68 protein-coding genes, 2 tRNA genes and 4 rRNA genes (2 of these 74 cut by a window edge) are annotated in these 54,145 nt (G+C 51.9%); 21 read left to right on the forward strand and 53 right to left on the reverse strand.

Annotated elements, in window-relative coordinates; genetic code table 11:
- The 7 genes from panF to AC4IC4_RS20690 form a co-directional block, all read left to right on the forward strand.
- On the forward strand, positions 1-765 hold the 3' portion of the coding sequence (panF, locus tag AC4IC4_RS20660; protein WP_032650448.1) for a sodium/pantothenate symporter. The gene continues 687 nt to the left of window position 1, outside the view; only the last 765 of its 1,452 coding nucleotides appear in the window; the start codon falls outside the window, past its left edge; its stop codon occupies positions 763-765.
- Between the two features lie 11 nt (positions 766-776).
- Positions 777-1,658 carry a 50S ribosomal protein L11 methyltransferase gene (gene prmA / locus AC4IC4_RS20665; protein WP_032639765.1) on the forward strand — a complete coding sequence of 294 codons (882 nt, stop codon included), beginning with the start codon at positions 777-779 and terminating at the stop codon, positions 1,656-1,658.
- A 128-nt stretch (positions 1,659-1,786) separates the two neighbouring features.
- A complete protein-coding gene (locus tag AC4IC4_RS20670; protein WP_048991384.1) occupies positions 1,787-2,527 on the forward strand; it encodes a carbonic anhydrase in 741 nt (246 codons plus the stop codon).
- Positions 2,528-2,857: 330 nt separating this feature from the next.
- Positions 2,858-3,823 carry a tRNA dihydrouridine synthase DusB gene (gene dusB, locus AC4IC4_RS20675; RefSeq protein ID WP_023309409.1) on the forward strand — a complete coding sequence of 322 codons (966 nt, stop codon included), beginning with the start codon at positions 2,858-2,860 and terminating at the stop codon, positions 3,821-3,823.
- Positions 3,824-3,846: 23 nt separating this feature from the next.
- A complete protein-coding gene (fis, locus tag AC4IC4_RS20680) occupies positions 3,847-4,143 on the forward strand; it encodes a DNA-binding transcriptional regulator Fis (RefSeq protein ID WP_000462905.1) in 297 nt (98 codons plus the stop codon).
- Between the two features lie 178 nt (positions 4,144-4,321).
- On the forward strand, positions 4,322-4,486 hold the full coding sequence (locus tag AC4IC4_RS20685; RefSeq protein ID WP_024906314.1) for a DUF2556 family protein: 165 nt from the start codon (positions 4,322-4,324) through the stop codon (positions 4,484-4,486).
- 139 nt (positions 4,487-4,625) lie between these two features.
- Entirely contained in the window at positions 4,626-6,707 is a 2,082-nt protein-coding gene (locus tag AC4IC4_RS20690) for a putative bifunctional diguanylate cyclase/phosphodiesterase (protein WP_024906313.1), read from the forward strand.
- Here the strand turns inward: AC4IC4_RS20690 and envR are convergent.
- Positions 6,623-7,342: an acrEF/envCD operon transcriptional regulator gene (gene envR / locus AC4IC4_RS20695; protein ID WP_024906312.1), complete on the reverse strand. Its 720-nt coding sequence runs from the start codon at positions 7,340-7,342 to the stop codon at positions 6,623-6,625. The two genes, AC4IC4_RS20690 and envR, sit on opposite strands and share 85 nt — an antisense overlap.
- Before the next feature lie 387 nt (positions 7,343-7,729).
- Here envR and AC4IC4_RS20700 point away from each other — a divergent pair, with 387 nt between their 5' ends.
- The 7 genes from AC4IC4_RS20700 (at position 7,730) to AC4IC4_RS20730 (ending at position 17,147) form a co-directional block, all read left to right on the forward strand.
- Positions 7,730-8,869, forward strand: coding sequence for an efflux RND transporter periplasmic adaptor subunit (locus AC4IC4_RS20700; protein WP_491471813.1), 1,140 nt, complete (start codon positions 7,730-7,732; stop codon positions 8,867-8,869).
- Positions 8,870-8,880: 11 nt separating this feature from the next.
- Positions 8,881-11,994: an efflux RND transporter permease subunit gene (locus AC4IC4_RS20705; protein WP_024906310.1), complete on the forward strand. Its 3,114-nt coding sequence runs from the start codon at positions 8,881-8,883 to the stop codon at positions 11,992-11,994.
- 304 nt (positions 11,995-12,298) lie between these two features.
- Entirely contained in the window at positions 12,299-12,520 is a 222-nt protein-coding gene (locus AC4IC4_RS20710; protein ID WP_008502867.1) for a lipoprotein, read from the forward strand.
- A 473-nt stretch (positions 12,521-12,993) separates the two neighbouring features.
- Entirely contained in the window at positions 12,994-14,019 is a 1,026-nt protein-coding gene (locus AC4IC4_RS20715) for an amino acid ABC transporter substrate-binding protein (protein WP_024906309.1), read from the forward strand.
- A gap of 67 nt (positions 14,020-14,086) precedes the next feature.
- On the forward strand, positions 14,087-15,268 hold the full coding sequence (locus tag AC4IC4_RS20720) for an amino acid ABC transporter permease (RefSeq protein WP_090418923.1): 1,182 nt from the start codon (positions 14,087-14,089) through the stop codon (positions 15,266-15,268).
- A 9-nt stretch (positions 15,269-15,277) separates the two neighbouring features.
- Complete coding sequence (locus tag AC4IC4_RS20725; protein ID WP_032650459.1) at positions 15,278-16,381, forward strand: amino acid ABC transporter permease; 1,104 nt, start codon at positions 15,278-15,280, stop codon at positions 16,379-16,381.
- A 7-nt stretch (positions 16,382-16,388) separates the two neighbouring features.
- The gene (locus AC4IC4_RS20730) at positions 16,389-17,147 is read left to right on the forward strand and encodes an amino acid ABC transporter ATP-binding protein (RefSeq protein WP_491471814.1); all 759 of its coding nucleotides are present in this window, start codon (positions 16,389-16,391) and stop codon (positions 17,145-17,147) included.
- Between the two features lie 106 nt (positions 17,148-17,253).
- Here the strand turns inward: AC4IC4_RS20730 and rrf (AC4IC4_RS20735) are convergent.
- The 6 genes from rrf (AC4IC4_RS20735) to AC4IC4_RS20760 form a co-directional block, all read right to left on the reverse strand.
- Positions 17,254-17,369 (reverse strand): 5S ribosomal RNA (gene rrf / locus AC4IC4_RS20735).
- A 43-nt stretch (positions 17,370-17,412) separates the two neighbouring features.
- A tRNA-Thr gene (locus tag AC4IC4_RS20740) sits at positions 17,413-17,488 on the reverse strand.
- Positions 17,489-17,502: 14 nt separating this feature from the next.
- Positions 17,503-17,618 (reverse strand): 5S ribosomal RNA (rrf, locus tag AC4IC4_RS20745).
- A gap of 69 nt (positions 17,619-17,687) precedes the next feature.
- Positions 17,688-20,593, reverse strand: a 23S ribosomal RNA gene (locus AC4IC4_RS20750).
- 183 nt (positions 20,594-20,776) lie between these two features.
- Positions 20,777-20,852 (reverse strand) — tRNA-Glu (locus tag AC4IC4_RS20755).
- An 85-nt stretch (positions 20,853-20,937) separates the two neighbouring features.
- A 16S ribosomal RNA gene (locus AC4IC4_RS20760) occupies positions 20,938-22,477 on the reverse strand.
- Together the 16S, 23S and 5S rRNA genes with 2 tRNA genes alongside form the textbook arrangement of a ribosomal RNA operon.
- A 471-nt stretch (positions 22,478-22,948) precedes the next feature.
- Here AC4IC4_RS20760 and AC4IC4_RS20765 point away from each other — a divergent pair.
- Positions 22,949-23,503 carry a gamma carbonic anhydrase family protein gene (locus tag AC4IC4_RS20765; protein WP_024909655.1) on the forward strand — a complete coding sequence of 185 codons (555 nt, stop codon included), beginning with the start codon at positions 22,949-22,951 and terminating at the stop codon, positions 23,501-23,503.
- Here the strand turns inward: AC4IC4_RS20765 and AC4IC4_RS20770 are convergent.
- The 6 genes from AC4IC4_RS20770 to dprA are packed head-to-tail and all read right to left on the reverse strand — an operon-like array spanning position 23,479 to position 27,262.
- The gene (locus tag AC4IC4_RS20770) at positions 23,479-23,727 is read right to left on the reverse strand and encodes a DUF1488 family protein (RefSeq protein WP_198886781.1); all 249 of its coding nucleotides are present in this window, start codon (positions 23,725-23,727) and stop codon (positions 23,479-23,481) included. The genes AC4IC4_RS20765 and AC4IC4_RS20770 overlap by 25 nt on opposite strands.
- Positions 23,724-24,542, reverse strand: a complete 819-nt coding sequence (gene aroE, locus AC4IC4_RS20775; RefSeq protein WP_491471815.1) for a shikimate dehydrogenase — start codon at positions 24,540-24,542, stop codon at positions 23,724-23,726. Before aroE ends, AC4IC4_RS20770 begins: the two co-directional genes overlap by 4 nt.
- A gap of 4 nt (positions 24,543-24,546) precedes the next feature.
- Entirely contained in the window at positions 24,547-25,119 is a 573-nt protein-coding gene (tsaC, locus tag AC4IC4_RS20780) for an L-threonylcarbamoyladenylate synthase type 1 TsaC (RefSeq protein ID WP_023309444.1), read from the reverse strand.
- Positions 25,112-25,666, reverse strand: a complete 555-nt coding sequence (locus tag AC4IC4_RS20785; RefSeq protein WP_491471816.1) for a DNA topoisomerase family protein — start codon at positions 25,664-25,666, stop codon at positions 25,112-25,114. The genes tsaC and AC4IC4_RS20785 overlap by 8 nt, the downstream gene beginning before the upstream one ends.
- A 26-nt stretch (positions 25,667-25,692) precedes the next feature.
- On the reverse strand, positions 25,693-26,166 hold the full coding sequence (gene smg, locus AC4IC4_RS20790; RefSeq protein WP_008503477.1) for a DUF494 family protein Smg: 474 nt from the start codon (positions 26,164-26,166) through the stop codon (positions 25,693-25,695).
- The gene (gene dprA, locus AC4IC4_RS20795; protein ID WP_148769143.1) at positions 26,138-27,262 is read right to left on the reverse strand and encodes a DNA-protecting protein DprA; all 1,125 of its coding nucleotides are present in this window, start codon (positions 27,260-27,262) and stop codon (positions 26,138-26,140) included. Before dprA ends, smg begins: the two co-directional genes overlap by 29 nt.
- 127 nt (positions 27,263-27,389) lie before the next feature.
- Between dprA and def the strand changes: the two genes are divergently transcribed.
- The 5 genes from def (at position 27,390) to mscL (ending at position 32,167) form a co-directional block, all read left to right on the forward strand.
- Positions 27,390-27,899 carry a peptide deformylase gene (gene def, locus AC4IC4_RS20800; protein ID WP_008503479.1) on the forward strand — a complete coding sequence of 170 codons (510 nt, stop codon included), beginning with the start codon at positions 27,390-27,392 and terminating at the stop codon, positions 27,897-27,899.
- Positions 27,900-27,924: 25 nt separating this feature from the next.
- Positions 27,925-28,872, forward strand: a complete 948-nt coding sequence (gene fmt / locus AC4IC4_RS20805) for a methionyl-tRNA formyltransferase (RefSeq protein WP_032647902.1) — start codon at positions 27,925-27,927, stop codon at positions 28,870-28,872.
- 52 nt (positions 28,873-28,924) lie between these two features.
- On the forward strand, positions 28,925-30,211 hold the full coding sequence (gene rsmB / locus AC4IC4_RS20810) for a 16S rRNA (cytosine(967)-C(5))-methyltransferase RsmB (RefSeq protein WP_491471817.1): 1,287 nt from the start codon (positions 28,925-28,927) through the stop codon (positions 30,209-30,211).
- A gap of 22 nt (positions 30,212-30,233) precedes the next feature.
- Positions 30,234-31,610, forward strand: coding sequence for a Trk system potassium transporter TrkA (gene trkA / locus AC4IC4_RS20815; RefSeq protein WP_008503482.1), 1,377 nt, complete (start codon positions 30,234-30,236; stop codon positions 31,608-31,610).
- Positions 31,611-31,756: 146 nt separating this feature from the next.
- Positions 31,757-32,167 (forward strand): large-conductance mechanosensitive channel protein MscL, encoded by a 411-nt coding sequence (mscL, locus tag AC4IC4_RS20820; protein ID WP_023309449.1) that lies wholly within the window; start codon positions 31,757-31,759, stop codon positions 32,165-32,167.
- Here mscL and AC4IC4_RS20825 read toward each other — a convergent pair.
- The 31 genes from AC4IC4_RS20825 to rpsJ all read right to left on the reverse strand — a co-directional run bounded on the left by AC4IC4_RS20825 (position 32,141) and on the right by rpsJ (position 46,998).
- Positions 32,141-32,383, reverse strand: a complete 243-nt coding sequence (locus AC4IC4_RS20825) for an alternative ribosome-rescue factor A (RefSeq protein ID WP_032647903.1) — start codon at positions 32,381-32,383, stop codon at positions 32,141-32,143. The two genes, mscL and AC4IC4_RS20825, sit on opposite strands and share 27 nt — an antisense overlap.
- Before the next feature lie 57 nt (positions 32,384-32,440).
- Positions 32,441-32,866: a Zn(2+)-responsive transcriptional regulator gene (gene zntR, locus AC4IC4_RS20830; protein ID WP_024909663.1), complete on the reverse strand. Its 426-nt coding sequence runs from the start codon at positions 32,864-32,866 to the stop codon at positions 32,441-32,443.
- A 2-nt stretch (positions 32,867-32,868) separates the two neighbouring features.
- The gene (locus tag AC4IC4_RS20835) at positions 32,869-33,237 is read right to left on the reverse strand and encodes a DnaJ family domain-containing protein (RefSeq protein WP_491471818.1); all 369 of its coding nucleotides are present in this window, start codon (positions 33,235-33,237) and stop codon (positions 32,869-32,871) included.
- A gap of 107 nt (positions 33,238-33,344) precedes the next feature.
- The gene (gene rplQ / locus AC4IC4_RS20840) at positions 33,345-33,728 is read right to left on the reverse strand and encodes a 50S ribosomal protein L17 (protein ID WP_001216368.1); all 384 of its coding nucleotides are present in this window, start codon (positions 33,726-33,728) and stop codon (positions 33,345-33,347) included.
- A 40-nt stretch (positions 33,729-33,768) separates the two neighbouring features.
- Positions 33,769-34,758, reverse strand: coding sequence for a DNA-directed RNA polymerase subunit alpha (locus tag AC4IC4_RS20845; protein WP_002919219.1), 990 nt, complete (start codon positions 34,756-34,758; stop codon positions 33,769-33,771).
- A 25-nt stretch (positions 34,759-34,783) separates the two neighbouring features.
- Positions 34,784-35,404: a 30S ribosomal protein S4 gene (gene rpsD / locus AC4IC4_RS20850; RefSeq protein WP_004868345.1), complete on the reverse strand. Its 621-nt coding sequence runs from the start codon at positions 35,402-35,404 to the stop codon at positions 34,784-34,786.
- Positions 35,405-35,437: 33 nt separating this feature from the next.
- The gene (gene rpsK, locus AC4IC4_RS20855) at positions 35,438-35,827 is read right to left on the reverse strand and encodes a 30S ribosomal protein S11 (RefSeq protein ID WP_003863312.1); all 390 of its coding nucleotides are present in this window, start codon (positions 35,825-35,827) and stop codon (positions 35,438-35,440) included.
- A gap of 16 nt (positions 35,828-35,843) precedes the next feature.
- Positions 35,844-36,200, reverse strand: coding sequence for a 30S ribosomal protein S13 (gene rpsM, locus AC4IC4_RS20860; RefSeq protein WP_003863308.1), 357 nt, complete (start codon positions 36,198-36,200; stop codon positions 35,844-35,846).
- A 146-nt stretch (positions 36,201-36,346) separates the two neighbouring features.
- Positions 36,347-36,463, reverse strand: a complete 117-nt coding sequence (gene rpmJ / locus AC4IC4_RS20865) for a 50S ribosomal protein L36 (RefSeq protein WP_000868187.1) — start codon at positions 36,461-36,463, stop codon at positions 36,347-36,349.
- A 31-nt stretch (positions 36,464-36,494) separates the two neighbouring features.
- Entirely contained in the window at positions 36,495-37,826 is a 1,332-nt protein-coding gene (gene secY, locus AC4IC4_RS20870) for a preprotein translocase subunit SecY (RefSeq protein ID WP_003863305.1), read from the reverse strand.
- A 7-nt stretch (positions 37,827-37,833) separates the two neighbouring features.
- Positions 37,834-38,268 carry a 50S ribosomal protein L15 gene (gene rplO / locus AC4IC4_RS20875; protein ID WP_003863304.1) on the reverse strand — a complete coding sequence of 145 codons (435 nt, stop codon included), beginning with the start codon at positions 38,266-38,268 and terminating at the stop codon, positions 37,834-37,836.
- A 3-nt stretch (positions 38,269-38,271) separates the two neighbouring features.
- On the reverse strand, positions 38,272-38,451 hold the full coding sequence (rpmD, locus tag AC4IC4_RS20880; RefSeq protein ID WP_003863301.1) for a 50S ribosomal protein L30: 180 nt from the start codon (positions 38,449-38,451) through the stop codon (positions 38,272-38,274).
- Positions 38,452-38,457: 6 nt separating this feature from the next.
- Positions 38,458-38,958: a 30S ribosomal protein S5 gene (gene rpsE / locus AC4IC4_RS20885; RefSeq protein WP_003863299.1), complete on the reverse strand. Its 501-nt coding sequence runs from the start codon at positions 38,956-38,958 to the stop codon at positions 38,458-38,460.
- Positions 38,959-38,972: 14 nt separating this feature from the next.
- The gene (gene rplR / locus AC4IC4_RS20890) at positions 38,973-39,326 is read right to left on the reverse strand and encodes a 50S ribosomal protein L18 (protein WP_003863297.1); all 354 of its coding nucleotides are present in this window, start codon (positions 39,324-39,326) and stop codon (positions 38,973-38,975) included.
- A 9-nt stretch (positions 39,327-39,335) separates the two neighbouring features.
- Positions 39,336-39,869: a 50S ribosomal protein L6 gene (rplF, locus tag AC4IC4_RS20895; RefSeq protein WP_003863296.1), complete on the reverse strand. Its 534-nt coding sequence runs from the start codon at positions 39,867-39,869 to the stop codon at positions 39,336-39,338.
- Positions 39,870-39,881: 12 nt separating this feature from the next.
- Positions 39,882-40,274: a 30S ribosomal protein S8 gene (rpsH, locus tag AC4IC4_RS20900; protein ID WP_006178918.1), complete on the reverse strand. Its 393-nt coding sequence runs from the start codon at positions 40,272-40,274 to the stop codon at positions 39,882-39,884.
- Positions 40,275-40,304: 30 nt separating this feature from the next.
- Positions 40,305-40,610 carry a 30S ribosomal protein S14 gene (rpsN, locus tag AC4IC4_RS20905; RefSeq protein ID WP_003863291.1) on the reverse strand — a complete coding sequence of 102 codons (306 nt, stop codon included), beginning with the start codon at positions 40,608-40,610 and terminating at the stop codon, positions 40,305-40,307.
- 14 nt (positions 40,611-40,624) lie between these two features.
- Positions 40,625-41,164 (reverse strand): 50S ribosomal protein L5, encoded by a 540-nt coding sequence (gene rplE, locus AC4IC4_RS20910; RefSeq protein ID WP_001096206.1) that lies wholly within the window; start codon positions 41,162-41,164, stop codon positions 40,625-40,627.
- 14 nt (positions 41,165-41,178) lie between these two features.
- On the reverse strand, positions 41,179-41,493 hold the full coding sequence (rplX, locus tag AC4IC4_RS20915) for a 50S ribosomal protein L24 (RefSeq protein WP_003863287.1): 315 nt from the start codon (positions 41,491-41,493) through the stop codon (positions 41,179-41,181).
- Between the two features lie 10 nt (positions 41,494-41,503).
- On the reverse strand, positions 41,504-41,875 hold the full coding sequence (gene rplN / locus AC4IC4_RS20920) for a 50S ribosomal protein L14 (RefSeq protein WP_002919748.1): 372 nt from the start codon (positions 41,873-41,875) through the stop codon (positions 41,504-41,506).
- 166 nt (positions 41,876-42,041) lie between these two features.
- A complete protein-coding gene (gene rpsQ, locus AC4IC4_RS20925; RefSeq protein WP_008503489.1) occupies positions 42,042-42,296 on the reverse strand; it encodes a 30S ribosomal protein S17 in 255 nt (84 codons plus the stop codon).
- The gene (gene rpmC, locus AC4IC4_RS20930) at positions 42,296-42,487 is read right to left on the reverse strand and encodes a 50S ribosomal protein L29 (RefSeq protein WP_003863282.1); all 192 of its coding nucleotides are present in this window, start codon (positions 42,485-42,487) and stop codon (positions 42,296-42,298) included. The genes rpsQ and rpmC overlap by 1 nt, the downstream gene beginning before the upstream one ends.
- Entirely contained in the window at positions 42,487-42,897 is a 411-nt protein-coding gene (gene rplP / locus AC4IC4_RS20935) for a 50S ribosomal protein L16 (protein ID WP_002919759.1), read from the reverse strand. Before rplP ends, rpmC begins: the two co-directional genes overlap by 1 nt.
- Positions 42,898-42,909: 12 nt before the next feature.
- On the reverse strand, positions 42,910-43,611 hold the full coding sequence (rpsC, locus tag AC4IC4_RS20940; protein WP_000529945.1) for a 30S ribosomal protein S3: 702 nt from the start codon (positions 43,609-43,611) through the stop codon (positions 42,910-42,912).
- Between the two features lie 17 nt (positions 43,612-43,628).
- Positions 43,629-43,961, reverse strand: coding sequence for a 50S ribosomal protein L22 (gene rplV, locus AC4IC4_RS20945; protein WP_002919773.1), 333 nt, complete (start codon positions 43,959-43,961; stop codon positions 43,629-43,631).
- A gap of 14 nt (positions 43,962-43,975) precedes the next feature.
- The gene (rpsS, locus tag AC4IC4_RS20950; protein ID WP_001138117.1) at positions 43,976-44,254 is read right to left on the reverse strand and encodes a 30S ribosomal protein S19; all 279 of its coding nucleotides are present in this window, start codon (positions 44,252-44,254) and stop codon (positions 43,976-43,978) included.
- 16 nt (positions 44,255-44,270) lie between these two features.
- Entirely contained in the window at positions 44,271-45,092 is an 822-nt protein-coding gene (gene rplB, locus AC4IC4_RS20955) for a 50S ribosomal protein L2 (RefSeq protein ID WP_000301859.1), read from the reverse strand.
- A 17-nt stretch (positions 45,093-45,109) separates the two neighbouring features.
- Positions 45,110-45,412, reverse strand: coding sequence for a 50S ribosomal protein L23 (gene rplW, locus AC4IC4_RS20960; protein WP_000617546.1), 303 nt, complete (start codon positions 45,410-45,412; stop codon positions 45,110-45,112).
- Positions 45,409-46,014 (reverse strand): 50S ribosomal protein L4, encoded by a 606-nt coding sequence (gene rplD / locus AC4IC4_RS20965; protein ID WP_000424395.1) that lies wholly within the window; start codon positions 46,012-46,014, stop codon positions 45,409-45,411. The genes rplW and rplD overlap by 4 nt, the downstream gene beginning before the upstream one ends.
- A gap of 10 nt (positions 46,015-46,024) precedes the next feature.
- Complete coding sequence (gene rplC / locus AC4IC4_RS20970; protein ID WP_003863274.1) at positions 46,025-46,654, reverse strand: 50S ribosomal protein L3; 630 nt, start codon at positions 46,652-46,654, stop codon at positions 46,025-46,027.
- A 32-nt stretch (positions 46,655-46,686) separates the two neighbouring features.
- On the reverse strand, positions 46,687-46,998 hold the full coding sequence (gene rpsJ / locus AC4IC4_RS20975) for a 30S ribosomal protein S10 (protein ID WP_001181005.1): 312 nt from the start codon (positions 46,996-46,998) through the stop codon (positions 46,687-46,689).
- Between the two features lie 380 nt (positions 46,999-47,378).
- Between rpsJ and AC4IC4_RS20980 the strand changes: the two genes are divergently transcribed.
- The gene (locus tag AC4IC4_RS20980) at positions 47,379-47,852 is read left to right on the forward strand and encodes a prepilin peptidase (RefSeq protein WP_491471819.1); all 474 of its coding nucleotides are present in this window, start codon (positions 47,379-47,381) and stop codon (positions 47,850-47,852) included.
- On the opposite strand, the gene bfr is transcribed toward AC4IC4_RS20980, so the two are convergent.
- The 9 genes from bfr to tusD form a co-directional block, all read right to left on the reverse strand.
- Positions 47,836-48,312, reverse strand: coding sequence for a bacterioferritin (gene bfr / locus AC4IC4_RS20985; RefSeq protein ID WP_008503492.1), 477 nt, complete (start codon positions 48,310-48,312; stop codon positions 47,836-47,838). The two genes, AC4IC4_RS20980 and bfr, sit on opposite strands and share 17 nt — an antisense overlap.
- Positions 48,313-48,384: 72 nt before the next feature.
- Positions 48,385-48,579, reverse strand: a complete 195-nt coding sequence (bfd, locus tag AC4IC4_RS20990) for a bacterioferritin-associated ferredoxin (RefSeq protein ID WP_008503493.1) — start codon at positions 48,577-48,579, stop codon at positions 48,385-48,387.
- A 179-nt stretch (positions 48,580-48,758) separates the two neighbouring features.
- On the reverse strand, positions 48,759-49,943 hold the full coding sequence (gene tuf / locus AC4IC4_RS20995) for an elongation factor Tu (RefSeq protein WP_014068448.1): 1,185 nt from the start codon (positions 49,941-49,943) through the stop codon (positions 48,759-48,761).
- Positions 49,944-50,012: 69 nt separating this feature from the next.
- Positions 50,013-52,127 (reverse strand): elongation factor G, encoded by a 2,115-nt coding sequence (fusA, locus tag AC4IC4_RS21000; protein WP_008503004.1) that lies wholly within the window; start codon positions 52,125-52,127, stop codon positions 50,013-50,015.
- Between the two features lie 96 nt (positions 52,128-52,223).
- Complete coding sequence (gene rpsG, locus AC4IC4_RS21005) at positions 52,224-52,694, reverse strand: 30S ribosomal protein S7 (protein ID WP_004106370.1); 471 nt, start codon at positions 52,692-52,694, stop codon at positions 52,224-52,226.
- A gap of 96 nt (positions 52,695-52,790) precedes the next feature.
- Entirely contained in the window at positions 52,791-53,165 is a 375-nt protein-coding gene (rpsL, locus tag AC4IC4_RS21010; RefSeq protein ID WP_000246815.1) for a 30S ribosomal protein S12, read from the reverse strand.
- Between the two features lie 124 nt (positions 53,166-53,289).
- Positions 53,290-53,577, reverse strand: a complete 288-nt coding sequence (gene tusB, locus AC4IC4_RS21015) for a sulfurtransferase complex subunit TusB (protein WP_024907951.1) — start codon at positions 53,575-53,577, stop codon at positions 53,290-53,292.
- Positions 53,578-53,584: 7 nt separating this feature from the next.
- Complete coding sequence (tusC, locus tag AC4IC4_RS21020) at positions 53,585-53,944, reverse strand: sulfurtransferase complex subunit TusC (protein WP_148768916.1); 360 nt, start codon at positions 53,942-53,944, stop codon at positions 53,585-53,587.
- Positions 53,944-54,145 carry the 3' portion of a sulfurtransferase complex subunit TusD gene (gene tusD / locus AC4IC4_RS21025; protein WP_048992404.1) on the reverse strand. It continues 185 nt past the right edge of the window, so only the last 202 of its 387 coding nucleotides appear in the window; its start codon lies beyond the right edge, outside the window; the stop codon is at positions 53,944-53,946. The genes tusC and tusD overlap by 1 nt, the downstream gene beginning before the upstream one ends.

Raw genomic sequence — 54,145 nt, forward strand, 5'->3', positions numbered from 1 at the left:
GCTGACGATATCCTGACGCCCGCGTTTATGACCTCCTTCTGGGTGCTGGTTTGCTTTGGGGTTATCGGTCTGCCGCACACCGCCGTGCGCTGTATCTCCTATAAAGACAGCAAAGCCGTTCACCGCGGGATTGTGATTGGTACCGTCGTTGTCGCCCTTCTGATGTTGGGCATGCATCTGGCGGGCGCGCTGGGTCGAGCTGTATTACCTCACCTGACCGTGCCGGATCAGGTGATCCCAACGCTGATGGTGCAGGTTCTGCCGCCGTGGGCCGCTGGTTTATTCCTTGCTGCACCGATGGCGGCCATCATGTCCAACGTTAACGCGCACCTGCTTCAGGCTTCCGCCACCATTATCAAAGATCTGTGGCTTAGCGCGCGTCCGGCTAAAATGCATAATGAGCAGAAGCTGAAACGCATCTCAACCTGGACCACGCTGGTGCTCGGTATTCTGATGATGCTCGCCGCATGGCGTCCGCCGGAGATGATCATCTGGCTGAACCTGCTGGCATTTGGTGGGCTGGAAGCGGTATTCCTGTGGCCGCTGGTGTTAGGGCTCTACTGGGAGCGGGCAAACGCGGCGGGCGCGCTGAGCGGCATGATCGTCGGCGGTGTGCTGTATGCCGTCCTCGCAACGTTTAAGATTCAGTACCTGGGCTTCCATCCGATTGTGCCTTCGTTACTGCTAAGTTTACTGGCGTTTGTGGTGGGGAACCGTTTCGGTCAGCCTGTCCCACAACCCGCTATGATTTCTACTGATAAATAAAGAGTTTTGCCATGCCGTGGATCCAACTAAAACTGAACACAACCGGCGCTAACGCCGAGGAACTGAGCGATGCGCTGATGGAGGCCGGCTCGGTCTCTATCACCTTCCAGGACACGCATGACACGCCGGTCTTTGAGCCGCTGCCGGGCGAAACCCGCCTGTGGGGCGATACCGACGTTATTGGCCTGTTTGATGCCGAAACCGATATGAAAGAGGTTGTCGCGATTCTGGAAAACCATCCTCTGCTGGGCGCGGGTTTTGTGCACAAAATCGAACAGCTGGAAGATAAAGACTGGGAACGCGAGTGGATGGATAACTTCCACCCGATGCAGTTCGGCAAGCGTCTGTGGATCTGCCCAAGCTGGCGCGACGTCCCTGACGAGAATGCGGTCAACGTGATGCTCGACCCGGGCCTTGCATTTGGTACCGGCACTCACCCAACCACGTCCCTGTGCCTGCAGTGGCTGGATGGTCTCGATCTGGACGGGAAGACGGTGATCGACTTCGGCTGTGGATCCGGGATCCTCGCGATTGCCGCCCTGAAACTGGGCGCAGCTAAAGCCATCGGGATCGATATCGATCCGCAGGCCATTCAGGCCAGCCGCGACAACGCCGAGCGTAACGGCGTGTCCGATCGACTGGAGCTGTATCTGCCGGATGCACAGCCAGACGCCATGAAAGCCGATGTGGTGGTCGCAAACATTCTGGCAGGCCCACTGCGTGAGCTGGCCCCGTTAATCAGCGTGCTGCCCGTTGAGGGCGGTCTGCTGGGGCTTTCGGGTATCCTGGCAAGCCAGGCGGACAGCGTGTGCGAAGCCTACGCCGATCTTTTCGCTCTCGACCCAGTGGTGGAGAAAGAAGAGTGGTGTCGTATTACCGGTCGTAAAAAATAAGCAATTGGCGTGGTCATCTGACCACGCCTTTCACCCTCTGATTGTTCTCTCTCCCTCTGCCATTCTTCGGTAAAATAACCACACAAATCATGTTGATTTGTATTATAAAAATTCACCGGAAGAATATGATGAAACACATTACAGGCAAGGCAGCGCTGCTGGCGCTGAGCATGGTTTCGGCTTCAGCATTTGCATCACACTGGAGCTACGAAGGGGAAGGTTCGCCGGAACACTGGGGCGAGCTGGACGAGGCATACAAGACCTGTCAAAGCGGGATGAACCAGTCTCCAATTAATATTGATTCGACCGCTAACGCCCATCTCCCTCCGCTTAAAACGCACTACATTGATGGCCCTGTCGGGCTGACAAACAATGGCCATACCATTCAGGCCAGCGAAAAAGCAGATACCCGCAACACGATAACCCTGGACAAGCAAACCTGGACGCTACAGCAGTTCCACTTCCATGCGCCGAGCGAAAACACCGTGCATGGCAAGAAGTACGCGATGGAGATGCATCTGGTACATAAAAACAGCGCGGGTGAGCTGGCCGTGGTGGCCGTCATGTTTGATAACGGTGCTGCGAATCCCGAGCTGGAAAAGCTGTGGAGTGTGATGCCTCAGCAGGCTGAACAGAATGTATCGATTGAGAAGGAGCTCAACCTGAACAAACTGCTGCCAAAGGTGAAAACTTACTGGCGCTTTAGCGGCTCCTTGACCACGCCACCGTGTTCTGAAGGGGTCACCTGGATCGTGCTCAAACAGCCGTTAACCCTCTCAGCAGAACAGCTTGAGAAATTTACTCATACCATGCATCACGATAATAACCGTCCGGTACAGTCGCTGCACGGGCGCGTTGTGGTCGAATAAGACGCATTTTTCGCATGACGATCATGTTCTAAAATGCGACGCAGATCGCAAAGAAGTGGGGAAATCTGCTGCTAAAAACAGCAGATTATCCCGCTTCATCGAAGCATTTATTCAGAAATGATGAGAAGTTACGGGAAATTGTAAGCGCCTATAAAATAACCATTCTCGTATAACATAATGATTTAAATAATGAATAATTTTGAACGGAAAGATTGAGCGGCGATTCCTTGATCTACAACAGTGGATTGTTCAAAGTTTGGCCTTTCATCTCGTGCAAAAAATGCGTAATATACGCCGCCTTGCAGTCACAGTATGGTCATTTCTTAACTCATGCGCATCGGACACCACCAGCTTAGAAATCGCCTGATCGCAGCCCCTATGGCAGGTATTACAGACCGGCCGTTCAGGACGCTGTGCTATGAGATGGGAGCCGGTTTAACCGTATCCGAGATGATGTCGTCTAACCCGCAGGTTTGGGAAAGCGATAAATCCCGCCTTCGGATGGTGCACGTTGATGAACCAGGTATTCGCACCGTGCAAATTGCCGGAAGCGTGCCTGAAGAGATGGCAGATGCCGCGCGGATTAACGTGGAAAGTGGTGCCCAGATTATTGATATCAATATGGGGTGCCCGGCCAAAAAGGTGAATCGCAAGCTTGCAGGTTCAGCCCTTCTGCAATACCCCGACCAGGTGAAAGCTATCCTGACGGCGGTTGTCAGCGCAGTGGACGTTCCTGTTACGTTGAAGATTCGCACGGGTTGGTCGCCGGAACACCGTAACTGTGTAGAGATTGCCCAACTGGCCGAAGACTGTGGCATTCAGGCCCTGACCATTCATGGACGCACTCGCGCCTGTTTGTTCAACGGTGAAGCTGAATACGACAGCATTCGGGCAGTTAAGCAGAAAGTTTCCATTCCGATTATCGCGAATGGCGACATAACTGACCCGCTTAAAGCCAGAGCTGTACTCGACTATACGGGAGCTGATGCTCTGATGATAGGACGTGCCGCTCAGGGAAGACCCTGGATCTTCCGGGAAATCCAGCATTATCTGGACACTGGGGAGCTGCTTGCCCCGCTGCCTCTGGCAGAGGTTAAGCGCTTGCTTTGTTCGCATGTTCGGGAACTGCATGACCACTACGGTCAGGCAAAAGGGTACCGAATTGCGCGTAAACACGTCTCCTGGTATCTCCAGGAGCACGCTCCAGATGACCAGTTTCGGCGCACATTCAACGCCATAGAGGATGCCAGCGTACAGCTGGAGGCGTTGGAGGCATACTTCGAAAATCTTGCGTAATGAAATAAAGAGCTGACAGAACTATGTTCGAACAACGCGTAAATTCTGACGTACTGACCGTTTCTACCGTTAACTCTCAGGACCAGGTAACTCAAAAGCCCCTGCGTGACTCGGTTAAACAGGCACTGAAGAACTATTTTGCTCAACTGAACGGTCAGGATGTTAATGACCTGTATGAGCTGGTACTGGCTGAAGTTGAACAGCCACTGTTGGACATGGTGATGCAATACACCCGCGGTAACCAAACCCGCGCTGCGCTGATGATGGGTATCAACCGTGGTACTCTGCGTAAGAAACTGAAAAAATACGGCATGAACTGATACTAGTCAGTTAAATGCTTGTTTAAAAAGGCGCTCTTCGGCATGGGGAAGCGCCTTTTTTATTACCTGTACCTCTCCGTCAACGCAGTGTAAACCTTCGCTTCTCCCGCTTTTAAACCACGGTTTTTCGTGTATATTTTTCCCCATCCTACAGGCGCTCTTCTCGCGGAATGACACAATGATTCGTAAATACTGGTGGCTGATTGTCTTTGCAATCTCCGTTCTCATTTTCGATGCACTCCTGATGCAGTGGATTGAACTGATGAGTACCGAAACCGATAAGTGTCGCAATATGAACTCCGTCAATCCGCTGAAACTTGTGAACTGCTCCGAGCTCGACTAACCGCCCGATTGCGCAAATCGCCCCGTTATTACCCACTAAAAACGGGGATTTAAATCCCTTTGAGCCATTACCTGACGGTGATAATGTCTCGCCCTTCTCAACCGCTCTAGCGTAACCCCACACTCGAGTAGAACCGTCCATGCTGGTCAGCCAATACAACCATATCCTTGTCGTCCTCTCCTTTGTTGTTGCCATCCTTGCGGCGTATACCGCGCTGAACATGGCTGCACGCGTCGCCGGGAGTGAGGGCGTCGCTGCCCGCGTCTGGCTGGCTGGGGGCGGTATTGCAATGGGCATTGGCGTGTGGGCGATGCATTTTATCGGCATGCTGGCGATGGACCTCTCCATGAGCATGAGCTACAACGCCACCCTGACGGTGTTATCCATGGTCATCGCCGTGGGTTCGTCGCTGTTTGCGCTATGGCTCGTGAGCTGCGAGCAATTACGCCTGCGCCGACTGCTGCCCGGCGCGCTGGTGATGGGGAGCGGTATTGTTGCTATGCATTACACCGGCATGGCGGCGCTGGAAGTGATGCCGGGGATAATCTGGGACAAGGTTTGGGTGGCCATTTCGGTCGCGATTGCGCTTGCCGCTTCTCTCGCGGCACTATGGCTGACCTTCCGCCTGCGTCGCGAAGCCGCACAGGTCGTGCTGATGCGCATGGGGGCCGCCATCACGATGGGGATTGCCATTGCCGGTATGCACTATGCCGGGATGAAAGCGGCGCAGTTTCCCATGTCCACAATGGTTCATCATGAGGGGATTAACGGGAGCTGGCTGGCGGTGCTGGTCAGCGTTGTCGCCCTCTCTATTCTTGGGATTACCCTGCTGGTGTCGATGCTGGATGCCCGCCTTCAGGCACGTACCGCCCTTCTGGCCTCGTCGCTGGCAGAAGCTAACCGGGAACTCGCTCAACTGGCGCTGCACGATACCCTGACGCGTCTGCCCAATCGTATCCTGCTGGAAGACAGACTCGATCAGGCCATCAGCAAAGCCGATCGTGAAGGGAATCACTTTGCCCTGATGTTCATGGATCTCGACGGCTTTAAAGCCATCAATGACGCCTACGGCCATGATGTCGGTGACAGGCTGCTGGTCGCCGTTACGCAGCGTCTGCTGCTTCTCCTGAAAGGCCAGTTCACCCTTGCACGTATCGGCGGTGATGAGTTTGTTCTGCTGGCAGAGGGAGAAGGTCCGGACGACGCGGCATCGCTGGCAAATTCGCTGGTCCGCGCGATCGATAGCCCGTTCAATCTCGGCCCCTATGAACTGGTGGTGACTCTCAGCATTGGTATCGCACTGTACCCTCACGACGGCAAAACTGAGCGTGAGCTGATGTTTAACGCCGACGCGGCGATGTATCACACGAAGCATATGGGCCGTAACGGTTACCACTTTTTCCAGCCCTCTATGAACACCCTGGCGCAGACCCATCTCCAGTTAATGAACGATCTGTGGATGGCGATCGATCGCAATGAGCTGCGCCTGCTGTATCAGCCAAAATTTCACGCCCCCGCGGGTCCTGTCCTCGGATTCGAGGCGTTATTGCGCTGGCAGCATCCTAAGCAGGGGTTACTGACGCCGGAGCTTTTTCTGCCGCTGGCGGAAAAAACGGGGCTGATCATCCCCATTGGCAACTGGGTGATTAATGAAGCCTGTCGCCAGCTGCGGGAATGGCATCTTCAGGGGCATCAAAGCTGGTCAATGGCGGTAAACCTGTCGACACTGCAGTTTGAACAACCTTCGCTGGTGAAAACGGTTCTCGACTGCCTGGCTCTTCACCATGTGCCACCGGAAATGTTGATCCTCGAAGTGACGGAAACCACGGCGATGAGCAACCCGGATGAGAGCGTAAGGGTGCTGACAGAGCTAACGGATGCGGGCGTGAAGGCCTCCATTGATGATTTTGGCACCGGATATTCGAGCCTGCTGTATCTCAAGCGGTTACCGGCCTGTGAATTGAAAATCGACAGGGCGTTTGTGAAAGAGCTAAGCGGCGAAAGCGAGGATGCCACTATTGTCTCAGCGATTGTGGCCCTCGCTAAAACACTTAACCTGAAGGTCGTGGCAGAAGGTGTAGAAACCGAAGCACAGCAAGCCTTTTTAACCGAGCTGGGCTGTAACACCCTTCAGGGTTATCTGTTAGGTAAACCCACCAGCGCGCAGACCATAGAAGCACTTTGTGCCCGAGGGGAAATGTTACCTGGCGCTGAGCTGTAAGCATCCTCATCAGGCGACACGCGAATGACAGGGAGTGTCGCCAGTATGCTATCAACCAGAGCGGGAGCCTGCTGATAAAGATTAAAACTGTCGTTATTCATTAACCAGTTTTTAATTATTCCGCTAAAAAAACCGTGGAATACAATCAAGGTGAGATCAACATTCACCTTTGGCGAAATGATATTCTGCGAAATACAGGTCTCCAGCGTGGCGCGTAGCGTGTCATCATTGAATCCAATGCGGTTTCTGATTTCACGCTCTGAAATCATATCACTGCTAAATTCACACTTATGATACAGAATTTGTAAAAGCGCACATTGCCGGGGTTCACGGGCAATATACTGCAGCGCAGTAATAAATTGCTCACGAAGTTTTAACAATGGGTCGTCGCTATCGGAAAGGGAAAGCCTGTCACGAATAATGTCGCGAAGCGGTAATTGCTGTTCCCAGATGGCATTAAATATTTCTGATTTACTGGTGAAGTGCCAGTAGATCGCGCCGCGCGTCACCTTTGCAGCATCAGCGATATCCGTCAGCGTCGTACTGGCTACGCCACGCGTCGCAAACTGTCCTATAGCCGCCTCAATCAGCTGCTGCCGGGTTTGTTGAGCCTCTTCTTTCTTTTTACGCGCCATAGGCAACTACTCGTTACTCACAAGGTTTAAAGGTAATATTGCGTTCATGCAAATGTAAGTATTCACTAAAATCCGTTTTAATTTTGCACAAAAAAAGTCACCTCTCTTAATTTATAATTAATACAAATACATCGAGCCAATTAAATTGACGGGATGAATAACCAAACAACATAAACCCCATTTACCTGATTAACATGCCTGAAGTATATCCCGGAATGGACCAGGTCTGATTCTGATTTTCTCCAGAAGCATGGTCATTCGCACTTATAAATTAAAAAACATTAAATACCCTCATTATTATACGCAGCTACATTTTATTTTTTATCCCTCTGCCCCAGCTACCGGTTCGCGGCATATATCGGTTAATGGGTATTTAAAGGAACAGTAATGACGAATCATTTCAGACGCTTGCCCTTATCCGGTTTCATTGTCTGCGCGGTACTGCTCACTGGATGCGATGGTCAGGAAAATCAACAACAACACCTGCAGGCGCCTCAGGTCAGCGTGCACATTGTGAAAAGCGCACCTCTGGCTGTCACCACTGAACTCCCGGGCAGAACAGATGCATTTCGCGTTGCGGAGGTTCGTCCTCAGGTTAGCGGCATTATCCTTCGCCGCAACTTCGCGGAAGGTAGCGATGTAAAAGCGGGTGAGTCACTTTACCAGATTGATCCTGCGACCTATCAGGCAGCCTATGACAGCGCGAAAGGCGAACTGGCGAAGGCTCAGGCGGCGGCCAATATTGCGCACCTGACGGTAAAACGCTATCTCCCGCTGGTAGGCACCCAATATGTCAGTAAGCAGGAGTATGACCAGGCCGTGGCGACGGCTCAGCAGGCAGATGCCAGCGTGGTTGCCGCGAAAGCTGGCGTTGAAAGCGCACGTATCAACCTTGCCTACACCAAAGTGACCTCTCCTGTTGATGGTCGTATCGGGAAATCCAGCGTGACTGAAGGGGCACTTGTGACGAACGGACAGGCCTCAGCGCTGGCAACGGTCCAGCAGCTCGATCCGATTTATGTCGATGTCACCCAGTCCAGTAATGATTTTATGCGCCTGAAACAGACGAGCCTGCAAAAAGGCGATACCGCCAGCAGCGTTGAGCTACTGATGGAGAACGGGCAGCCCTACCCGCTGAAAGGCACCTTGCAGTTCTCTGACGTCACGGTCGATGAAAGTACCGGCTCGATTACCCTGCGCGCCATTTTCCCGAACCCTCAGCATATGCTGTTACCCGGCATGTTTGTTCGCGCCCGCATTGATGAAGGCACTCAGCCGGATGCGATTCTGGTTCCCCAGCAAGGCGTGACCCGCACACCGCGAGGTGATGCAACCGTCCTGGTGGTGAACGATAAAAACCAGGTTGAGTCGCGTACCGTCGTCGCCACGCAGGCAATTGGCGATCGCTGGCTGGTGACGGAAGGGCTGAAAAACGGTGACCGCGTGATTGTCAGCGGGCTACAGAAAGTCAGACCGGGGGTAACCGTCGTCGCCACGCCGGATACCACCACGACTCCAGCCGGTTAAGGGACGACGACATGGCTAACTTCTTTATTCAGAGACCGGTTTTCGCCTGGGTACTTGCCATCATCCTGATGATTGCAGGCGGGCTGGCCATTCTCAAACTTCCGGTCGCACAGTATCCGACTATCGCCCCTCCCGCCGTGGCGATATCCGCGACCTACCCGGGAGCGGACGCTCAAACGGTGCAGGATACCGTGACCCAGGTTATCGAACAGAACATGAACGGTATCGATAACCTGATGTATATGTCCTCCACCAGCGATTCAGCGGGTAACGTCACCATCACCCTGACCTTCGAGTCAGGCACCGACCCGGACATCGCTCAGGTGCAGGTGCAGAACAAGCTGCAGCTCGCCATGCCGCTGCTGCCGCAAGAGGTTCAGCAGCAAGGGATTGGCGTGGAGAAATCCAGCAGCAGCTTCCTGCTGGTCGCCGGTTTTGTTTCAGACAACAAAAACCTTACGCAGAATGACATCTCTGACTATGTCGCCTCAAACGTCAAAGATGCCATCAGCCGAACGTCTGGTGTTGGTGACGTTCAGCTGTTTGGCGCTCAGTATGCGATGCGCATCTGGCTCGACAGCAACGCGATGAACAAATACCAGCTGACGCCGCTGGATATTATCAACCAGCTGAAAACCCAGAACGATCAGATAGCGGCAGGCCAGCTGGGCGGAACGCCGTCCATTCCCGGGCAACAGCTGAATGCCTCGATCATCGCGCAAACCCGCCTGAAATCACCGGAAGAGTTTGGCCGCGTGACGCTCAAGGTGAACCAGGACGGCTCGATGGTTCATCTGAAGGACGTGGCTCGTATTGAGCTGGGCGGCGAAAACTACAACATGGTCACTAAAATCAACGGGCAGGCGGCAACCGGTCTGGGAATTAAGCTGGCAACCGGGGCAAATGCGCTGGACACTGCGGCAGCCATCAAAAGCAAGCTGGCGCAGCTGCAGCAGTTCTTCCCACAGGGGCTGAAAGTTGTCTATCCCTATGACACCACGCCTTTTGTGAAAATCTCCATTCACGAAGTGGTGAAGACCCTGTTTGAAGCGATCGTTCTCGTCTTCCTGGTCATGTACCTGTTCCTGCAAAACCTGCGGGCGACGCTCATCCCGACTATCGCGGTGCCGGTCGTTCTGCTGGGCACCTTTGCGGTTCTGGCGGCGTTTGGTTTCTCCATCAATACCCTGACGATGTTCGGCATGGTGCTGGCGATAGGTCTGCTGGTCGATGACGCTATCGTAGTCGTTGAGAACGTCGAACGTGTCATGGTCGAGGACAAGCTGCCGCCGAAAGAGGCTACGCAGAAGTCGATGGAGCAGATCCAGGGCGCACTGGTCGGGATCGCCATGGTGCTCTCGGCGGTCTTTATTCCGATGGCCTTTTTTGGCGGCTCGACGGGGGCGATCTATCGCCAGTTCTCGCTGACTATCGTTTCCGCTATGGCGTTGTCCGTACTGGTTGCGCTCATCCTGACGCCCGCACTCTGCGCAACGTTGCTTAAGCCCGTATCCGGCGACCATCATGAGAAAAAAGGGGGCTTCTTCGGCTGGTTTAACGCGCTCTTTGATAAAAGCGTGGAGCACTACAGCAACAGCGTGAGCGGTATTTTGCGTAAGACAGGGCGCTATCTGGTGGTGTACGTCATTATTGTCGGTGGGATGGCGGTACTCTTCCTGCGCCTACCCACCTCCTTCCTGCCCGAAGAGGATCAGGGGGTGTTTATGACGATGGTTCAACTCCCGGCAGGTGCAACCCAGACGCGTACTCAGCAGGTCCTCGACCAGGTTCAGGACTACTACCTGAACAAAGAGAAGGCGAACGTTGAATCCGTCTTTACCGTAAACGGCTTTAGCTTTAGCGGCCAGGGTCAGAACTCCGGTATTGCATTCGTCAGCCTGAAGCCCTGGGAGGAGCGCCCGGGGTCGGAAAATGGTGTCGAAGCCATTGTGGGCCGCGCGACGAAAGCCTTCAGTCAGATTAAAGATGGCCTTGTTTTCCCGTTTAACCTGCCTGCAATTATTGAGCTGGGTACCGCCACGGGCTTCGACTTTGAATTGATCGATCAGGCTAACCTGGGGCATACCCAACTGACGCAGGCGCGTAACCAACTGCTCAGCATGGTGAAAGAGCACCCTGATCTGCTGGTTCGCGTGCGCCCTAACGGTCTTGAAGATACGCCTCAGTTCAAACTGGATGTCGATCAGGAGAAAGCCCAGGCGCTGGGCGTCAGCCTTTCTGACGTCAACCAGACGATTTCGACAGCATTAGGTGGCACCTATGTGAACGACTTTATCGATCATGGGCGCGTGAAAAAGGTCTACGTACAGGCCGACGCCAAATTCCGTATGTTGCCAGGCGATATTAACAACCTCTACGTGCGCAGCGCGAATGGGGAAATGGTCCCGTTCTCTGCCTTTAGCAATGCTCATTGGGTCTATGGTTCACCTCGCCTGGAGCGCTATAACGGGATGCCCTCTATGGAGATCCTCGGTGAATCAGCCCCGGGTAAAAGTACCGGTGAGGCCATGGTTATGATGGAAAGTCTCGCGGCAAAACTGCCTTCCGGCATCGGCTATGACTGGACGGGAATGTCCTATCAGGAGCGGCTCTCGGGTAACCAGGCGCCTGCACTGTACGCCATTTCGCTGATCGTGGTGTTCCTGTGTCTGGCAGCGCTGTATGAAAGCTGGTCCATTCCGTTCTCCGTTATGCTGGTTGTACCGCTGGGGGTCATTGGGGCGCTTCTCGCAGCATCGCTGCGCGGGTTAAACAATGACGTCTATTTCCAGGTCGGCCTGCTGACGACGATTGGTTTATCGGCGAAAAATGCCATCCTGATCGTCGAATTTGCTAAAGACCTGATGGAGAAAGAAGGCAAAGGCATTATTGAAGCCACGCTGGAAGCTTCCAGGATGCGCCTTCGACCGATCCTGATGACGTCTCTGGCCTTTATCCTTGGCGTCATGCCGCTGGTGATCAGCTCCGGTGCCGGGAGCGGTGCACAAAACGCCGTCGGTACGGGCGTTATGGGGGGAATGCTTTCCGCAACGCTTCTGGCGATTTTCTTCGTGCCCGTCTTCTTTGTGGTTGTTCGGCGACGGTTTACTCACCATAAAGAGTAATATTCCCCCGAAAAGGCACCTTTGGTGCCTTTTTTATTTTTAACATAAACAATGAATTACGCTTTACATAAAGGCAGTGTTAAAAACATGATGATTTGCATTAAGTAAAAACAGTCTCTTGCAGCTCCATAATGTCTCCATTAATTCCTCCTGAAACCGATTTTTCTCCACGATTTTTACAAACTACATAATTTGAGATTATTCCTCGTGTAACGAGGACTTACCCCGGTGGTAAAATAACCTCCAGTTCGTTAATAGCCCTCCTGGCTTTATAGCGGATGAGAAATAATACTGAGGTAACATCATGAAAAGATTCATTTCCGTTGCACTTCTCGCTGCGCTGCTGGCTGGTTGCGCGCACGACTCTCCATGTGTACCGGTTTACGATGACCAGGGCCGACTGGTTCATACCAATACCTGTATGAAAGGCACCACCCAGGATAACTGGGAAACTGCGGGTGCTATCGCTGGCGGTGCTGCCGCAGTAGCGGGTTTGACGCTGGGTATTGTTGCCCTGACGAAGTAACATCTGTTGAGAAAGCGCGGCTCTGGCCGCGCTTTTGCTTTTAATGAGTGCAGTATTTTCAAATAAGTAAAAAAATAGCCCCGTATTTATTCACGTAATTAATCTAAGCCTGAAGTCAGTCACAGCTTTTTCGCATACTCATTCAAATTACTTATTCTATCGTGATGATTTTCACACATTAATATTATTGAATACTCTGCCAATATTCACTCTGGAAACTATCTCCCTTTTTTCCTGACCCGACGCATAACTTTTGCTCCGATTTGTGGCACAGGTTGTAATTTCGCACCATTTCAGGGCGCTCGTTTTATTTAAGCCTGTCTACACTCAGCATTAAGCGTTCACTCGTCTCTTATTTTGTCGAACGCAAAACTGGCATTACGTTTGCTTTATAAACGTTGGCCAAAGCCACAGACAGGTTAAGCGTTTAAAAACGCCTCTATAACGATAAATTTCGCCACACAGGATGCATTATGAAAAAGACGATGATAGCCAGCCTGGCCGCTGCAGGCATGTTGTTTGCCGTAGCCGGTCAAGCCCATGCGGGAACGACACTGGATGCCGTTAAAAAGAAAGGTTTTGTTCAATGCGGTATCAGTGACGGTTTGCCTGGCTTCTCTTATGCCGATGCGAACGGCAAATTTACCGGTATCGATGTGGACGTCTGCCGTGGCGTTGCTGCCGCCGTTTTTGGTGATGACAGCAAAGTAAAATACACCCCGCTGACGGCGAAAGAACGCTTTACGGCGCTGCAGTCCGGAGAGGTCGACATGCTCTCCCGTAATACCACCTGGACGTCCTCCCGCGACGCAGGGATGGGTATGTCATTCACGGGCGTGACCTATTATGACGGTATCGGCTTCCTGACCCACAATAAAGCAGGCCTGAAAAGCGCTAAGGAACTGGATGGTGCCACCGTTTGTATCCAGGCGGGCACCGATACCGAGCTGAACGTCGCGGATTATTTCAAAGCAAACAACATGAAATACACCCCAGTGACATTCGACCGCTCGGATGAGTCGGCCAAAGCGCTGGAGTCCGGCCGTTGCGACACGCTGGCCTCTGACCAGTCACAATTGTATGCCTTACGTATTAAGCTGAGCAACCCGGCAGAATGGATTGTTCTGCCTGAAGTGATCTCCAAAGAACCTCTCGGACCGGTCGTACGTCGTGGCGATGAAGACTGGTTCTCCATTGTTCGCTGGACGCTGTTCGCCATGCTGAACGCAGAAGAGATGGGCATCAACTCGAAAAACGTTGATGAGAAAGCCGCTAAGCCATCCAACCCGGATATGGCACACCTGCTCGGTACAGAAGGTGATTTCGGTAAGGATCTGAAGCTGGATAACAAGTGGGCCTACAACATCATCAAACAGGTGGGCAACTACTCTGAGATCTTTGAGCGCAACGTGGGATCGGAAAGCCCGCTGAAGATCAAACGCGGCCAGAACAATCTCTGGAACAACGGCGGTATTCAGTACGCACCACCGGTACGTTAAGTCATAGCTGTAACGGGCACTGCTCAGGCAGTGCCCTCTCCAGAGTCATGGTTACTGAGGTTTCTTTATGTCCCATCGCCGCTCAGCCGTAAAAGGATCGCTATCCTTTTCTCATCCCGCGGTCCGCGCCTGGCTATTCCAGATTATTGCTATTGTTGCGGTTGTTCTCATCGCCGTGTATCTCATCCATAACACCATTACCAACCTGAATAATCGTGGCATTACCTCCGGTTTCGCGTTTTTAGATCGCAGCGCGGGGTTTGGCATTGTTCAGCACCTTATTGATTACCAGGAAGGTGACACGTATGGACGCGTGTTCGTGGTCGGTTTACTGAATACGCTGTTGGTATCGGCGCTTTGTATCGTCTTCGCGTCGATACTGGGCTTCTTTATTGGTCTGGCACGTCTTTCTGAAAACTGGCTGCTGCGGAAACTGTCGACTGTTTATATCGAGACGTTCCGCAATATCCCCCCGCTCCTGCAGATCTTCTTCTGGTATTTCGCCGTACTGCGCAACCTTCCCGGCCCTCGTCAGGCCGTCGACGCGTTTGAGCTGTTTTTCCTGAGTAACCGTGGGTTGTCCATTCCTTCTCCTCAGACGGGTGAAGGGCTGTACGCTTTCATTGGCGCGATTGTGATGGCGCTTGCTCTTTCTGTTGGCGTATTTCGTTTTAATCGCAAGCACCAGATCAAAACCGGTCAGCTTCGTAGAACCTGGCCAACGGCAGTCGTCCTGATCGTTAGTCTCCCGCTATTGGCACACTGGCTGTTTGGGGCTGCGCTGCACTGGGACATTCCCCATCTGCGTGGCTTTAACTTTCAGGGTGGGATGGTATTAATTCCCGAGCTGGCAGCGCTGACATTGGCGCTGTCGATTTATACGTCCGCGTTTATCGCAGAGATTATCCGTGCCGGGATCCAGGCCGTACCTTACGGACAGCACGAGGCGGCACGCTCGCTGGGATTACCCCATACCGTGACGCTTCGCCAGGTCATCATTCCGCAGGCTTTACGGGTCATCATCCCGCCCCTCACCAGCCAGTATCTCAATATTGTCAAAAACTCGTCGCTGGCCGCTGCCATTGGTTACCCGGATATGGTGTCACTTTTCGCCGGAACCGTGCTTAACCAGACCGGACAAGCCATTGAAACCATCGCCATCACGATGTCTGTCTATCTGATCATCAGCCTGGTGATTTCATTGCTGATGAACCTTTATAACCGTCGTATAGCACTGGTCGAGCGCTAAGGATCTATGATGACAAAAGCGATACTGTCGCACTCCTCGCGCCCTGCCAACTCGACAGGTGGACGTTTCATTCTCTGGGCGCGTAAGAATCTGTTCTCCAGCTGGAGTAACAGCCTGCTGACGATTGTCTGCCTGTGGCTCATGTGGGAATTGATTCCTCCCCTGCTGAACTGGGCGTTTTTACAGGCCAACTGGGTCGGTTCAACCCGAGCAGACTGCACAAAAGCCGGTGCCTGCTGGGTGTTTATCCACGAGCGATTCGGTCAGTTCATGTATGGGTTGTATCCGCATGAACAGCGCTGGCGGATTAATCTGGCGCTGGTTATCGGCCTGCTCTCTGTCGCAGCCATGTTCTGGAAAAAGCTGCCTCATCGCGGACGCTATATTGCCGTCTGGGCAGTGGTTTATCCGATTATTGTCTGGGTACTGTTGTATGGCGGTTTTCTGGGGCTGGAACGCGTAGAAACACGCCAGTGGGGCGGTCTGACGCTGACGTTGATTATCGCTTCAGTGGGGATAGCCGGTGCTCTGCCGTGGGGGATTTTACTGGCCCTGGGGCGGCGTTCAAAAATGCCGATCGTACGCGTGCTCTCCGTTATCTTCATTGAGTTCTGGCGCGGCGTACCGCTTATCACCGTTCTGTTTATGTCGTCGGTCATGCTGCCACTGTTTATGGCAGAAGGGACCACCATCGACAAGCTGATCCGTGCCCTGGTGGGGGTGATTCTCTTCCAGTCCGCCTATGTCGCTGAAGTTGTGCGCGGAGGTCTGCAGGCGCTGCCTAAAGGCCAGTACGAAGCGGCGGAATCACTGGCTCTCGGTTACTGGAAAACGCAGGGGCTGGTCATTCTTCCACAAGCACTCAAGCTGGTCATCCCGGGTCTGGTCAACACGATCATTGCCCTCTTCAAGGACACCAGCCTGGTGATCATCATTGGATTGTTCGATCTCTTTAGCAGCGTGCAACAGGCAACCGTTGACCCTGTCTGGCTGGGTATGTCCACCGAGGGATATGTCTTTGCAGCTCTGATCTACTGGATCTTTTGTTTTAGCATGTCGCGCTACAGCCAGCATCTGGAAAAGCGCTTTAACACCGGGCGTACACCGCACTGAGGAAATTATGAGCCAAATAACTATGACACCCGCCGACGCGATGATTACGCTGGAAAACGTGAATAAATGGTACGGACAATTTCATGTCCTGAAGGACATTAATCTTAAGGTCAAGCAGGGAGAGCGCATTGTCCTGTGCGGCCCTTCCGGATCCGGGAAATCCACAACCATTCGCTGCATTAACCATCTTGAAGAACACCAGCAAGGACGCATTGTGGTGGATGGCATCGAGCTGAATGAAGATGTCCGCAATATTGAACGCGTACGTCAGGAAGTGGGAATGGTCTTTCAGCACTTTAATCTGTTTCCGCACCTGACCGTTTTGCAGAACTGCACGCTTGCACCGATTTGGGTACGAAAGATGCCAAAAAAGGAAGCGGAGGCATTAGCCATGCACTACCTGGAGCGCGTACGTATCGCAGAGCATGCCAATAAATTCCCAGGCCAGATATCGGGTGGCCAACAGCAGCGTGTAGCTATCGCCCGTTCTCTGTGTATGAAACCGAAAATTATGCTGTTTGATGAGCCGACATCTGCCCTCGATCCGGAAATGGTGAAGGAGGTTCTGGACACCATGATTGGGCTGGCACAATCCGGCATGACCATGCTGTGTGTGACGCATGAGATGGGTTTTGCGCGAACTGTAGCCGACCGGGTGATCTTTATGGACCGTGGGGAGATTGTTGAGCAGGCGCCGCCGGATGAGTTCTTTGCCCATCCGAAGTCAGAACGTACGCGAGCATTCCTGTCGCAGGTGATTCATTAGTCGTTTGCTCTGCCGGGTGGCGGCTTCGCCTTACCCGGCCTACCGTTTTTTCGGCGCACAAACGCAAAAAGGCCATCCTTTCGGATGGCCTTCTCACTTATTTGATGTCTGGCAGTTCCCTACTCTCACATGGGGAGACCCCACACTACCATCGGCGCTACGGCGTTTCACTTCTGAGTTCGGCATGGGGTCAGGTGGGACCACCGCGCTAAAGCCGCCAGACAAATTCTTTTACTTCTTGCCGAACTTTAACCTAAGTATAAAGTGGTGCTGATACCCAGAGTCGAACTGGGGACCTCACCCTTACCAAGGGTGCGCTCTACCAACTGAGCCATATCAGCACGCTAAATTTGATGCCTGGCAGTTCCCTACTCTCACATGGGGAGACCCCACACTACCATCGGCGCTACGGCGTTTCACTTCTGAGTTCGGCATGGGGTCAGGTGGGACCACCGCGCTAAAGCCGCCAGGCAAATTCTGTTAATCTGTATCAGGCTGAAAATCGTGTCTGTCTCTTCGCCAAAACACCTTCGGCGTTGTAAGGTTAAGCCTCACGGTTCATTAGTATCGGTTAGCTCAACGCATCGCTGCGCTTACACACCCGACCTATCAACGTCATAGTCTTTAACGTTCCTTCAGGAGACTTAAAGTCTCAGGGAGAACTCATCTCGGGGCAAGTTTCGTGCTTAGATGCTTTCAGCACTTATCTTTTCCGCATTTAGCTACCGGGCAGTGCCATTGGCATGACAACCCGAACACCAGTGATGCGTCCACTCCGGTCCTCTCGTACTAGGAGCAGCCCCCCTCAATTCTCCAGCGCCCACGGCAGATAGGGACCGAACTGTCTCACGACGTTCTAAACCCAGCTCGCGTACCACTTTAAATGGCGAACAGCCATACCCTTGGGACCTACTTCAGCCCCAGGATGTGATGAGCCGACATCGAGGTGCCAAACACCGCCGTCGATATGAACTCTTGGGCGGTATCAGCCTGTTATCCCCGGAGTACCTTTTATCCGTTGAGCGATGGCCCTTCCATTCAGAACCACCGGATCACTATGACCTGCTTTCGCACCTGCTCGAGCCGTCACTCTCGCAGTCAAGCTAGCTTATGCCATTGCACTAACCTCCTGATGTCCGACCAGGATTAGCTAACCTTCGTGCTCCTCCGTTACTCTTTGGGAGGAGACCGCCCCAGTCAAACTACCCACCAGACACTGTCCGCAACCCGGATTACGGGTCTACGTTAGAACACCAGCCATTAAAGGGTGGTATTTCAAGGACGGCTCCACGCAGACTGGCGTCCACGCTTCAAAGCCTCCCACCTATCCTACACATCAAGGACCAGTGTTCAGTGTCAAGCTATAGTAAAGGTTCACGGGGTCTTTCCGTCTTGCCGCGGGTACACTGCATCTTCACAGCGAGTTCAATTTCACTGAGTCTCGGGTGGAGACAGCCTGGCCATCATTACGCCATTCGTGCAGGTCGGAACTTACCCGACAAGGAATTTCGCTACCTTAGGACCGTTATAGTTACGGCCGCCGTTTACCGGGGCTTCGATCAAGAGCTTCGCGTTACCGCTAACCCCATCAATTAACCTTCCGGCACCGGGCAGGCGTCACACCGTATACGTCCACTTTCGTGTTTGCACAGTGCTGTGTTTTTAATAAACAGTTGCAGCCAGCTGGTATCTTCGACTGATTTCAGCTCCACCCGCAGGGGCTTCACCTACATATCAGCGTGCCTTCTCCCGAAGTTACGGCACCATTTTGCCTAGTTCCTTCACCCGAGTTCTCTCAAGCGCCTTGGTATTCTCTACCTGACCACCTGTGTCGGTTTGGGGTACGATTTCGTGTTACCTGATGCTTAGAGGCTTTTCCTGGAAGCAGGGCATTTGTTACTTCAGCACCGTAGTGCCTCGTCATCACACCTCAGCGTTAAAAAACGACCGGATTTACCTAATCGTTCCGCCTACATGCTTAAACCGGGACAACCGTCGCCCGGCTAACATAGCCTTCTCCGTCCCCCCTTCGCAGTAACACCAAGTACAGGAATATTAACCTGTTTCCCATCGACTACGCCTTTCGGCCTCGCCTTAGGGGTCGACTCACCCTGCCCCGATTAACGTTGGACAGGAACCCTTGGTCTTCCGGCGAGCGGGCTTTTCACCCGCTTTATCGTTACTTATGTCAGCATTCGCACTTCTGATACCTCCAGCATGCCTCACAGCACACCTTCAACGGCTTACAGAACGCTCCCCTACCCAACAACACCTAAGTGTCGCTGCCGCAGCTTCGGTGCATGGTTTAGCCCCGTTACATCTTCCGCGCAGGCCGACTCGACCAGTGAGCTATTACGCTTTCTTTAAATGATGGCTGCTTCTAAGCCAACATCCTGGCTGTCTGTGCCTTCCCACATCGTTTCCCACTTAACCATGACTTTGGGACCTTAGCTGGCGGTCTGGGTTGTTTCCCTCTTCACGACGGACGTTAGCACCCGCCGTGTGTCTCCCGTGATAACATTCTTCGGTATTCGTAGTTTGCATCGGGTTGGTAAGCCGGGATGGCCCCCTAGCCGAAACAGTGCTCTACCCCCGAAGATGAGTTCACGAGGCGCTACCTAAATAGCTTTCGGGGAGAACCAGCTATCTCCCGGTTTGATTGGCCTTTCACCCCCAGCCACAAGTCATCCGCTAATTTTTCAACATTAGTCGGTTCGGTCCTCCAGTTAGTGTTACCCAACCTTCAACCTGCCCATGGCTAGATCACCGGGTTTCGGGTCTATACCCTGCAACTTAACGCCCAGTTAAGACTCGGTTTCCCTTCGGCTCCCCTATACAGTTAACCTTGCTACAGAATATAAGTCGCTGACCCATTATACAAAAGGTACGCAGTCACACCACGAAGGTGCTCCCACTGCTTGTACGTACACGGTTTCAGGTTCTTTTTCACTCCCCTCGCCGGGGTTCTTTTCGCCTTTCCCTCACGGTACTGGTTCACTATCGGTCAGTCAGGAGTATTTAGCCTTGGAGGATGGTCCCCCCATATTCAGACAGGATACCTCGTGTCCCGCCCTACTCTTCGAGTTCACAACCTGTGTGCTTTCGTGTACGGGACTGTCACCCTGTACCGTGCGACTTTCCAGACGCTTCCACTAACACACAAGCTGATTCAGACTCTGGGCTGCTCCCCGTTCGCTCGCCGCTACTGGGGGAATCTCGGTTGATTTCTTTTCCTCGGGGTACTTAGATGTTTCAGTTCCCCCGGTTCGCCTCGTTAACCTATGTATTCAGTTAACGATAGTGTGACGAATCACACTGGGTTTCCCCATTCGGACATCGCCGGGTCAAAGGTTCATATCACCTCGCCGGCGCTTTTCGCAGATTAGCACGTCCTTCATCGCCTCTGACTGCCAGGGCATCCACCGTGTACGCTTAGTCGCTTAACCTCACAACCCGAAGATGTTTCACTTCTGATTGCGAAAATTTGAGAGACTCGAACACACCATTTAAGATGTGTCGTTTCAATTTTCAGCTTGATCCAGATTTTTAAAGAGCAAATATCTCAAACGTCACCCGAAGATGAGTTTTGAGATATGACGGCAGGTGACTTTCACTCACGAACCAGCAAGTGGCGTCCCCTAGGGGATTCGAACCCCTGTTACCGCCGTGAAAGGGCGGTGTCCTGGGCCTCTAGACGAAGGGGACACTGAAGTCTCAATCGCAAGACGCCTTGCTATTTACTTTTCATCAGACAATCTGTGTGAGCACTGCAAAGGCAGGTTCTTTAAGGTAAGGAGGTGATCCAACCGCAGGTTCCCCTACGGTTACCTTGTTACGACTTCACCCCAGTCATGAATCACAAAGTGGTAAGCGCCCTCCCGAAGGTTAAGCTACCTACTTCTTTTGCAACCCACTCCCATGGTGTGACGGGCGGTGTGTACAAGGCCCGGGAACGTATTCACCGTAGCATTCTGATCTACGATTACTAGCGATTCCGACTTCATGGAGTCGAGTTGCAGACTCCAATCCGGACTACGACGCACTTTATGAGGTCCGCTTGCTCTCGCGAGGTCGCTTCTCTTTGTATGCGCCATTGTAGCACGTGTGTAGCCCTACTCGTAAGGGCCATGATGACTTGACGTCATCCCCACCTTCCTCCAGTTTATCACTGGCAGTCTCCTTTGAGTTCCCGGCCTAACCGCTGGCAACAAAGGATAAGGGTTGCGCTCGTTGCGGGACTTAACCCAACATTTCACAACACGAGCTGACGACAGCCATGCAGCACCTGTCTCAGAGTTCCCGAAGGCACCAATCCATCTCTGGAAAGTTCTCTGGATGTCAAGAGTAGGTAAGGTTCTTCGCGTTGCATCGAATTAAACCACATGCTCCACCGCTTGTGCGGGCCCCCGTCAATTCATTTGAGTTTTAACCTTGCGGCCGTACTCCCCAGGCGGTCGACTTAACGCGTTAGCTCCGGAAGCCACGCCTCAAGGGCACAACCTCCAAGTCGACATCGTTTACGGCGTGGACTACCAGGGTATCTAATCCTGTTTGCTCCCCACGCTTTCGCACCTGAGCGTCAGTCTTTGTCCAGGGGGCCGCCTTCGCCACCGGTATTCCTCCAGATCTCTACGCATTTCACCGCTACACCTGGAATTCTACCCCCCTCTACAAGACTCTAGCCTGCCAGTTTCGAATGCAGTTCCCAGGTTGAGCCCGGGGATTTCACATCCGACTTGACAGACCGCCTGCGTGCGCTTTACGCCCAGTAATTCCGATTAACGCTTGCACCCTCCGTATTACCGCGGCTGCTGGCACGGAGTTAGCCGGTGCTTCTTCTGCGGGTAACGTCAATTGCTGAGGTTATTAACCTCAGCACCTTCCTCCCCGCTGAAAGTACTTTACAACCCGAAGGCCTTCTTCATACACGCGGCATGGCTGCATCAGGCTTGCGCCCATTGTGCAATATTCCCCACTGCTGCCTCCCGTAGGAGTCTGGACCGTGTCTCAGTTCCAGTGTGGCTGGTCATCCTCTCAGACCAGCTAGGGATCGTCGCCTAGGTGAGCCGTTACCCCACCTACTAGCTAATCCCATCTGGGCACATCTGATGGCAAGAGGCCCGAAGGTCCCCCTCTTTGGTCTTGCGACGTTATGCGGTATTAGCTACCGTTTCCAGTAGTTATCCCCCTCCATCAGGCAGTTTCCCAGACATTACTCACCCGTCCGCCGCTCGTCACCCGAGAGCAAGCTCTCTGTGCTACCGCTCGACTTGCATGTGTTAGGCCTGCCGCCAGCGTTCAATCTGAGCCATGATCAAACTCTTCAATTTAAGTTTGATGCTCGTGAATTAAACTTCGTAATGAATTACGTATGTTCACTCAGAGACTTGGTATTCATTTATTGTCCGAAGACATTAAGAATCCATGTCACTTTGAGTGCCCACACAGATTGTCTGATAAATTGTTAAAGAGCAGTGCAACGCGGCTTTCGCTCACCGTTGCGAGGTGGCGTATATTACGCTTTCCTCTTTCAGAGTCAACCCGTTATTTCAGGATTTTTTCTCTTCAACCGACCGGGTTGTTTGTGAAGTGATTCACATCCGCCGTGTCGATGGAGGCGCATTATAGGGATCCCATTTTTTAGCACAAGTATTTTTTAGATCTTTTTTTCCGACTGCTGATTTTCCGCGCTTTTCGCTGAAATCCCGCCCGATCTGCTTAAATATTGACGTATTTTGCCTTGCCTCGATCCATTACTATGATCAAAGTCTTCTGTATAGCGCCCATTGTTAGAGGTAGATATGCCCGCAGTATTACGTCCTTATAAAGATCTGTTCCCCCAAAAAGGCGATCGCGTGATGATCGATGCCAGCAGCGTGGTGATTGGTGATGTCCGAATGGCCGACGATGTCAGCATCTGGCCGCTCGTCGCCATCAGGGGTGATGTTAACTATGTGTCGATTGGTGCACGTACCAATATTCAGGACGGTAGCGTTCTGCATGTCACGCACAAATCCTCCTATAACCCGGAGGGCAATCCCCTCATCATTGGAGAAGAGGTTACCGTCGGCCATAAAGTGATGCTTCACGGCTGCACGATCGGAAATCGCGTGCTTGTTGGTATGGGGTCGATTTTGCTGGATGGCGTCATAGTAGAAGATGACGTAATGATTGGTGCCGGTAGCCTGGTCCCGCAGAACAAACGACTGGAGAGCGGCTATCTCTATCTGGGAAGCCCGGTAAAACAGATCCGCCCCCTGAAAGAGGCAGAGATCGAAGGGTTAAAATACTCAGCGAACAACTACGTTACGTGGAAGAATGAGTATCTGGATCAGGACAACCAAACCCAGCCCTGATCGTCTTCCTGCTGTTCGCGGATTAAATCGCTGGCTTCCTCTTCCAGATCCCAGCGATTTTCGCAAAATACCGCTATCGGGTCTGAACCGCCAAAACGACGCAGCAGCGTTTCCCCATGAATGGCACAGGTAAGTTGCATACCCTGCACCAGCACCGGAAAACAAACCGCTTGTTTACTCTCATCCCAACTCTCTCTGTCCGGGAAATGAATAGCCTGGTTCACGCCGAAAGTTCCTGCTTTAACTTTTCAATGACAGGTTCGACCGCAGGCAACACGCCGTGCCAGAGCAGCACCGCATGCGCAGCCTGACCCACCAGCATTCCCAGTCCATCGGCTAACTGTTTCGCGCCGTGTTGTTCACACCAGTTAAGGAAAGGCGTCTTCCCTTTCTGATAAAACATGTCATAGAAGTACATATGCGTGTTGACCAGAGAAGCGGGGATTGCCGGGATCTCACCGTTGATACCGCTGGACGTGGCATTAATGAAAAGATCGAACTCACGATCGGCAAGATCGTCAAGCGCTACCGCGCTCACGCTACCGGTATGCGCAAACAACGCCGCCAGCGCTTCTGCACGGGAAAAGGTTCTGTTGGTAATGGTCACCGCACAGTCCAGTGAAAGCAGAGGCAACAGTACTCCCCGCGATGCGCCGCCCGCACCAATCAGCAGGACCCGGAACCCGGGCTTAATAAATGAAAGTCGTTCCAGATCGCTAAGTAAACCAATTCCGTCGGTGTTATCCCCCAAAAGGCGACCATCCTCAAGCCGTTTTAGAGTATTGACTGCACCAGCCAGTGAAGCGCGCTCGGTCAGCTCATCCGCACGTTCGAAGGCTTCTTCTTTAAACGGGACCGTCACATTCGCACCTTTACCGCCCGCGGCGAAAAAAGCCTCCAGCGTTGGAATAAATGCATCCACCGGTGCCAGTACGCGACCATAGGGATGATTTATCTGCAGCTGCTTCGCAAATTGCTGATGAATCAACGGTGATTTGCTGTGTGCAATCGGATTACCAAAAACAGCATAGGTTTCCATGAGATTACCCCTGGCGAAAACGTTCGCCGGTTAAAGCGTCGCGAATTTCAGACGGATTCAGACGCCCTCCCGTTTCACCGACAGCAACAGGGAAGTCATTCCCGAACTGCGCCAGCACTTCTTCGGTTGTCCGACAAGGTGGCAATCCGGTCAGGTTGGCGCTGGTTGAGACCAGCGGTTTACCAAACGCCAGACAAAGCTCAACCACCAGCGGATGGTCAGTGACGCGAACGGCGAGGGAATCAAAGCGTCCGGTTAACCAGCGCGGCGTTGTCGGCTGCGCAGGGAAGACGAAGGTCACCGGTCCAGGCCACGCGGAGAAGATCGTCTCGCGCTGCGCTGGCGTCAGCATGGAGTCATCTATATAGGGTTTAAGCTGCTCGTAATTCGCAGCGATCAAAATCAGCCCTTTCTCGACGGGTCTTTGTTTTAAGGCAAGCAGACGGCTCACAGCCGTCTCGCTGTCAGGATCGCAACCGACCCCAAAAACAGCTTCAGTTGGATAGGCGATGACTTCTTCATTTTTCAGAACATCCACTGCATGCGCAATGGAGCCTGATGGCAGGTTATTATTCACTATTTTGATCCGCCGTAACCGGCTTTCCACATTGTTTACTGGCGCAGAAGCGTTTCATGCCTTGCGCGGTTTTCTTCTCTATCAGTAGCGGATAATTGCAATGAGGGCAGATTCCCGCTACCGGCTTAAAATTGATAACGAACTGGCATTCAGGATAGCGATCGCACGAATGGAAGGTCTTACCATAACGGGAGCGGCGCTGTACCAACTGACCGCGCTGACACTGAGGGCACGCAATTGCCGTTTCATCAGGCTTATCAATTTGTTCCGTATGTTCGCATTCCGGGTAGCGACTACATCCAATAAACATGCCGAAACGCCCCTGCCGAAGGGCTAATTCACCACCGCAGAGTGGACAAGACTGCCCCTCCAGAATTTTAACGATATGTCCATCCGCCTGGCTTTTCAGGGGACGGACAAAATCACATTCCGGATAGTGTGAACAACCGAGAAACGGGCCGTGTTTCCCGGACCGAATAACAAGTTCAGCCCCGCACTGCGGGCAGGGCTCGTTTTTATGCACCGTGAATAGTGCTGATTTGGCCATAACAACTCTTGGTGCTGCACATTGAATTAGTGCAGCATACCTTCATTCACTTCAAAGAGTAATTCTTCCATTTGTTGATAGGCATTTTCACAGCCCGGGATATTAAACAGAACCATCAGGATCACCCACTTGAGATCTTCCAGTTCAAATTCTGCTGTATCCAGCGCCATGACGCGCTCTATCACCATTTCTCTCGTTTCGAGGTTCAGCACCTGAATCTGCTCAAGGAATAAGATGAACCCCCGGCAGCTGGCGTCCAGCCTTTCACACTCTTCTGCGGTATAAATGCGTACTGACAATGGGTCAGAAGCAAGCTGCATCGGTTCGGCGAGGCCTTCCTGATAATCAGCCAGTTTTTCCAGCCACATCAACGCATTATAGATATCTTCCCGCTCAAACCCCGCATCGGTAAGATCCTGTGTCAATTTGTCCTGATCCACTCGCATTTCTGCTTCGTTATGGATGTAAGTCTCAAACAAATACATCAGTACGTCGAACATGGCATGCCCTCCTTAATCGGACATAGCCGCCGGGTACAGCTGCGATCCACCCTGCTAACTCCAGTTCGAGTAGCTGTGCTACCGTTACTGGCACAGGTTGGCCGGCACGTTCAGCGACAACGTCAACAGGTGTTACCTCATCTCCTACGTTAGCCAGGAGCTTGGGAAATGGCAATGCCACCTTTCCCTGATCTGATGAATATTGTCGCTTTTCGGGATCTTCCTGCAGCCATTGCAGCCCATATTGCAAATTTTCAAGAATATCCCCTACTTCCGTTACCGGTGTTGCCCCTTGCTTAATCAGCCAGTGGGGCCCCTCGCATCCGGGGTTGCCTATCGGACCAGGCAAGGCGAAGACTTCTCGCCCCTGTTCGAGCGCGCATCGCGCCGTGACCAGTGAACCGCTTCGCAGCGCGGCTTCAACCACCAGCACGCCTTTGCTAAGCCCGCTGATAATGCGATTACGACGCGGAAAGTTTGCCGGTCTGGGCTGTGCGGAAAGCGGAAATTCAGACACTATCGCGCCGTCAGACTCAATAAGCCGCATCGCCAATGCCTGATGTCGGCGTGGATAAATGCTAAAAAGACCATTCCCCAGCACCGCGACAGTTCGTCCTTTAACTGACAGCGCCGCGCCGTGGGCAACGCCATCAATACCACAGGCCAGCCCGCTGGTAATCGTGAAACCACTTTGTGAAAGTTGTTCGCACAGGATTTTCCCCCATCGCTCGCCGTACCATGACGGCGCACGACTGCCTACCACCGCCAGCTGAACAGTTTTAAGCGTCTCAGGGTTACCTTTTATGAATAATGCCCCGGGATAGTCAGGGATCGTGCGGAGTAGAGGGGGATAAAGGGAATGATTGGCCGTTAATAAATGATGTCCCGGCTGCTCAAGCCATTTCAGGCTACGTTCCAGCTCACTCTCATTGAACGCAAAGAATCGTTCAGCCTGCTTTGCTGTCAGTCCAGCATTTCTTAAGGCAAGCATGTCGATGCCTTCCTGCCTCTGCAGTCGTGCAGCCGCTTCCACCATGACATCACCACACAGAGAACCTGTGTGCATAAGCCGTAGCCATATCTCGATTGGCGTCATCCTTTCCCCTGCCATAAGCGGCCTCCGCAATCATTGCGATTGGTCACTGATGCTGTCAATCGATGGGGGATTTGTCTAGAATAGAGGTAGTATTCTTATCAACTCCTGAACACGACTCTGGAAATTTATGGCAGTTTTGCAAGTGTTACATATTCCGGACGAGCGCCTTCGCATCGTCGCTGAACCGGTCAAAGAAGTGAATGCAGAAATCCAGCGTATCGTTGATGATATGTTCGATACCATGTACGCCGAAGAAGGCATTGGCCTGGCGGCGACGCAGGTGGACATTCACAAGCGTATTATCGTGATTGATGTTTCTGAAAATCGCGATGGCCGCCTGGTGCTGATTAACCCTGAGTTGCTCGAAAAGAGTGGCGAAACAGGTATCGAGGAAGGCTGTCTGTCTATTCCTGAACAGCGTGCGTTAGTGCCGCGTGCTGAAAAAGTGAAAATTCGCGCCCTGGATCGTGACGGTAATCCGTTCGAACTGGAAGCAGACGACCTGCTGGCGATTTGTATTCAGCATGAGATGGATCACCTGGTCGGTAAACTGTTTATCGATTACCTCTCGCCGCTGAAACAGCAGCGTATTCGTCAGAAAGTAGAGAAACTGGATCGTTTGCGTTCTCGCGCATAACGTCCCCCCGGATACAAGGATTATCGTGTCTAAAACACTACGTATTATCTTCGCGGGAACCCCTGATTTTGCAGCGCGTCACCTTGACGCGCTGCTATCGTCTGGTCACCAGGTTGTTGGCGTCTTTACCCAGCCGGACCGTCCTGCAGGCCGCGGCAAAAAACTGATGCCGAGCCCGGTCAAGGTGCTGGCAGAAGAGCATGGGCTTCCTGTTTTTCAGCCTGCATCGCTGCGCCCGCAGGAAAATCAGCAGCTGGTTGCTGACCTGAATGCCGACGTAATGGTGGTGGTGGCTTACGGTTTAATTCTGCCAAAAGCTGTGCTTGATATGCCGCGCCTGGGTTGTATCAACGTGCATGGGTCTCTGCTCCCACGCTGGCGTGGTGCAGCACCTATCCAGCGCTCGCTGTGGGCGGGTGATGCCGAAACGGGCGTGACCATCATGAAGATGGACGTAGGTTTAGACACCGGCGACATGCTGTATAAACTGGCCTGCCCCATTACGCCAGACGATACCAGCGCCACGCTATATGACAAACTGGCAGACCTTGGCCCACAAGGTCTTATCGAGACGCTTCAGCAGCTTGCTGACAATACGGCAAAACCGGAAGTTCAGGATGACGCGCTGGTGACGTATGCCGAAAAACTGAGCAAAGAAGAAGCGCGGATCGATTGGTCCCTGTCGGCCGCTCAACTTGAACGCTGCATCCGCGCTTTTAATCCGTGGCCAATGAGCTGGATGGAGATTGATGAGCAGCCAGTGAAAGTCTGGAAAGCCTCCGTCATTAGCGGTACTACCACGGCTGAACCCGGTACGATTGTTGACGCCAACAAGAACGGGATCCAGGTGGCGACTGCGCAAGGGATCCTGAATCTTGAATCGCTACAACCGGCCGGTAAGAAGGCCATGAGCGCTCAGGATCTGTTAAATTCCCGTCGCGAATGGTTTATTCCGGGCAAGCGTCTTGCCTGAGCAAATTTATTCTTAAGGCCCGGTGTTTCCGGGCATTTTTATTTTTACGGTTATGAAAAAACAAAATCTACGCAGTATGGCGGCTCAGGCCGTTGAGCAGGTTATCGAGCAGGGCCAGTCATTAAGTAACGTCCTGCCTCCCCTGCAGCAAAAAGTCTCTGATAAAGACAAAGCCCTGCTTCAGGAGCTCTGCTTTGGCGTTCTGCGCACGCTTTCTCAGCTTGAGTGGTTGATTAACAAGCTGATGTCACGCCCAATGACAGGCAAGCAGCGCACCGTACACTATTTGATTATGGTGGGTTTTTATCAGCTTCTTCATACCCGCATCCCACCTCATGCCGCGCTGGCTGAGACGGTGGAAGGCGCCGTTGCGATTAAACGCCCTCAGTTGAAAGGGCTGATCAACGGTGTACTGCGTCAGTTCCAACGACAGCAGGATGAGCTTCTGGCTGAATTTGCCCAAAACGAAGCACGCTTCCTGCATCCGGACTGGCTGTTGAAGCGGCTGAAAAAAGCTTATCCGCAGCGGTGGCAGGACATTGCCGATGCCAACAACCAGCGTCCGCCAATGTGGTTACGCGTGAATCGTAATCACCACACCCGTGACGCATGGCTGGCATTACTCGAAGAAGCTGGAATGAGTGGTTTCACTCACGCTGCATACCCTGATGCCGTACGTTTAGCCTCCCCCGCTCCGGTACATGCATTACCGGGTTTCGAAGAGGGTTGGGTAACGGTACAGGATGCTTCTGCCCAGGGTTGCATGACCTGGCTTGAACCCCAAAACGGTGAGCAGATCCTCGATCTCTGCGCCGCACCAGGGGGCAAAACGACGCATATTCTTGAAGTGGCTCCGCAGGCCAGCGTGATGGCGGTGGACGTCGATGAACAGCGTCTTTCACGCGTCTACGACAACCTCAAGCGTCTGGGCATGAAGGCTCAGGTTAAGCAAGGCGATGGACGCAAACCCGCAGAATGGTGTGGTGAAACGCAATTCGATCGCATTTTGCTGGATGCTCCCTGCTCTGCAACCGGCGTTATTCGTCGTCATCCGGACATCAAGTGGCTGCGTCGCGATCGTGATATTAACGAACTTGCCCAGCTGCAGTCCGACATTCTCGACGCCATCTGGCCGCATCTCAAACCTGGCGGAACGCTGGTCTATGCAACCTGCTCCGTACTGCCGGAAGAAAACAGCCAGCAAATCGCGGCCTTCCTTAAACGTACCCCGGACGCCGCGCTGTGCGATACGGGAACGCCTGAATCCCCGGGTCTGCAGAACCTGCCGGGTGCCGAAGAGGGTGATGGCTTCTTTTACGCTAAGCTAATCAAAGAGTGATGTTGAGAACAGGTCACGAGATATGAAGATTATCATTCTGGGTGCAGGACAGGTTGGCGGAACGCTGGCGGAAAACCTGGTTGGGGAAAACAACGACATCACCATAGTCGATACCAACGGCGATCGTCTGCGTGTCTTACAGGACAAGTTTGACCTGCGCGTGGTGCAGGGTCATGGTTCTCACCCACGGGTTCTTCGTGAGGCGGGTGCCGATGATGCCGACATGCTGGTTGCGGTAACCAGTTCTGATGAAACCAATATGGTGGCCTGTCAGGTGGCCTACTCGCTTTTCAACACGCCAAACCGAATCGCGCGCATTCGCTCTCCGGACTATGTTCGCGATGCTGAGAAACTGTTTAACTCAGAAGCGGTCCCTATTGATCATCTCATTGCCCCAGAACAGCTGGTTATCGATAATATCTACCGTCTGATCGAATATCCGGGCGCCCTGCAGGTGGTGAACTTTGCCGAGGGTAAAGTGAGTCTGGCAGTGGTAAAGGCCTATTACGGCGGGCCATTGATCGGCAATGCGCTTTCTACCATGCGCGAGCACATGCCGCATATCGATACGCGCGTCGCAGCCATTTTCCGTCACGACAGGCCAATCCGCCCGCAAGGCTCCACGATTGTCGAAGCAGGTGATGAGGTCTTCTTTATTGCGGCCTCACAGCATATTCGTGCCGTAATGAGTGAACTTCAGCGTCTCGAAAAACCCTATAAACGCATTATGCTGGTCGGCGGCGGCAATATCGGTGCAGGCCTGGCACATCGGTTAGAAAAAGATTACAGCGTAAAATTGATCGAGCGCGATCAGCAGCGTGCTGCTGAACTGGCGGAAAAATTGCAAAATACGATCGTATTTTATGGCGATGCGTCGGATCAGGAGTTGCTGGCTGAAGAGCATATTGATCAAGTTGATCTTTTTATTGCCGTCACCAACGACGACGAGGCGAATATAATGTCCGCCATGCTCGCCAAGCGTATGGGTGCAAAGAAGGTCATGGTGCTTATCCAGCGCAAGGCGTATGTCGATCTGGTCCAGGGTAGCGTTATTGATATTGCCATTTCGCCGCAGCAGGCGACAATTTCCGCGCTCCTGAGCCATGTTCGTAAAGCGGATATTGTCGGTGTGTCATCGCTCCGCCGCGGCGTAGCGGAAGCCATTGAAGCCGTGGCGCATGGAGATGAAACCACATCACGCGTCGTGGGCCGGTCAATCGACGAAATTAAGCTGCCGCCAGGCACGATCATCGGCGCCGTTGTGCGTGGAAATGACGTCATGATTGCCAATGACAATTTACGTATTGAGCAAGGCGATCACGTTATTATGTTCCTTACGGATAAAAAGTTTATTACCGACGTCGAGCGTTTATTCCAGCCAAGTCCATTCTTCCTTTAAAGAGTAGGGTGCTCGAGAAAGAGCACCCGCACTTTATCCTTTTCATTTCTGTGCCTTTTATTTTTCATAACGTTTAATTATCCCGAATGGCAATTGGCTAATCATTTGTTAAACTTATACTCGTCAGCTGGCACAAGGAGAGAACAATGAGTTTTATTAAAGAATTTCGCGAATTTGCGATGCGCGGGAACGTGGTGGATTTGGCAGTGGGTGTCATTATTGGTGCAGCATTCGGCAAGATTGTTTCATCATTAGTGGCCGACATTATCATGCCACCATTAGGGTTGTTAATCGGGGGCATTGATTTCAAACAATTCGCTTTCACACTGCGTGAAGCGCAGGGTGATGTTCCGGCAGTAGTAATGCACTACGGCGTATTTATTCAGAACGTATTTGATTTTGTGATTGTCGCGTTTGCCATTTTTATGGCTATCAAGCTGATCAACAGGCTCAACCGTAAAAAAGAAGAGCCGGCTGCTGCACCTGCACCAACGAAAGAAGAAGTGCTGCTGAGTGAGATCCGCGATCTGTTAAAAGAACAGAATAACCGCGTTTAATCGAAAGCTTAAAGCAGAAAGGCCAGTGGTAAATAAGCGATTCGCTTGCTTGCCACTGGCCTCCCAGTTACCCCGTTTTTCATGTTTGTCTTTACGCAGATAACTTCCTTTCCCTTTTTTATTCTTCTCAACACGCTGTCTGAATAGCGGGTCGTGAAGTAGCGCCTCAATGGCATTGTCTTTTATCTGTCCTTTCGTGTGCTGATAGCGGCTCATAAATTCTCCTGAGCATGGTTTATGACGACGGGAGTCTAGATCCGGATGGACTAAAAATCAACAGCCCTCGGTTTCTCCACTCGCTCCCTGTTCAAGGGCTTCGAGAATTGAACAGTAAATACTGCTGTGGGCCGTACCGCAGCAGGCATCATTCAGCCTTTGCAAAGAGCGCTGCATGGTTTGCAGCTCCTGGATGCGTGCTTCAACTTCATCCAGCCGGGCCTGCACAATGCTTTTAGATTCCTGGCAGGTGTGATGTTCCGGATCGATGCGGATCGATAATAACTCGCGGATCGAATCCAGCGTGAAGCCGAGCTGACGCGCATAACGAATAAATCGCAGGCGCTGCAGATCGTTATCGGTATAAAGGCGAAAGCCTCCTTCAGTACGAACTTCATGATCGATCATTTGCTGCTTTTCGTAATACCGGATGGTATCCGGCGTAACGTTCGCAAGCTTCGCAAGTTCACCAATACGGTACATAACTACGCCTCGTTTATTTTCTGCATCAATCTTTCACCGTATTCACCGCGCAGAAAATCAGTGTTCATCCCAGCCTGGCGCAGCTTGAGTTCAAGCAGGGCGAGACGGCGGCTCAGTTCAGAATGTCGCGGATCGTCCTGACGGATACCGTTGAGAAGATCGGCCAGTTCAACAGCCTCTCTGCGCTGTTCGAGCTCCGGAGGGAGACAGCCCGCGTTTTTCAGTAAACGGTATCCAGCTCGCAGTTCAGGCGCAATGTGCGAATCATCGTCAAGCACAAGGGGTTCGCCGCTTCCCGGGAGATCGTCGAATTCACCTTTATTTTGGGCATCGCGAATATAGCGTTCTGCCCACTGGTCGAGCAACCACATTACCAGCTCCAGGGAATGAACAGAATTGATACAGACATTGTAGAGAAGTGGGGATATCGCGGATATAAAAAAACCCGCCGGAGCGGGTTTTTTTACGTTACTACAGATTACTCTGCAGCAGCTTCTGCTTTCTCTGAACGATCAACCAGCTCGATGTAAGCCATCGGCGCGTTGTCGCCTGCACGGAAACCACACTTCAGAATGCGAGTGTAACCACCGGCACGGCTCGCGAAACGCGGGCCCAGTTCGTTAAACAGTTTTGCCACGATCTCGTTATCACGAGTACGGGCGAATGCCAGACGACGATTAGCAACGCTGTCAGTCTTGGCAAGAGTAATCAGCGGCTCAACTACGCGACGCAGCTCTTTCGCTTTAGGCAGGGTCGTCTTGATGATCTCATGACGAACCAGTGAACCTGCCATGTTGCGGAACATAGCCTGGCGATGGCTGCTGTTGCGGTTCAGTTGACGACCACTCTTACGATGGCGCATGACCTTATCCTTCTCAGTAAAACCTTAACCTGTGATCCGGTTACTCGTCAGCAATGCTTGCCGGTGGCCAGTTTTCCAGGCGCATGCCCAGAGACAGACCACGTGAAGCCAGCACGTCTTTAATCTCAGTAAGAGATTTTTTACCCAGGTTCGGCGTTTTCAGCAACTCAACCTCGGTACGCTGTACCAGATCACCGATATAGTGGATAGCTTCTGCCTTGAGGCAGTTAGCAGAGCGGACAGTCAATTCGAGATCGTCAACAGGGCGCAGCAGGATCGGATCGAATTCTGGTTTCTCTTCTTTCACTTCCGGCTGACGTACATCACGTAAGTCAACGAAAGCTTCCAGTTGTTCTGCCAGGATGGTTGCCGCACGACGAATCGCCTCTTCAGGATCGATTGTGCCGTTGGTTTCCATTTCGATGACCAGCTTGTCCAGGTCGGTACGCTGTTCTACACGCGCTGCTTCAACATTGTAGGCAATACGCTCTACAGGGCTATAGCATGCGTCGACCAGCAGACGGCCGATTGGGCGCTCATCTTCTTCCGAATGAATTCGGGCAGAAGCCGGCACATAACCACGACCGCGCTGAACTTTGATACGCATGCTAATAGCTGCGTTCTCATCGGTCAGGTGGCAGATCACGTGCTGCGGCTTGACGATTTCAACATCACCGTCGTGGGTGATGTCGGCTGCAGTCACAGGGCCAATGCCAGATTTATTCAGAGTAAGAATAACTTCATCTTTACCCTGAACTCTCACCGCCAGCCCTTTCAGGTTGAGCAGGATTTCAAGGATATCTTCCTGAACGCCTTCTTTGGTGCTGTACTCATGAAGTACACCATCAATCTCAACCTCGGTCACCGCGCAACCCGGCATCGATGAGAGCAGAATACGGCGCAGTGCGTTACCCAGAGTATGGCCAAAGCCACGCTCTAAAGGCTCAAGGGTCACCTTGGCGTGCGTCGAACTCACTTGCTCGATATCTACCAGGCGCGGTTTTAGAAACTCTGTCACAGAACCCTGCATTGTGTCCTCTCTTTGGTACTAAGCTTTACTTGGAGTAAAGCTCGACGATCAGGTGTTCGTTAATGTCCGCAGACAGATCAGAACGTTCTGGCTGACGCTTGAACGTACCTTCCATCTTGCCAGCATCAACTTCCAGCCAGGTTGGCTTTTCACGCTGCTCAGCCAGCTCCAGAGCGGCCTTCACGCGAGATTGCTTTTTCGCTTTCTCACGAATGCTAACAACGTCATTCGCTTTAACCTGATAAGAAGCGATGTTAACAACACGACCGTTTACCATGATTGCTTTGTGGCTAACCAGCTGACGTGATTCAGCACGAGTAGCGCCGAAGCCCATACGGTATACAACGTTGTCCAGACGACCTTCCAGCAGAGCGAGCAGGTTTTCACCTGTGTTGCCTTTCAGACGTGCTGCTTCTTTATAGTAGTTACGGAACTGACGCTCCAGCACACCGTACATACGGCGAACTTTTTGCTTTTCACGCAACTGCACACCATAGTCAGACAGACGCGGTTTACGCGCACCGTGCTGGCCAGGAGCTTGTTCAATTTTACACTTGGTATCGATCGCGCGAACGCCAGACTTAAGGAATAAGTCGGTGCCCTCACGACGGCTCAGCTTGAGCTTAGGACCCAAATATCTTGCCATTTTCTATCTCCAACTAACCTAAAAAACGGAGCGTTATACGCGACGTTTTTTCGGCGGACGACAACCGTTATGAGGGATCGGAGTCACATCAGTAATATTCGTGATGCGGAAACCAGCGGCGTTCAGAGCGCGAACAGTAGATTCACGACCCGGACCCGGACCTTTAACCATAACTTCCAGATTCTTGATGCCGTATTCTTTTACGGCTTCTGCGCAACGCTCTGCTGCAACCTGAGCTGCGAACGGAGTGGATTTGCGAGAACCACGGAAACCGGAACCACCGGCTGTTGCCCAACCCAATGCGTTACCCTGACGATCAGTAATAGTAACGATGGTGTTGTTGAAAGAAGCATGGATATGAGCCACGCCGTCAGAGACTTGTTTTCTTACACGTTTACGTGCACGAACTGGTGCCTTTGCCATTATTCAATCACCCCGATTATTTCTTGATCGGTTTGCGCGGACCCTTACGGGTACGTGCGTTGGTCTTAGTACGCTGACCGCGCACTGGCAGACCACGACGATGACGCAAACCGCGATAGCAACCAAGATCCATCAGGCGCTTGATGCTCATGCTGATTTCACGGCGCAGATCACCTTCAACGACAAATTTGGCAACTTCGTCACGCAGCGTGTCGATTTGTTCTTCAGACAGCTCACTGATCTTAACATCTTCAGCGATACCCGCTGCAGCCAGAATGGCTTTAGAACGGGTCTTGCCGACGCCGTAGATCGAAGTTAATGCGATCACAGCATGTTTCTGATCAGGAATGTTAATGCCTGCTATACGGGCCACTATGCACTCCTACTATTTAATATGTACGCACCATGCTGAAAAGCCCGTTTTCAGGATACTCAAATGGAAACGTACAGACATACAAAAGATTGGCTGGCTAATCTAGCCAGCTCAACCCAACTTTGCAAGAAAAATATGCGAAATAATCAGCCTTGGCGCTGTTTATGCTTCGGCTCGGCACTGCAAATCACACGGATGACACCATCACGCTTAACGATTTTGCAGTTACGGCATAATTTCTTGACGGAAGCACGAACTTTCATTTTTACTCTCCGTAACTTCTCAGGCGACCATTTAGCGGCCATAGCCTTTCAGGTTCGCCTTCTTCAATGCAGACTCGTACTGACTGGACATCATCAGAGTTTGCACTTGAGCCATAAAGTCCATAATCACGACAACAACGATAAGCAGTGAGGTCCCACCGAAGTAGAACGGTACTTTCATTGCATCACGCATGAACTCCGGGATCAGGCAGATAAAAGTAATATAAAGCGCACCAACCAAAGTCAGGCGAGTCATTACTTTATCGATATACTTCGCCGTTTGCTCTCCCGGACGAATTCCTGGTACAAATGCACCGGACTTCTTCAGGTTATCTGCTGTTTCACGCGGGTTGAAGACCAACGCCGTGTAGAAGAAACAGAAGAAGATGATCGCAGACGCATAGAGTAACACATAAAGTGGTTGCCCAGGCTGCAAATACAGCGAAATTGTTGTCAGCCAGTTCCAACCAGTACCGCCCCCGAACCATGACGCGATGGTCGCCGGGAACAGAATAATACTGGAAGCGAAGATAGCCGGGATAACCCCCGCCATGTTCACTTTCAGCGGTAAATGTGTGCTCTGTGCAGCATAGACACGACGACCCTGCTGACGTTTAGCGTAGTTCACCACAATGCGGCGTTGACCACGTTCAACGAAGACAACAAAGAACGTCACTGCAAATACTAATACTGCAACCAACAGCAACAGGAGGAAGTGCAGGTCGCCTTGACGCGCTTGCTCAATAGTATGGGCGATGGCTGGCGGGAGGCCCGCAACAATACCGGCGAAGATAATGATTGAGATACCGTTACCGATACCACGCTCAGTAATCTGTTCGCCGAGCCACATCAGGAACATAGTCCCTGTGACCAGACTTACAACAGCGGTGAAGTAGAATGCAAAGCCCGGGTTTAACACCAGGCCCTGCATACCAGGCATATTCGGCAGACCGGTAGCAATACCGATCGACTGGAATATTGCCAGCACCAGAGTACCGTAACGGGTGTACTGACTAATCTTACGACGTCCAGACTCCCCTTCTTTCTTCAACTCTGCCAGGGCCGGATGAACGACCGTCAGCAGCTGGATAATAATAGATGCCGAAATGTACGGCATAATACCCAATGCGAAGATAGAAGCACGGCTGAGAGCACCACCAGAGAACATGTTGAACATTTCAATGATGGTGCCTCGCTGTTGCTCAAGCAGTTTGGCAAGTACAGCGGCATCGATACCAGGGATCGGAATAAAAGAGCCAATACGGAACACAATCAGCGCGCCGATAACAAACAGCAGTCTGCGTTTCAGCTCGCCAAATCCACCTTTGGCACTTTGAAAATCTAATCCCGGTTGCTTAGCCATCTGCTACTTATTCCTCAATTTTACCGCCAGCAGCTTCGATAGCAGCACGAGCACCTTTAGTAACACGCAGGCCACGAACAGTTACCGGAGTAGAAACTTCACCAGCCAGGATCACTTTCGCGAACTCGATCTGGATACCGATAATGTTTGCTGCTTTCAGCGTGTTCAGGTCTACAACGCCGCCTTCAACTTTCGCCAGGTCAGACAGACGGATTTCCGCTGTGATCGCTGCTTTGCGAGAGGTGAAGCCGAACTTCGGCAGACGACGGTACAGTGGCATCTGGCCACCCTCGAAACCGCGACGTACGCCACCGCCAGAACGAGAGTTCTGACCTTTGTGACCACGACCACCGGTTTTGCCGAGGCCAGAACCGATACCACGACCCAGGCGTTTACCCGCCTTTTTAGAGCCTTCGGCCGGAGACAGAGTATTTAAACGCATCTCTTACTCCTCAACTTTAACCATGAAGTAAACCGCGTTGACCATACCACGAACAGCAGGAGTATCCTCGCGCTCAACGGTATGACCAATACGACGCAGACCCAGGCCAAGCAGCGTTGCCTTGTGTTTCGGCAGACGACCGATTGCACTGCGGGTTTGAGTGATTTTAATAGTCTTTGCCATGGTCAATTACCCCAGAATTTCTTCAACGGATTTACCACGCTTGGCAGCGACCATTTCTGGAGAATTCATATTTTCCAGGCCATCAATAGTTGCACGAACCACGTTGATCGGGTTGGTGGAACCATATGCTTTAGCCAGAACGTTATGAACCCCAGCAACTTCCAGAACGGCGCGCATTGCACCACCGGCGATGATACCGGTACCTTCTGAAGCTGGCTGCATGAATACACGAGACCCCGTGTGAACACCTTTAACTGGGTGCTGCAGGGTGCCGTTGTTCAGCGCGACGTTAATCATGTTGCGACGGGCTTTTTCCATCGCTTTCTGGATCGCTGCTGGAACTTCACGCGCTTTACCGTAACCAAAACCAACGCGACCGTTACCATCGCCTACTACAGTCAGAGCTGTGAAGGAGAAAATACGACCACCTTTAACGGTTTTAGATACGCGGTTTACCGCGATCAGCTTTTCCTGCAGTTCGCCAGCCTGTTTTTCGATGTGAGCCATCTTACACCTCTACCTTAGAACTGAAGGCCAGCTTCACGGGCAGCATCTGCCAGTGCCTGGACACGACCATGATATTGGAACCCGGAACGGTCAAAGGAAACATTGCTGATGCCTTTTTCCAGAGCGCGTTCAGCAACAGCTTTACCTACAGCTGCAGCGGCGTCTTTGTTACCGGTGTACTTCAATTGTTCTGAGATAGCTTTTTCTACAGTAGAAGCAGCTACCAGAACTTCAGAACCGTTCGGTGCAATTACCTGTGCGTAAATATGACGCGGGGTACGATGTACCACCAGGCGAGTTGCACCCAGCTCTTTGAGCTTGCGGCGTGCGCGGGTCGCACGACGGATACGAGCAGATTTCTTATCCATAGTGTTACCTTACTTCTTCTTAGCCTCTTTGGTACGCACGACTTCGTCGGCGTAACGAACACCCTTGCCTTTGTAAGGCTCAGGACGACGGTAGGCGCGCAGATCTGCTGCAACCTGACCGATCAGCTGTTTATCAGCGCCTTTCAGCACGATTTCAGTTTGAGTCGGACATTCTGCAGTGATACCGGCCGGCAGCGGATGCTCAACAGGGTGTGAGAAGCCCAGAGACAGGCCTACTGCATTCCCTTTGATAGCTGCACGATAACCTACACCAACCAGCTGAAGCTTTTTAGTGAAGCCTTCGGTAACACCAACAACCATTGAGTTCAGCAGGGCACGCGCGGTACCAGCCTGAGCCCAACCATCCACGAAACCATCACGTGGACCGAAGGTCAGAGCGTTATCTGCATGTTTAACTTCAACAGCTTTGTTGAGGGTACGAGTCAGCTCGCCGTTTTTACCTTTGATCGTAATAACCTGACCGTCGATTTTTACATCAACGCCGGCAGGAATAACGACCGGTGCTTTAGCAACACGAGACATTCTTTCCTCCGATTAGGCTACGTAGCAGATAATTTCGCCACCAAGACCAGCCTGGCGCGCTGCACGATCAGTCATAACACCTTTAGAGGTAGAAACAACTGCGATACCAAGACCAGCCATAACTTTTGGCAGCTCATCTTTTTTCTTATAGATGCGCAGGCCTGGGCGGCTGACACGCTGAATGCTTTCTACAACAGCTTTACCCTGGAAATACTTGAGAGTAAGTTCCAGTTCCGGCTTGGTGTCGCCTTCAACTTTAAAATCTTCGATAAAACCTTCTTCCTTCAGCACGTTGGCAATTGCCACTTTCAGCTTGGCGGAAGGCATGGTGACCGCAACTTTGTTCGCGGCCTGACCGTTACGGATACGGGTCAGCATATCCGCGATCGGATCTTGCATGCTCATCTGTCTTTACTCCCGTGATTCAATTGGTAATTACCAGCTAGCCTTTTTCAAGCCTGGCACTTCACCGCGCATAGCGGCTTCACGCAGTTTGATACGGCTCAACCCAAACTTGCCCACATAACCATGTGGACGACCTGTTTGACGACAGCGGTTACGCTGACGAGACGGGCTGGAATCACGCGGCAGAGACTGCAGCTTGAGAACCGCATTCCAACGATCTTCGTCGGAAGCGTTCACATCAGAAATGATCGCTTTCAGTTCAGCGCGTTTAGCGAAGAATTTATCAGCTAAAGCTACGCGCTTTACTTCGCGTGCTTTCATTGATTGCTTAGCCATTCAGTAACCCTACCTTACTTGCGGAACGGGAAGTCAAAGGCAGCCAGCAGAGCACGGCCTTCTTCGTCAGATTTCGCAGTAGTGGTAATGGTAATATCCAAACCACGCACGCGGTCGACTTTATCGTAGTCGATTTCTGGGAAGATGATCTGCTCACGGACACCCATGCTGTAGTTACCACGACCGTCGAAAGACTTAGCGGACAAGCCACGGAAGTCACGGATACGTGGAACAGCAATAGTGATCAGGCGCTCAAAGAACTCCCACATGCGTTCGCCACGCAGAGTTACTTTACAGCCGATCGGATAGCCCTGACGGATTTTGAAGCCTGCAACAGATTTGCGTGCTTTGGTGATCAGCGGTTTTTGACCGGAGATTGCTGTCAGGTCAGCTGCTGCGTTATCCAGCAGTTTCTTGTCAGCGATCGCTTCACCAACACCCATGTTCAGGGTGATCTTCTCGACCCGAGGGACTTGCATGACAGAATTGTAGTTAAACTCAGTCATGAGTTTGTTAACTACTTCGTCTTTGTAGTAATCATGCAGTTTCGCCATCGTACTACTCCAAATTACTTGATAGTTTCGCTGTTAGACTTGAAGAAACGGACTTTTTTGCCGTCTTCGAATCTAAAGCCTACACGGTCAGCCTTGCCGGTAGCCGCATTGAAGATTGCAACGTTAGAAACCTGAATAGCAGCTTCTTTTTCAACGATGCCGCCTGGTTGGTTCAGGGCCGGAACCGGCTTCTGATGTTTCTTAACCAGGTTGATACCTTCAACGACAAGTTTGCCGGAAGACAGAACATTTTTTACTTTACCGCGTTTACCTTTATCTTTACCGGTTAACACGATAACTTCGTCATCACGACGGATTTTCGCTGCCATGATTCGCTCCTTAGAGTACTTCTGGTGCCAGAGAGATAATTTTCATGAACTTCTCAGTACGAAGTTCACGAGTTACCGGCCCAAAGATACGCGTGCCGATAGGCTGCTCGCTGTTATTGTTTAAAATAACGCATGCATTACCATCGAAGCGAATGACAGAACCGTCAGGGCGACGAACACCCTTCTTGGTGCGCACCACTACCGCCTTCAGCACATCACCTTTTTTGACCTTACCACGTGGAATTGCTTCCTTGATGGTGATCTTGATGATGTCGCCTACGCCTGCGTAGCGACGGTGCGAGCCACCCAGAACCTTGATACACATTACGCGACGTGCACCGGAGTTGTCGGCGACGTTCAGCATAGTCTGTTCTTGGATCATTTTAGTGCTCCGCTAATGTCAACTACTACCTGAGACTCTAAAATCAGAGCCGTTAAAAAGCCCCATATCGAGGGCGCGGCATTATAACACCGCTTCTGCAATATGGGTAGAAAAAATAAACGGCTCATCGCTGAGCCGTTTATTCGTATTGAGAAGGCGTACTGTATTACAGAACCGCTTTCTCTACAACGCGAACCAGCGTCCAGGACTTAGTCTTGGACAGTGGACGGCATTCACGGATTTCAACCTTGTCGCCGATACCACATTCGTTGTTCTCGTCATGTACGTGCAGTTTGGTCGTACGCTTGATGAATTTACCGTAGATCGGGTGTTTCACAATACGTTCGATAGCTACAACAATGGATTTCTCCATTTTGTCGCTAACAACACGACCTTGCAGAGTACGGATTTTATCGGTCATTACGCACCCGCCTTCTGAGTCAGTAAAGTCTTAACGCGTGCAACATTGCGACGCACTTGCTTCAGCAGGTGAGTCTGTTGCAGCTGGCCACTTGCAGCCTGCATACGCAGGTTGAACTGCTCACGCAGCAGGTTCAGCAGCTCAGCGTTCAGCTCTTCAACGCTTTTTTCACGCAGCTCTTTTGCTTTCATTACATCACCGTCTTAGTTACAAAGGTGGTTTTGATAGGCAGTTTCGCTGCTGCCAGGCCGAAGGCTTCACGGGCCAGCTCTTCCGGAACACCGTCCATTTCATAAAGGACTTTGCCCGGTTGGATCAAGGCAACCCAGTACTCCACGTTACCTTTACCTTTACCCATACGAACTTCCAGCGGCTTCTCGGTGATCGGTTTGTCCGGGAATACACGGATCCAGATCTTACCTTGACGCTTAACTGCACGGGTCATTGCACGACGTGCTGCTTCGATCTGACGTGCAGTCAGACGACCACGGCCAACAGCTTTCAGACCGAAAGTGCCGAAGCTAACATCCGTACCCTGCGCCAGACCACGGTTGCGGCCTTTGTGCACTTTACGGAATTTTGTACGCTTTGGTTGTAACATCAGCGACGCTCCTTATTTACGGCCTTTACGCTGCTGCTTTTTAGGTTGAGCAGCCGGTTTTTCCGGTTGTTCAACAGCAGCCATACCACCCAGGATCTCACCTTTGAAGATCCATACCTTAACGCCGATTACACCGTAAGTGGTGTGCGCTTCAGAGGTGTTGTAGTCGATGTCAGCACGCAGAGTGTGCAGCGGTACGCGACCTTCACGGTACCATTCGGTACGTGCGATTTCCGCGCCGCCCAGACGGCCGCTAACTTCAACTTTGATACCTTTAGCGCCCAGACGCATTGCGTTCTGTACAGCACGCTTCATAGCACGACGGAACATAACGCGACGTTCCAGCTGAGAAGTGATGCTGTCAGCAACCAATTTAGCGTCCAGTTCAGGCTTACGAACTTCAGCGATATTGATCTGTGCAGGAACGCCAGCGATATCCGCTACGACCTTGCGCAGTTTTTCTACGTCTTCGCCTTTCTTACCGATAACGATGCCAGGGCGAGCAGTGTGAATAGTCACACGGATGCTCTTAGCTGGACGCTCGATAACGATACGAGATACAGACGCTTTAGCCAGTTCCTTAGTCAGGTACTGACGTACTTTAAAATCGCTGTCCAGGTTGTCAGCGAATTCTTTGGTGTTCGCAAACCAGGTAGAGTTCCATGGTTTTACAATACCCAGGCGAATACCATTAGGATGTACTTTCTGACCCATTGCTAGTCTCCAGAGTCTCAGCGATCGGACACAACCACAGTAATGTGGCTGGTGCGCTTCAGGATGCGATCTGCACGACCTTTCGCACGCGGCATAATGCGCTTCATGCTTGGGCCTTCATCTACGAAAATTTTCGCGACTTTCAGATCGTCGATGTCAGCGCCATCGTTGTGTTCAGCGTTAGCAATGGCAGATTCCAGTACTTTCTTGACCAATACCGCAGCTTTCTTGTTGGTATAGGTCAGGATGTCCAGGGCCTGCGACACTTTCTTACCGCGAATCAGGTCAGCAACAAGGCGAACCTTCTGAGCAGAAGAACGAGCATGGCGATGTTGAGCTAAAGTTTCCATCTCTTCCTCCTACCTTATTTCTTCTTCGCTTTTTTATCAGCAGCGTGGCCGCGATAAGTACGAGTCGGTGCGAATTCACCCAGTTTGTGACCAACCATTTCGTCGGTAACAAAGACTGGAACGTGCTGACGACCATTATGGACAGCGATGGTCAAACCGATCATGTTAGGAAAGATCGTTGAACGACGGGACCAAGTGCGCAGGGGCTTCTTGTCTCCGCTTTCCACCGCTTTCTCTACCTTCTTCAGCAAGTGCAGGTCAATAAAAGGACCTTTCTTGAGAGAACGTGGCATGGCTTATCCTCTAAAATTATTTGCTACGGCGACGTACGATAAATTTATCAGTACGCTTGTTGCTGCGGGTCTTCTTACCTTTGGTCTGAACGCCCCACGGAGTTACCGGGTGCTTACCAAAGTTACGACCTTCACCACCACCATGTGGGTGGTCGACTGGGTTCATCGCAGTACCGCGAACGGTAGGACGAACACCACGCCAGCGTGCAGCACCTGCTTTACCCAGAACGCGCAGCATATGCTCAGCATTGCCAACTTCGCCCAGAGTAGCGCGGCAGTCTGCTTCGACTTTACGCATTTCACCAGAACGCAGACGCAGGGTGACATAAGCACCATCACGCGCAACGATCTGAACGTAAGTACCAGCGGAACGTGCCAGCTGACCGCCTTTACCTGGTTTCATTTCTACGTTATGAACGGTAGAACCAACCGGGATATTGCGCATCGGCAGGGTGTTGCCTGCTTTGATTGCAGCATCAACGCCAGACTGAATCTGGTCGCCAGCTTTCAGGCCTTTAGGGGCCAGGATGTAACGGCGTTCGCCGTCTTTGTACAGAACCAGCGCGATGTTCGCGGAACGGTTCGGATCGTACTCAAGACGTTCAACAACTGCTGGGATACCGTCTTTGTTGCGTTTGAAGTCAACAATACGATAAGCCTGCTTGTGGCCACCACCGATGTGACGAGTGGTGATACGGCCATTGTTGTTACGACCACCGGATTTGCTGTTTTTTTCCAGCAACGGAGCAAAAGGTTTGCCCTTGTGCAGCTCAGGGTTAACCACTTTAACTACGTGGCGACGACCCGGAGATGTCGGTTTACATTTAACAACTGCCATTGTATTACTCCTCCGACTTACTCAGCGCCGCCAACGAAGTCCAGATTCTGGCCTTCTTTCAGGGTGACGTAAGCTTTTTTCCAGTCGCTACGACGACCGATACGCTGTCCGTGACGTTTAACTTTCCCTTTAACTACCAGGGTGTTAACGACTTCGACTTCGACTTCAAACAGTTTCTGCACAGCAGCTTTGATCTCTGCTTTGGTCGCGTCTTTAGCAACTTTGAGAACGATGGTGTTTGTTTTTTCCATCGCAGTAGACGCTTTTTCAGAAACGTGCGGTGCGCGAAGCACCTTCAGCAGACGTTCTTCACGAATCATGCCAGCATCTCCTCAACTTGCTTAACAGCATCAGCAGTCATTACGACTTTGTCGAAGGCGATCAGGCTAACCGGGTCGATACCAGTCGCATCGCGTACGTCAACCTTGTGCAGGTTACGTGCGGCCAGGAACAGGTTCTCGTCCAGCTCACCGGTGATGATCAGCACATCTTCCAGAGCCATGTCTTTCAGTTTCTGTGCCAGCAGCTTAGTTTTAGGCGCTTCTACAGAGAACTTCTCGACAACGATCAGACGATCCTGACGTACCAGTTCGGACAGGATGCTTTTCAGCGCGCCGCGGTACATCTTTTTGTTAACTTTTTGACTGTGGTCCTGTGGACGCGCAGCGAAGGTCACGCCACCTGAACGCCAGATCGGGCTCTTGATAGAACCTGAACGCGCACGGCCGGTACCTTTCTGGCGCCATGGCTTTTTGCCAGAACCAGTTACTTCAGCACGAGTCTTCTGAGCACGAGTACCCTGACGAGCACCAGCTGCATAAGCAACAACAACCTGGTGAACCAGCGCTTCGTTGAAATCACGACCGAAGGTAGTTTCGGAAACAGTCAGCGCGCTCTGCGCGTCTTTCAATACTAATTCCATTGCTATCCCCTTACGCCTTCACAGCTGGTTTAACGATCAGGTCGCTACCGGTTGCACCCGGAACTGCACCTTTAACCAGCAGCAGGTTGCGCTCAGCGTCAACACGTACTACGTCCAGGCTCTGAACGGTTACACGTTCGTTACCCAGCTGACCTGCCATTTTCTTGCCTTTGAACACTTTGCCCGGAGTCTGGTTCTGACCGATAGAACCCGGAACGCGGTGAGACAAGGAGTTACCGTGAGTAGCGTCCTGGGTACGGAAGTTCCAGCGCTTAACGGTACCAGCAAAACCTTTACCTTTAGAGGTACCGGTTACGTCAACTTTTTTAACGTCAGCAAACAGCTCAACGCTAATGTCCTGACCTACGGTGAACTCTTCGCCTTCAGCAAGACGGAATTCCCACAGACCACGGCCAGCTTCTACGCCAGCTTTAGCGAAGTGACCCGCTTCTGGTTTGGTTACACGGTTAGCTTTTTTAGCACCAGTGGTAACCTGAATAGCGCGGTAGCCATCGTTAGCCAGATCTTTAACCTGAGTAACGCGGTTTGCTTCAACTTCGATTACGGTTACTGGGATAGAAACGCCATCTTCAGTGAAGATGCGGGTCATACCCACTTTTTTACCGACTAAACCAATCATTGTTTCAACCTCTCAATCGCTCGATGACCTGATTAACCCAGGCTGATCTGCACGTCTACACCGGCAGCCAGATCCAGACGCATCAGAGCATCAACGGTTTTCTCAGTTGGCTCAACGATGTCAACCAGACGCTTGTGAGTGCGGATTTCGTACTGATCACGCGCGTCTTTGTTGACGTGCGGGGAGATCAGAACGGTGAAGCGCTCTTTGCGGGTCGGCAGCGGGATCGGACCACGGACTTGCGCACCAGTGCGCTTAGCAGTCTCGACGATTTCCGCGGTTGATTGATCGATCAGACGATGATCAAACGCTTTAAGGCGGATACGGATTCTTTGGTTCTGCATGAGACCAGAGCTCCAATTATTTTATAAACGAAAATGATTACTCCTCAAACCCATTACGATTGATGGGAGAGTGTAACCGTTCTTACGTAGCTCCCCAATTGGGAGCATTGTTGAGTAACAAAATGAGCTACTCTGGTTCTGATTGAACCCGCCGTCAATTACGACAAGCCCGCGCATTATACGTAAATCTGGGCAAGACGCAAGTGCCGTTTAGAAATTAAGCGCCAAAGGCGCAGGATGCGTAAGAGCGCGCAACATTTCATGCAATATATTCTGCGGCGATGCTTTGTTTCGAGCCGCTACGCATCTCCGTTTTTTGTGCATTGCCGGCCAGGCCGATTATAACGACTATGCGCTCAAACCCGTTTGAGGCCTTTTACATGCTAACCACCCTCCCCTTTCTGCTGATCTATCTTTCACTGACTGCCTTACTGGTACATGCCGATATTCGCTACGGTCTGCTTCCCGATAAATTTCTCTGCCCGCTGCTATGGGCTGGGCTGCTCTTCCAGCTCTGTATCCAACCTGATTTTCTGCCGAGCGCGGTGGCGGGTGCGATGGCTGGATATATTGGCTTTGCCGTTATTTACTGGGGCTACTGGTTTATCTGCCGGCGTGAAGGTATGGGATATGGCGATGTGAAATACCTGGCGGCGCTTGGTGCATGGCATGGCTGGTGCGTACTGCCAATGCTGGCGTTACTCGCGGCGCTGATGGCGCTTCTTTGCATTCTTGTCTTTTCGTTCATTCGCTCTGATAAGAAGGCAATAAAAAACCCGCTGCCTTTTGGGCCATTTCTGGCAGCAGCGGGTTTATGCGTAGGCTGGAAGACGTTGCTTATTCTTCCACTTTAATCTGTGACTGAAGGTAGTTCTGCAGGCCAATTTTAGCAATGAGATCCAGCTCTGTTTCCAGCCAGTCAATATGCCCTTCTTCATCGGCCAGGATCTGGATCATCATATCGCGGCTGACGTAGTCATGTACGCTGTCAGCATAGGCAATGGCTTCACGGAGATCTTTAGCGCCTTCAAGTTCCAGCCTGAGGTCGGAACGCAGCATCTCTTCGACATCTTCTCCGATGCCCAGCTTGCCGAGATCCTGCAGGTTTGGAATGCCTTCAAGGAATAAAATACGCTCGATATATTTATCAGCGTGTTTCATCTCATCTATAGATTCATGGTACTCAACGTCGTTTAAACGTTTGAGTCCCCAGTTTTTGAACATTCTCGCGTGAAGAAAATACTGGTTGATTGCGACAAGCTCATTTCCCAATAATTTATTGAGATAACTTATGATTTTAACATCACCTTTCATTATATAGTCCCTCCGCTTCCACTCATTGAAGCGTAGATCGGGCTACAGGGATGTCAAAAAAAAGATGGGCGCTTACGCGATCTCTTTGTATTCCGGGATCTGCATCAGTTCGTCCTGCATGATCTCTCGCGCAGCACGTACACATTTACCGCATTGATTTCCCACCGGAACAAATTTGCGAAGCTGCTGGAATGACTGGGGCTGAAACTGGCGAACGGCCTGACGTATTTTTTTGTCGCTTACACCATTACATAAACAAACGTACATAGAAACTCCCGTTCAAATTATGCGCAAAGTGTAAGTGAGAATGGTTATGATTACAATAGCACAAACGCCAGAATGCGGGGCGGGAGCAGGCAAAAAATGCGAAATTTTGTGACAACGCCTGAGCGGCAGAAAACAAAAAAGGACGCCGAAGCGTCCTTTTTTTATTCGGGGATAATTAATTAGCCCAGAACTTTAGCAACAACGCCCGCGCCAACGGTACGGCCGCCTTCACGGATTGCGAAACGCAGACCGTCGTCCATCGCGATTGGGTGGATCAGAGTCACAACCATCTTGATGTTGTCGCCTGGCATTACCATCTCAACGCCTTCTGGCAGTTCGATGGTACCGGTCACGTCAGTAGTACGGAAGTAGAACTGTGGACGGTAGCCTTTGAAGAACGGAGTATGACGGCCGCCTTCGTCTTTGGACAGGATGTACACTTCAGATTCGAACTTGGTGTGTGGCTTGATTGAGCCTGGCTTCGCCAGAACCTGACCACGTTCGATTTCTTCACGTTTGATACCACGCAGCAGAACACCAACGTTCTCACCAGCACGGCCTTCGTCCAGCAGTTTGCGGAACATTTCAACGCCAGTACAGGTAGACTTCGCAGTCTCTTTGATACCAACGATTTCAACTTCTTCGCCAACTTTGATGATACCGCGCTCTACACGACCGGTAACAACGGTACCACGACCGGAGATGGAGAATACGTCTTCGATTGGCAGCAGGAATGGCTTGTCAATCGCACGCTCTGGTTCTGGGATGTAAGAATCCAGGAAGCCAGCCAGTTCGATGATTTTCGCTTCCCACTCAGCTTCGCCTTCCAGCGCTTTCAGAGCAGAACCACGAACGATTGGGGTATCGTCGCCTGGGAAATCGTACTGAGACAGCAGTTCACGAACTTCCATCTCTACCAGTTCCAGCAGCTCTTCGTCATCAACCATGTCGCACTTGTTCAGGAACACGATGATGAAAGGAACGCCTACCTGACGACCCAGCAGGATGTGCTCACGAGTCTGAGGCATTGGGCCGTCAGTCGCAGCAACAACCAGGATCGCGCCGTCCATCTGCGCAGCACCGGTGATCATGTTTTTAACATAGTCGGCGTGGCCTGGGCAGTCTACGTGTGCGTAGTGGCGAGTCGGGGTGTCATATTCAACGTGGGAAGTGTTGATGGTGATACCACGAGCTTTTTCTTCTGGTGCGTTATCGATCTGGTCGAATGCACGAGCAGAACCACCGTAGGTTTTAGCCAGAACGGTAGTGATTGCAGCAGTCAGGGTAGTTTTACCATGGTCAACGTGGCCGATAGTACCAACGTTGACGTGCGGTTTTGTACGTTCAAATTTTTCTTTAGACACGGCTATATTCCTTACTATAGTGCTCTCCCCTGTGGAGAGAGCACGGGACTTAGGTTTTAATCCTGTGGATTACTTACCACGGGCTTCAATAACGGCCTGAGCAACGTTGTTAGGCGCATCATCATACTTCAGGAATTCCATGGTGTATGATGCACGACCTTTGGTCAGAGAACGCAGCTGAGTTGCATATCCGAACATTTCAGACAGCGGAACTTCAGCGTGGATCTTAACGCCAGTTACTTCGGATTCCTGACCACGCAGCATACCGCGACGACGGCTCAAGTCACCGATAACGTCACCGGTGTTCTCTTCAGGAGTTTCTACTTCAACCTTCATGATTGGCTCAAGCAGAACTGGTTTTGCTTTCTTAAAGCCTTCTTTAAAGGCAATAGACGCAGCCAGTTTAAACGCCAGTTCAGAGGAGTCAACGTCGTGGTAAGAACCGAAGTGCAGACGAACACCCATGTCAACAACCGGATAGCCAGCCAGAGGGCCCGCTTTCAGCTGTTCCTGGATGCCTTTATCAACGGCTGGGATGTATTCGCCAGGAATTACACCACCTTTGATGTCGTTGATGAACTCGTAACCTTTCGGGTTAGAGCCCGGCTCCAGTGGGTACATGTCGATCACAACGTGACCGTACTGACCGCGACCACCAGACTGCTTAGCGTGTTTACCTTCAATGTCGGTAACTTTCGCGCGAATCGCTTCGCGGTAAGCAACCTGAGGTTTACCCACGTTCGCTTCAACGTTGAATTCACGCTTCATACGGTCAACGATGATGTCCAGGTGCAGTTCACCCATACCAGCGATGATGGTCTGGTTAGATTCTTCATCAGTCCATACGCGGAATGATGGGTCTTCTTTTGCCAGACGGCCCAGAGCCAGACCCATTTTTTCCTGGTCAGCTTTGGTTTTTGGTTCAACTGCGATGGAGATTACCGGCTCTGGGAATTCCATACGCTCCAGAATGATCGGGTGATCCGGGTCACACAGGGTGTCACCAGTGGTCACGTCTTTCAGACCGATAGCTGCAGCGATGTCGCCCGCACGAACTTCTTTGATCTCTTCACGTTTGTTAGCGTGCATCTGTACGATACGGCCAAAACGCTCACGCGCCGCTTTCACGGAGTTCAGGATGGTGTCACCGGAGTTAACCACACCAGAGTAAACGCGGAAGAAGGTCAGGTTACCCACGAATGGGTCGGTAGCAATTTTGAACGCCAGTGCAGAGAATGGCTCTTCGTCGCTTGCGTGACGCTCAGCCGGGGTATCTTTACCGTCGTCCAGGATGCCGTTGATCGCAGGAACGTCAACCGGGGATGGCAGGTAGTCAACTACCGCATCCAGCATCGCCTGAACACCTTTGTTCTTGAACGCAGAACCACAGGTTACCAGGATGATTTCGTTGTTCAGAACGCGCTGACGCAGAGCTTTTTTGATCTCTTCTTCAGTCAGTTCTTCACCACCCAGGTATTTCTCCATCAGCTCTTCAGAAGCTTCAGCAGCGGATTCGATCAGGTTCTGGTGCCATTCGTCAGCCAGGTCCTGCATTGCAGCTGGGATATCTTCGTATTCGAAGGTAACGCCCTGGTCTGCATCGTTCCAGTTGATGGCTTTCATTTTCACCAGGTCGATAACGCCGGTGAAGCCTTCTTCAGCACCAATTGCCAGCTGCAGCGGAACAGGGTTCGCGCCCAGACGGGTTTTGATCTGACCAACAACTTTCAGGAAGTTAGCACCCATACGGTCCATTTTGTTAACGAACGCGATGCGTGGAACTTTATATTTGTTTGCCTGACGCCATACGGTTTCAGACTGTGGCTGAACACCACCAACTGCGCAATAAACCATTACCGCGCCGTCAAGAACACGCATGGAACGTTCTACTTCGATGGTGAAGTCAACGTGCCCTGGGGTGTCGATGATGTTTACGCGATGCGGTTCGTACTGCTTAGCCATACCTGACCAGAATGCAGTAGTCGCTGCGGAGGTGATAGTGATACCACGCTCCTGCTCCTGTTCCATCCAGTCCATGGTGGCTGCGCCGTCATGAACTTCACCGATTTTGTGGTTTACACCGGTGTAGAACAGAATACGTTCGGTAGTAGTGGTTTTACCGGCGTCGATGTGCGCACTGATACCGATGTTACGGTAGCGTGCGATGGGTGTTGTACGAGCCATTTGATTCCTCGTTTATATCTTTAGGCGTTCAGTTAAGTTACCCAGAGCGGGCGGCTTCTCTGAAGCGCCCGCCTGGTGACTAAGACTCCGAAGGGATTACCAACGGTAGTGTGCGAACGCCTTGTTGGCTTCTGCCATACGGTGAACGTCTTCACGTTTCTTAACTGCAGTACCTTTGTTGTCTGCAGCATCAGAAAGTTCGTTCGCCAGACGCAGAGCCATGGATTTATCACCGCGTTTACGAGCAGCTTCAACGATCCAACGCATTGCCAGGGCATTACGACGAACCGGACGAACTTCAACTGGAACCTGATAAGTAGAACCACCAACGCGGCGGGACTTAACTTCTACAGTTGGGCGAACGTTGTCGAGAGCGACTTCGAAAGCTTCCAGTTCATTTTTACCAGAACGCTGAGCCAGGGTCTCAAGCGCGCTGTATACGATTGCTTCTGCAGTAGATTTTTTACCATCTACCATCAGGATATTTACAAATTTTGCCAGCAGTTCTGATCCGAATTTCGGATCTGGAAGAATTTTACGCTGACCAATGACGCGACGACGTGGCATGGGAATACTCCGTTGTTAATTCAGGATTGTCCAAAACTCAAAGAGTTTAGTGTGACATTAAGATAAATCAGTTTGGCCTTACTTAACGGAGAACCATTAAGCCTTAGGACGCTTCACGCCGTACTTGGAGCGAGCCTGCTTACGGTCTTTAACACCTGAGCAGTCCAGCGCACCACGAACGGTGTGGTAACGAACACCCGGAAGGTCTTTAACACGACCGCCACGGATCAGGATCACGGAGTGCTCCTGCAGGTTGTGACCTTCACCACCGATGTAGGAAGTCACTTCGAAACCGTTAGTCAAACGCACACGGCATACTTTACGCAGTGCGGAGTTTGGTTTTTTAGGAGTGGTGGTATATACACGAGTACATACGCCACGTTTCTGCGGGCAGGCTTCCAGCGCAGGCACGTTGCTTTTCGCAACTTTGCGTGCACGTGGTTTGCGTACCAGCTGGTTAACTGTTGCCATTAAATAGCTCCTGGTTTTAGCTTTTGCTTCGTAAACACGTAATAAATCGACCTCATACAATATGAGGACGCGAAATTTTAGGGCTACGTCGAAAAGGTGTCAAGAAATATACAGCGATCTCAGATCACCAGTTCATTTGACTGGCGTGCGTCACAGTAAGATTGACGAAATCAGTATAGCCAACCACGTCAATTTTGGCTGAAATTTGACCAGAAAGACCCCGCGCATCCAGATCGTCTTTCAGCGCAGAGACTGTTATGGGGGCGTTCGTGAGAATTTCAACGAAACGACTGCCTTCCAGTGCGGCAAGCACGCCGTCCTGAATCAGCAGCAGATCGTCACCTTCGCGCAGCATACTCAGTAACGCGTCGATATCACATTGCCACGGTGAATGGCTCAGAGTATGGAGCATGTCGGCCTCAGAAAGTCAGAACGGTGTCGTAGTGGGAAAGGTGTTCGCGCAATGCAGCAGAAGACAGGACGGTCACATCCAGCACGAAAGGCGTCTTATCATCCAAACCGCGAGCGGCCAGCGAATCGGCGCAGACATACAGGGTTTCAATGTCGTACAGCGGCAACACTTTGAAGGTCGCGATGTAATCCCGCGCCAGAATGGCCTGTGGCTGCTGACCCGCCAGAAGCTGAAACACCCCGTCCCCCAAAAAGAAGACGCCGATATCTTCGGTCAGCGCGGACGTCGCAAGTAACGCATCCAGCCCTTCGCGGCCGGAAGCGCTGCCGTGCGGCGCAGACGTAAAAACAAATGCCACGCGCTTCATCAGAATTGCACCACTCTGTCGCAGGTTAATGCCGCCTGTGCCAGTGCACCCAGACCACTCAACGAAAAACCGGGCTGCAGGTTAGAACCCGATAAACCAGAACGCGCGGCTTCGGTTGCATCGGTCACGCCGCGGCGCAGTGCCGCCGCCACGCAGATGTGCAGTTCTACGCCCTGCTTTTCGTTTAATGCCTGCCAGGCG

Source organism: Enterobacter sp. Taxon_2, assembly GCF_058355295.1.

Bases quoted from the DNA above. Each gene is read 5' to 3' on its own strand.
- dprA (WP_148769143.1), bottom strand. From the start codon at position 27,262: ATGACGCCAATCGAGATATGGCTACGGCTTATGCACACAGGTTCTCTG.
- AC4IC4_RS20715 (WP_024906309.1), top strand. From the start codon at position 12,994: ATGAAAAAGACGATGATAGCCAGCCTGGCCGCTGCAGGCATGTTGTTT.
- rplP (WP_002919759.1), bottom strand. From the start codon at position 42,897: ATGTTACAACCAAAGCGTACAAAATTCCGTAAAGTGCACAAAGGCCGC.
- AC4IC4_RS20700 (WP_491471813.1), top strand. From the start codon at position 7,730: ATGACGAATCATTTCAGACGCTTGCCCTTATCCGGTTTCATTGTCTGC.
- mscL (WP_023309449.1), top strand. From the start codon at position 31,757: ATGAGTTTTATTAAAGAATTTCGCGAATTTGCGATGCGCGGGAACGTG.
- AC4IC4_RS20730 (WP_491471814.1), top strand. From the start codon at position 16,389: ATGAGCCAAATAACTATGACACCCGCCGACGCGATGATTACGCTGGAA.
- AC4IC4_RS20765 (WP_024909655.1), top strand. From the start codon at position 22,949: ATGCCCGCAGTATTACGTCCTTATAAAGATCTGTTCCCCCAAAAAGGC.
- rplD (WP_000424395.1), bottom strand. From the start codon at position 46,014: ATGGAATTAGTATTGAAAGACGCGCAGAGCGCGCTGACTGTTTCCGAA.
- AC4IC4_RS20725 (WP_032650459.1), top strand. From the start codon at position 15,278: ATGACAAAAGCGATACTGTCGCACTCCTCGCGCCCTGCCAACTCGACA.
- AC4IC4_RS20685 (WP_024906314.1), top strand. From the start codon at position 4,322: ATGATTCGTAAATACTGGTGGCTGATTGTCTTTGCAATCTCCGTTCTC.
- rpsN (WP_003863291.1), bottom strand. From the start codon at position 40,610: ATGGCTAAGCAATCAATGAAAGCACGCGAAGTAAAGCGCGTAGCTTTA.
- rplF (WP_003863296.1), bottom strand. From the start codon at position 39,869: ATGTCTCGTGTTGCTAAAGCACCGGTCGTTATTCCTGCCGGCGTTGAT.
- prmA (WP_032639765.1), top strand. From the start codon at position 777: ATGCCGTGGATCCAACTAAAACTGAACACAACCGGCGCTAACGCCGAG.
- rplE (WP_001096206.1), bottom strand. From the start codon at position 41,164: ATGGCGAAACTGCATGATTACTACAAAGACGAAGTAGTTAACAAACTC.
- rpsJ (WP_001181005.1), bottom strand. From the start codon at position 46,998: ATGCAGAACCAAAGAATCCGTATCCGCCTTAAAGCGTTTGATCATCGT.
- AC4IC4_RS20980 (WP_491471819.1), top strand. From the start codon at position 47,379: ATGCTAACCACCCTCCCCTTTCTGCTGATCTATCTTTCACTGACTGCC.
- rpsD (WP_004868345.1), bottom strand. From the start codon at position 35,404: ATGGCAAGATATTTGGGTCCTAAGCTCAAGCTGAGCCGTCGTGAGGGC.
- AC4IC4_RS20705 (WP_024906310.1), top strand. From the start codon at position 8,881: ATGGCTAACTTCTTTATTCAGAGACCGGTTTTCGCCTGGGTACTTGCC.
- rpsL (WP_000246815.1), bottom strand. From the start codon at position 53,165: ATGGCAACAGTTAACCAGCTGGTACGCAAACCACGTGCACGCAAAGTT.
- rpsE (WP_003863299.1), bottom strand. From the start codon at position 38,958: ATGGCTCACATCGAAAAACAGGCTGGCGAACTGCAGGAAAAGCTGATC.
- dusB (WP_023309409.1), top strand. From the start codon at position 2,858: ATGCGCATCGGACACCACCAGCTTAGAAATCGCCTGATCGCAGCCCCT.
- rplC (WP_003863274.1), bottom strand. From the start codon at position 46,654: ATGATTGGTTTAGTCGGTAAAAAAGTGGGTATGACCCGCATCTTCACT.
- AC4IC4_RS20690 (WP_024906313.1), top strand. From the start codon at position 4,626: ATGCTGGTCAGCCAATACAACCATATCCTTGTCGTCCTCTCCTTTGTT.
- rplN (WP_002919748.1), bottom strand. From the start codon at position 41,875: ATGATCCAAGAACAGACTATGCTGAACGTCGCCGACAACTCCGGTGCA.
- rplW (WP_000617546.1), bottom strand. From the start codon at position 45,412: ATGATTCGTGAAGAACGTCTGCTGAAGGTGCTTCGCGCACCGCACGTT.
- AC4IC4_RS20835 (WP_491471818.1), bottom strand. From the start codon at position 33,237: ATGTGGTTGCTCGACCAGTGGGCAGAACGCTATATTCGCGATGCCCAA.
- trkA (WP_008503482.1), top strand. From the start codon at position 30,234: ATGAAGATTATCATTCTGGGTGCAGGACAGGTTGGCGGAACGCTGGCG.
- rplO (WP_003863304.1), bottom strand. From the start codon at position 38,268: ATGCGTTTAAATACTCTGTCTCCGGCCGAAGGCTCTAAAAAGGCGGGT.
- tusB (WP_024907951.1), bottom strand. From the start codon at position 53,577: ATGCTCCATACTCTGAGCCATTCACCGTGGCAATGTGATATCGACGCG.
- AC4IC4_RS20845 (WP_002919219.1), bottom strand. From the start codon at position 34,758: ATGCAGGGTTCTGTGACAGAGTTTCTAAAACCGCGCCTGGTAGATATC.
- zntR (WP_024909663.1), bottom strand. From the start codon at position 32,866: ATGTACCGTATTGGTGAACTTGCGAAGCTTGCGAACGTTACGCCGGAT.
- smg (WP_008503477.1), bottom strand. From the start codon at position 26,166: ATGTTCGACGTACTGATGTATTTGTTTGAGACTTACATCCATAACGAA.
- AC4IC4_RS20785 (WP_491471816.1), bottom strand. From the start codon at position 25,666: ATGGCCAAATCAGCACTATTCACGGTGCATAAAAACGAGCCCTGCCCG.
- fusA (WP_008503004.1), bottom strand. From the start codon at position 52,127: ATGGCTCGTACAACACCCATCGCACGCTACCGTAACATCGGTATCAGT.
- rpmJ (WP_000868187.1), bottom strand. From the start codon at position 36,463: ATGAAAGTTCGTGCTTCCGTCAAGAAATTATGCCGTAACTGCAAAATC.
- fis (WP_000462905.1), top strand. From the start codon at position 3,847: ATGTTCGAACAACGCGTAAATTCTGACGTACTGACCGTTTCTACCGTT.
- envR (WP_024906312.1), bottom strand. From the start codon at position 7,342: ATGGCGCGTAAAAAGAAAGAAGAGGCTCAACAAACCCGGCAGCAGCTG.
- aroE (WP_491471815.1), bottom strand. From the start codon at position 24,542: ATGGAAACCTATGCTGTTTTTGGTAATCCGATTGCACACAGCAAATCA.
- rplB (WP_000301859.1), bottom strand. From the start codon at position 45,092: ATGGCAGTTGTTAAATGTAAACCGACATCTCCGGGTCGTCGCCACGTA.
- rpmD (WP_003863301.1), bottom strand. From the start codon at position 38,451: ATGGCAAAGACTATTAAAATCACTCAAACCCGCAGTGCAATCGGTCGT.
- AC4IC4_RS20825 (WP_032647903.1), bottom strand. From the start codon at position 32,383: ATGAGCCGCTATCAGCACACGAAAGGACAGATAAAAGACAATGCCATT.
- secY (WP_003863305.1), bottom strand. From the start codon at position 37,826: ATGGCTAAGCAACCGGGATTAGATTTTCAAAGTGCCAAAGGTGGATTT.
- rplQ (WP_001216368.1), bottom strand. From the start codon at position 33,728: ATGCGCCATCGTAAGAGTGGTCGTCAACTGAACCGCAACAGCAGCCAT.
- AC4IC4_RS20670 (WP_048991384.1), top strand. From the start codon at position 1,787: ATGAAACACATTACAGGCAAGGCAGCGCTGCTGGCGCTGAGCATGGTT.
- rpsQ (WP_008503489.1), bottom strand. From the start codon at position 42,296: ATGACCGATAAAATCCGTACTCTGCAAGGTCGTGTTGTTAGCGACAAA.
- rpsG (WP_004106370.1), bottom strand. From the start codon at position 52,694: ATGCCACGTCGTCGCGTCATTGGTCAGCGTAAAATTCTTCCAGATCCG.
- AC4IC4_RS20720 (WP_090418923.1), top strand. From the start codon at position 14,087: ATGTCCCATCGCCGCTCAGCCGTAAAAGGATCGCTATCCTTTTCTCAT.
- rpmC (WP_003863282.1), bottom strand. From the start codon at position 42,487: ATGAAAGCAAAAGAGCTGCGTGAAAAAAGCGTTGAAGAGCTGAACGCT.
- AC4IC4_RS20710 (WP_008502867.1), top strand. From the start codon at position 12,299: ATGAAAAGATTCATTTCCGTTGCACTTCTCGCTGCGCTGCTGGCTGGT.
- rpsK (WP_003863312.1), bottom strand. From the start codon at position 35,827: ATGGCAAAGGCACCAGTTCGTGCACGTAAACGTGTAAGAAAACAAGTC.
- rplR (WP_003863297.1), bottom strand. From the start codon at position 39,326: ATGGATAAGAAATCTGCTCGTATCCGTCGTGCGACCCGCGCACGCCGC.
- rpsH (WP_006178918.1), bottom strand. From the start codon at position 40,274: ATGAGCATGCAAGATCCGATCGCGGATATGCTGACCCGTATCCGTAAC.
- rpsC (WP_000529945.1), bottom strand. From the start codon at position 43,611: ATGGGTCAGAAAGTACATCCTAATGGTATTCGCCTGGGTATTGTAAAA.
- bfd (WP_008503493.1), bottom strand. From the start codon at position 48,579: ATGTACGTTTGTTTATGTAATGGTGTAAGCGACAAAAAAATACGTCAG.
- def (WP_008503479.1), top strand. From the start codon at position 27,390: ATGGCAGTTTTGCAAGTGTTACATATTCCGGACGAGCGCCTTCGCATC.
- rsmB (WP_491471817.1), top strand. From the start codon at position 28,925: ATGAAAAAACAAAATCTACGCAGTATGGCGGCTCAGGCCGTTGAGCAG.
- rplX (WP_003863287.1), bottom strand. From the start codon at position 41,493: ATGGCAGCGAAAATCCGTCGTGATGACGAAGTTATCGTGTTAACCGGT.
- rplV (WP_002919773.1), bottom strand. From the start codon at position 43,961: ATGGAAACTTTAGCTCAACATCGCCATGCTCGTTCTTCTGCTCAGAAG.
- tusC (WP_148768916.1), bottom strand. From the start codon at position 53,944: ATGAAGCGCGTGGCATTTGTTTTTACGTCTGCGCCGCACGGCAGCGCT.
- bfr (WP_008503492.1), bottom strand. From the start codon at position 48,312: ATGAAAGGTGATGTTAAAATCATAAGTTATCTCAATAAATTATTGGGA.
- rpsS (WP_001138117.1), bottom strand. From the start codon at position 44,254: ATGCCACGTTCTCTCAAGAAAGGTCCTTTTATTGACCTGCACTTGCTG.